55 protein-coding genes and 1 pseudogene (1 of these 56 only partly in view) are annotated in these 54,744 nt (G+C 71.4%); 25 read left to right on the plus strand and 31 right to left on the minus strand.

Annotation, left to right across the window (positions count from 1 at the left end):
- Nucleotides 1–352 precede the first annotated feature (352 nt).
- Nucleotides 353–994: a DNA-3-methyladenine glycosylase gene (locus ACZ56U_RS29445; protein ID WP_469086994.1), complete on the minus strand. Its 642-nt coding sequence runs from the start codon at nucleotides 992–994 to the stop codon at nucleotides 353–355.
- A 178-nt stretch (nucleotides 995–1,172) separates the two neighbouring features.
- On the opposite strand from ACZ56U_RS29445, the gene ACZ56U_RS29450 reads away from it, so the two are divergent.
- The 3 genes from ACZ56U_RS29450 (at nucleotide 1,173) to ACZ56U_RS29460 (ending at nucleotide 3,220) form a co-directional block, all read left to right on the plus strand.
- Nucleotides 1,173–1,955 (plus strand): sporulation protein, encoded by a 783-nt coding sequence (locus ACZ56U_RS29450; protein ID WP_469086995.1) that lies wholly within the window; start codon nucleotides 1,173–1,175, stop codon nucleotides 1,953–1,955.
- Nucleotides 1,956–2,017: 62 nt separating this feature from the next.
- Entirely contained in the window at nucleotides 2,018–2,557 is a 540-nt protein-coding gene (locus ACZ56U_RS29455) for a YbhB/YbcL family Raf kinase inhibitor-like protein (RefSeq protein WP_469086996.1), read from the plus strand.
- A gap of 156 nt (nucleotides 2,558–2,713) precedes the next feature.
- On the plus strand, nucleotides 2,714–3,220 hold the full coding sequence (locus tag ACZ56U_RS29460) for an HNH endonuclease (protein ID WP_469086997.1): 507 nt from the start codon (nucleotides 2,714–2,716) through the stop codon (nucleotides 3,218–3,220).
- A gap of 178 nt (nucleotides 3,221–3,398) precedes the next feature.
- Here ACZ56U_RS29460 and ACZ56U_RS29465 read toward each other — a convergent pair whose 3' ends face one another.
- From ACZ56U_RS29465 to ACZ56U_RS29475, 3 genes are all read right to left on the minus strand, one after another.
- The gene (locus ACZ56U_RS29465; RefSeq protein ID WP_469086998.1) at nucleotides 3,399–4,349 is read right to left on the minus strand and encodes an SPFH domain-containing protein; all 951 of its coding nucleotides are present in this window, start codon (nucleotides 4,347–4,349) and stop codon (nucleotides 3,399–3,401) included.
- Between the two features lie 131 nt (nucleotides 4,350–4,480).
- Nucleotides 4,481–4,912, minus strand: coding sequence for an NfeD family protein (locus ACZ56U_RS29470; protein ID WP_469086999.1), 432 nt, complete (start codon nucleotides 4,910–4,912; stop codon nucleotides 4,481–4,483).
- Between the two features lie 103 nt (nucleotides 4,913–5,015).
- Nucleotides 5,016–5,813 carry an ABC transporter ATP-binding protein gene (locus ACZ56U_RS29475; protein ID WP_469087000.1) on the minus strand — a complete coding sequence of 266 codons (798 nt, stop codon included), beginning with the start codon at nucleotides 5,811–5,813 and terminating at the stop codon, nucleotides 5,016–5,018.
- Between the two features lie 139 nt (nucleotides 5,814–5,952).
- Between ACZ56U_RS29475 and ACZ56U_RS29480 the strand changes: the two genes are divergently transcribed.
- A complete protein-coding gene (locus ACZ56U_RS29480) occupies nucleotides 5,953–6,741 on the plus strand; it encodes a hypothetical protein (RefSeq protein ID WP_469087001.1) in 789 nt (262 codons plus the stop codon).
- Between the two features lie 400 nt (nucleotides 6,742–7,141).
- Here ACZ56U_RS29480 and chpE read toward each other — a convergent pair whose 3' ends face one another.
- From chpE to ACZ56U_RS29495, 3 genes are all read right to left on the minus strand, one after another.
- Nucleotides 7,142–7,387, minus strand: a complete 246-nt coding sequence (chpE, locus tag ACZ56U_RS29485) for a chaplin ChpE (protein WP_391230539.1) — start codon at nucleotides 7,385–7,387, stop codon at nucleotides 7,142–7,144.
- Between the two features lie 157 nt (nucleotides 7,388–7,544).
- Nucleotides 7,545–8,186, minus strand: coding sequence for a response regulator (locus ACZ56U_RS29490; protein WP_469087002.1), 642 nt, complete (start codon nucleotides 8,184–8,186; stop codon nucleotides 7,545–7,547).
- Entirely contained in the window at nucleotides 8,179–9,324 is a 1,146-nt protein-coding gene (locus ACZ56U_RS29495) for a GAF domain-containing sensor histidine kinase (protein ID WP_469087003.1), read from the minus strand. Before ACZ56U_RS29495 ends, ACZ56U_RS29490 begins: the two co-directional genes overlap by 8 nt.
- A gap of 185 nt (nucleotides 9,325–9,509) precedes the next feature.
- Between ACZ56U_RS29495 and ACZ56U_RS29500 the strand changes: the two genes are divergently transcribed.
- The 3 genes from ACZ56U_RS29500 (at nucleotide 9,510) to ACZ56U_RS29510 (ending at nucleotide 12,357) form a co-directional block, all read left to right on the plus strand.
- Nucleotides 9,510–10,205 (plus strand): SDR family NAD(P)-dependent oxidoreductase, encoded by a 696-nt coding sequence (locus tag ACZ56U_RS29500; RefSeq protein WP_469087004.1) that lies wholly within the window; start codon nucleotides 9,510–9,512, stop codon nucleotides 10,203–10,205.
- The gene (locus ACZ56U_RS29505; protein ID WP_469087005.1) at nucleotides 10,202–11,311 is read left to right on the plus strand and encodes an S-adenosylmethionine:tRNA ribosyltransferase-isomerase; all 1,110 of its coding nucleotides are present in this window, start codon (nucleotides 10,202–10,204) and stop codon (nucleotides 11,309–11,311) included. The genes ACZ56U_RS29500 and ACZ56U_RS29505 overlap by 4 nt, the downstream gene beginning before the upstream one ends.
- Before the next feature lie 311 nt (nucleotides 11,312–11,622).
- A complete protein-coding gene (locus ACZ56U_RS29510) occupies nucleotides 11,623–12,357 on the plus strand; it encodes a transglycosylase SLT domain-containing protein (protein WP_469087006.1) in 735 nt (244 codons plus the stop codon).
- An 84-nt stretch (nucleotides 12,358–12,441) separates the two neighbouring features.
- Here ACZ56U_RS29510 and ACZ56U_RS29515 read toward each other — a convergent pair whose 3' ends face one another.
- Nucleotides 12,442–14,973: an ABC transporter ATP-binding protein/permease gene (locus ACZ56U_RS29515; protein ID WP_469087217.1), complete on the minus strand. Its 2,532-nt coding sequence runs from the start codon at nucleotides 14,971–14,973 to the stop codon at nucleotides 12,442–12,444.
- 238 nt (nucleotides 14,974–15,211) lie between these two features.
- Between ACZ56U_RS29515 and ACZ56U_RS29520 the strand changes: the two are divergent.
- Nucleotides 15,212–17,071, plus strand: a pseudogene (locus tag ACZ56U_RS29520) (streptophobe family protein); the annotation flags it as partial.
- Between the two features lie 746 nt (nucleotides 17,072–17,817).
- Nucleotides 17,818–19,029 (plus strand): phosphoserine phosphatase SerB, encoded by a 1,212-nt coding sequence (serB, locus tag ACZ56U_RS29525; RefSeq protein WP_469087007.1) that lies wholly within the window; start codon nucleotides 17,818–17,820, stop codon nucleotides 19,027–19,029.
- 93 nt (nucleotides 19,030–19,122) lie between these two features.
- Here the strand turns inward: serB and ACZ56U_RS29530 are convergent, their stop codons facing one another.
- The 4 genes from ACZ56U_RS29530 to ACZ56U_RS29545 form a co-directional block, all read right to left on the minus strand.
- Nucleotides 19,123–19,641 carry a SixA phosphatase family protein gene (locus ACZ56U_RS29530; RefSeq protein ID WP_469087008.1) on the minus strand — a complete coding sequence of 173 codons (519 nt, stop codon included), beginning with the start codon at nucleotides 19,639–19,641 and terminating at the stop codon, nucleotides 19,123–19,125.
- Nucleotides 19,642–19,741: 100 nt separating this feature from the next.
- Nucleotides 19,742–19,948, minus strand: a complete 207-nt coding sequence (locus ACZ56U_RS29535) for a hypothetical protein (protein WP_469087009.1) — start codon at nucleotides 19,946–19,948, stop codon at nucleotides 19,742–19,744.
- Nucleotides 19,949–20,132: 184 nt separating this feature from the next.
- Nucleotides 20,133–20,249, minus strand: a complete 117-nt coding sequence (locus tag ACZ56U_RS29540; protein ID WP_095046370.1) for an SGM_5486 family transporter-associated protein — start codon at nucleotides 20,247–20,249, stop codon at nucleotides 20,133–20,135.
- 48 nt (nucleotides 20,250–20,297) lie between these two features.
- Nucleotides 20,298–21,641, minus strand: a complete 1,344-nt coding sequence (locus ACZ56U_RS29545; protein ID WP_469087010.1) for a CynX/NimT family MFS transporter — start codon at nucleotides 21,639–21,641, stop codon at nucleotides 20,298–20,300.
- 70 nt (nucleotides 21,642–21,711) lie between these two features.
- Between ACZ56U_RS29545 and ACZ56U_RS29550 the strand changes: the two genes are divergently transcribed.
- A complete protein-coding gene (locus ACZ56U_RS29550) occupies nucleotides 21,712–22,401 on the plus strand; it encodes a FadR/GntR family transcriptional regulator (RefSeq protein ID WP_469087011.1) in 690 nt (229 codons plus the stop codon).
- Here ACZ56U_RS29550 and ACZ56U_RS29555 read toward each other — a convergent pair.
- The 3 genes from ACZ56U_RS29555 to fabG all read right to left on the minus strand — a co-directional run bounded on the left by ACZ56U_RS29555 (nucleotide 22,382) and on the right by fabG (nucleotide 24,498).
- Nucleotides 22,382–22,729, minus strand: coding sequence for a hypothetical protein (locus tag ACZ56U_RS29555; protein ID WP_469087012.1), 348 nt, complete (start codon nucleotides 22,727–22,729; stop codon nucleotides 22,382–22,384). The two genes, ACZ56U_RS29550 and ACZ56U_RS29555, sit on opposite strands and share 20 nt — an antisense overlap.
- Nucleotides 22,730–22,987: 258 nt before the next feature.
- A complete protein-coding gene (gene fabI / locus ACZ56U_RS29560; protein WP_469087013.1) occupies nucleotides 22,988–23,773 on the minus strand; it encodes an enoyl-ACP reductase FabI in 786 nt (261 codons plus the stop codon).
- A 5-nt stretch (nucleotides 23,774–23,778) separates the two neighbouring features.
- Nucleotides 23,779–24,498, minus strand: a complete 720-nt coding sequence (gene fabG, locus ACZ56U_RS29565) for a 3-oxoacyl-[acyl-carrier-protein] reductase (RefSeq protein ID WP_469087014.1) — start codon at nucleotides 24,496–24,498, stop codon at nucleotides 23,779–23,781.
- A gap of 240 nt (nucleotides 24,499–24,738) precedes the next feature.
- On the opposite strand from fabG, the gene ACZ56U_RS29570 reads away from it, so the two are divergent.
- The 3 genes from ACZ56U_RS29570 (at nucleotide 24,739) to tyrS (ending at nucleotide 29,151) form a co-directional block, all read left to right on the plus strand.
- On the plus strand, nucleotides 24,739–26,262 hold the full coding sequence (locus ACZ56U_RS29570; RefSeq protein WP_469087015.1) for a TldD/PmbA family protein: 1,524 nt from the start codon (nucleotides 24,739–24,741) through the stop codon (nucleotides 26,260–26,262).
- Nucleotides 26,263–26,430: 168 nt separating this feature from the next.
- Nucleotides 26,431–27,825, plus strand: a complete 1,395-nt coding sequence (locus ACZ56U_RS29575; RefSeq protein WP_469087016.1) for a metallopeptidase TldD-related protein — start codon at nucleotides 26,431–26,433, stop codon at nucleotides 27,823–27,825.
- 57 nt (nucleotides 27,826–27,882) lie between these two features.
- Complete coding sequence (gene tyrS / locus ACZ56U_RS29580; protein WP_469087017.1) at nucleotides 27,883–29,151, plus strand: tyrosine--tRNA ligase; 1,269 nt, start codon at nucleotides 27,883–27,885, stop codon at nucleotides 29,149–29,151.
- An 85-nt stretch (nucleotides 29,152–29,236) separates the two neighbouring features.
- Here the strand turns inward: tyrS and ACZ56U_RS29585 are convergent, their stop codons facing one another.
- Nucleotides 29,237–29,515 (minus strand): GlsB/YeaQ/YmgE family stress response membrane protein, encoded by a 279-nt coding sequence (locus tag ACZ56U_RS29585; protein WP_469087018.1) that lies wholly within the window; start codon nucleotides 29,513–29,515, stop codon nucleotides 29,237–29,239.
- 245 nt (nucleotides 29,516–29,760) lie between these two features.
- Between ACZ56U_RS29585 and ACZ56U_RS29590 the strand changes: the two genes are divergently transcribed.
- A complete protein-coding gene (locus ACZ56U_RS29590) occupies nucleotides 29,761–30,159 on the plus strand; it encodes a DUF3099 domain-containing protein (protein ID WP_469087019.1) in 399 nt (132 codons plus the stop codon).
- 215 nt (nucleotides 30,160–30,374) lie between these two features.
- Nucleotides 30,375–30,596 (plus strand): hypothetical protein, encoded by a 222-nt coding sequence (locus ACZ56U_RS29595; protein ID WP_469087020.1) that lies wholly within the window; start codon nucleotides 30,375–30,377, stop codon nucleotides 30,594–30,596.
- A 30-nt stretch (nucleotides 30,597–30,626) separates the two neighbouring features.
- Here the strand turns inward: ACZ56U_RS29595 and moaA are convergent, their stop codons facing one another.
- The 3 genes from moaA to ACZ56U_RS29610 form a co-directional block, all read right to left on the minus strand.
- Nucleotides 30,627–31,616, minus strand: a complete 990-nt coding sequence (moaA, locus tag ACZ56U_RS29600; protein ID WP_469087021.1) for a GTP 3',8-cyclase MoaA — start codon at nucleotides 31,614–31,616, stop codon at nucleotides 30,627–30,629.
- A 144-nt stretch (nucleotides 31,617–31,760) separates the two neighbouring features.
- Nucleotides 31,761–33,380, minus strand: a complete 1,620-nt coding sequence (locus ACZ56U_RS29605; protein WP_469087022.1) for a solute symporter family protein — start codon at nucleotides 33,378–33,380, stop codon at nucleotides 31,761–31,763.
- Nucleotides 33,377–33,733: a DUF485 domain-containing protein gene (locus ACZ56U_RS29610; RefSeq protein ID WP_469087023.1), complete on the minus strand. Its 357-nt coding sequence runs from the start codon at nucleotides 33,731–33,733 to the stop codon at nucleotides 33,377–33,379. The genes ACZ56U_RS29605 and ACZ56U_RS29610 overlap by 4 nt, the downstream gene beginning before the upstream one ends.
- A 326-nt stretch (nucleotides 33,734–34,059) precedes the next feature.
- On the opposite strand from ACZ56U_RS29610, the gene ACZ56U_RS29615 reads away from it, so the two are divergent.
- The 4 genes from ACZ56U_RS29615 (at nucleotide 34,060) to ACZ56U_RS29630 (ending at nucleotide 39,057) form a co-directional block, all read left to right on the plus strand.
- Entirely contained in the window at nucleotides 34,060–35,589 is a 1,530-nt protein-coding gene (locus ACZ56U_RS29615) for a S8 family peptidase (protein WP_469087024.1), read from the plus strand.
- Between the two features lie 149 nt (nucleotides 35,590–35,738).
- Nucleotides 35,739–36,269: a hypothetical protein gene (locus ACZ56U_RS29620; protein WP_469087025.1), complete on the plus strand. Its 531-nt coding sequence runs from the start codon at nucleotides 35,739–35,741 to the stop codon at nucleotides 36,267–36,269.
- A 37-nt stretch (nucleotides 36,270–36,306) separates the two neighbouring features.
- Nucleotides 36,307–37,608, plus strand: coding sequence for a CoA transferase (locus tag ACZ56U_RS29625; protein WP_469087026.1), 1,302 nt, complete (start codon nucleotides 36,307–36,309; stop codon nucleotides 37,606–37,608).
- 399 nt (nucleotides 37,609–38,007) lie between these two features.
- On the plus strand, nucleotides 38,008–39,057 hold the full coding sequence (locus ACZ56U_RS29630) for a CopD family protein (protein ID WP_469087027.1): 1,050 nt from the start codon (nucleotides 38,008–38,010) through the stop codon (nucleotides 39,055–39,057).
- Between the two features lie 122 nt (nucleotides 39,058–39,179).
- On the opposite strand, the gene ACZ56U_RS29635 is transcribed toward ACZ56U_RS29630, so the two are convergent.
- The 8 genes from ACZ56U_RS29635 to ACZ56U_RS29670 form a co-directional block, all read right to left on the minus strand.
- Nucleotides 39,180–40,223 (minus strand): zinc-dependent alcohol dehydrogenase family protein, encoded by a 1,044-nt coding sequence (locus ACZ56U_RS29635; RefSeq protein ID WP_469087028.1) that lies wholly within the window; start codon nucleotides 40,221–40,223, stop codon nucleotides 39,180–39,182.
- Between the two features lie 37 nt (nucleotides 40,224–40,260).
- Nucleotides 40,261–40,920: a lysoplasmalogenase gene (locus ACZ56U_RS29640; protein WP_469087029.1), complete on the minus strand. Its 660-nt coding sequence runs from the start codon at nucleotides 40,918–40,920 to the stop codon at nucleotides 40,261–40,263.
- On the minus strand, nucleotides 40,917–41,783 hold the full coding sequence (locus ACZ56U_RS29645; protein WP_469087030.1) for a sterol desaturase family protein: 867 nt from the start codon (nucleotides 41,781–41,783) through the stop codon (nucleotides 40,917–40,919). Before ACZ56U_RS29645 ends, ACZ56U_RS29640 begins: the two co-directional genes overlap by 4 nt.
- Nucleotides 41,784–41,896: 113 nt before the next feature.
- Entirely contained in the window at nucleotides 41,897–42,607 is a 711-nt protein-coding gene (locus tag ACZ56U_RS29650; RefSeq protein ID WP_469087031.1) for a VIT1/CCC1 transporter family protein, read from the minus strand.
- Nucleotides 42,608–42,723: 116 nt separating this feature from the next.
- Nucleotides 42,724–43,950, minus strand: a complete 1,227-nt coding sequence (locus ACZ56U_RS29655) for an amidohydrolase family protein (protein WP_469087032.1) — start codon at nucleotides 43,948–43,950, stop codon at nucleotides 42,724–42,726.
- Nucleotides 43,947–45,233 (minus strand): amidohydrolase family protein, encoded by a 1,287-nt coding sequence (locus tag ACZ56U_RS29660; RefSeq protein ID WP_469087033.1) that lies wholly within the window; start codon nucleotides 45,231–45,233, stop codon nucleotides 43,947–43,949. Before ACZ56U_RS29660 ends, ACZ56U_RS29655 begins: the two co-directional genes overlap by 4 nt.
- 172 nt (nucleotides 45,234–45,405) lie before the next feature.
- The gene (locus ACZ56U_RS29665) at nucleotides 45,406–46,290 is read right to left on the minus strand and encodes an SDR family NAD(P)-dependent oxidoreductase (protein WP_469087034.1); all 885 of its coding nucleotides are present in this window, start codon (nucleotides 46,288–46,290) and stop codon (nucleotides 45,406–45,408) included.
- Nucleotides 46,290–47,087: an acetoacetate decarboxylase family protein gene (locus ACZ56U_RS29670; RefSeq protein WP_469087035.1), complete on the minus strand. Its 798-nt coding sequence runs from the start codon at nucleotides 47,085–47,087 to the stop codon at nucleotides 46,290–46,292. Before ACZ56U_RS29670 ends, ACZ56U_RS29665 begins: the two co-directional genes overlap by 1 nt.
- 98 nt (nucleotides 47,088–47,185) lie before the next feature.
- On the opposite strand from ACZ56U_RS29670, the gene ACZ56U_RS29675 reads away from it, so the two are divergent.
- From ACZ56U_RS29675 to ACZ56U_RS29700, 6 genes are all read left to right on the plus strand, one after another.
- Nucleotides 47,186–47,791 (plus strand): TetR/AcrR family transcriptional regulator, encoded by a 606-nt coding sequence (locus tag ACZ56U_RS29675; protein ID WP_469087036.1) that lies wholly within the window; start codon nucleotides 47,186–47,188, stop codon nucleotides 47,789–47,791.
- 53 nt (nucleotides 47,792–47,844) lie between these two features.
- Nucleotides 47,845–48,831 (plus strand): DEDDh family exonuclease, encoded by a 987-nt coding sequence (locus ACZ56U_RS29680; RefSeq protein WP_469087037.1) that lies wholly within the window; start codon nucleotides 47,845–47,847, stop codon nucleotides 48,829–48,831.
- Nucleotides 48,832–49,189: 358 nt separating this feature from the next.
- Nucleotides 49,190–49,423 carry a hypothetical protein gene (locus tag ACZ56U_RS29685; RefSeq protein ID WP_289916469.1) on the plus strand — a complete coding sequence of 78 codons (234 nt, stop codon included), beginning with the start codon at nucleotides 49,190–49,192 and terminating at the stop codon, nucleotides 49,421–49,423.
- A 70-nt stretch (nucleotides 49,424–49,493) separates the two neighbouring features.
- The gene (locus tag ACZ56U_RS29690; RefSeq protein WP_469087038.1) at nucleotides 49,494–50,285 is read left to right on the plus strand and encodes an SURF1 family cytochrome oxidase biogenesis protein; all 792 of its coding nucleotides are present in this window, start codon (nucleotides 49,494–49,496) and stop codon (nucleotides 50,283–50,285) included.
- Nucleotides 50,286–50,446: 161 nt separating this feature from the next.
- The gene (locus ACZ56U_RS29695; RefSeq protein WP_469087039.1) at nucleotides 50,447–52,231 is read left to right on the plus strand and encodes a glycoside hydrolase family 15 protein; all 1,785 of its coding nucleotides are present in this window, start codon (nucleotides 50,447–50,449) and stop codon (nucleotides 52,229–52,231) included.
- Nucleotides 52,232–52,236: 5 nt separating this feature from the next.
- Entirely contained in the window at nucleotides 52,237–52,992 is a 756-nt protein-coding gene (locus ACZ56U_RS29700) for an SDR family oxidoreductase (RefSeq protein WP_469087040.1), read from the plus strand.
- Between the two features lie 40 nt (nucleotides 52,993–53,032).
- Here the strand turns inward: ACZ56U_RS29700 and amaP are convergent, their stop codons facing one another.
- The 4 genes in view from amaP to ACZ56U_RS29720 are tightly spaced (at most 5 nt apart) and all read right to left on the minus strand, a layout consistent with a single transcriptional unit that may run on beyond the window.
- A complete protein-coding gene (amaP, locus tag ACZ56U_RS29705) occupies nucleotides 53,033–53,611 on the minus strand; it encodes an alkaline shock response membrane anchor protein AmaP (RefSeq protein ID WP_469087218.1) in 579 nt (192 codons plus the stop codon).
- A 5-nt stretch (nucleotides 53,612–53,616) separates the two neighbouring features.
- Entirely contained in the window at nucleotides 53,617–54,276 is a 660-nt protein-coding gene (locus tag ACZ56U_RS29710; protein WP_469087041.1) for a DUF6286 domain-containing protein, read from the minus strand.
- Entirely contained in the window at nucleotides 54,273–54,641 is a 369-nt protein-coding gene (locus ACZ56U_RS29715) for an Asp23/Gls24 family envelope stress response protein (RefSeq protein WP_469087042.1), read from the minus strand. The genes ACZ56U_RS29710 and ACZ56U_RS29715 overlap by 4 nt, the downstream gene beginning before the upstream one ends.
- A gap of 5 nt (nucleotides 54,642–54,646) precedes the next feature.
- Nucleotides 54,647–54,744, minus strand: the 3' portion of a protein-coding gene (locus ACZ56U_RS29720) for a hypothetical protein (protein ID WP_391230457.1). The gene runs 94 nt beyond the window's last position; the window shows 98 of its 192 coding nt (coding positions 95–192); its start codon lies off the right edge, out of view; its stop codon occupies nucleotides 54,647–54,649.

Below are 54,744 nucleotides of genomic sequence, written 5' to 3' on the forward strand. Positions count from 1 at the left end.
AGGAACGGACGCTTCCTTTGTACTCACCCTCTCGGGCTTTCCTCCGGGCTTTTCCCTTCGGTCTTGCGTTTCCGACTCTATCAGACCGTTTCCGGCCCGATTCCCTGTCGGCGGGATTTGCCTTGGGCTTCGCGGCTTTCGCCTGTCGGCCTTTCGACATTCACTACGTTAGCCCATCCTCTCGCCAACTCATAATCGAGTTCCGCGAGTTCGAATTCAGGCATGCAGGCACGCCGAATTGACCCTCGCTGGGAGGAGGTCGTAGGTAGTGGTTTGGCCGCTTCCGGCTGCTGACGATCGCAGTACCCGGTTCAAGCGGCTCGGGCTACATTACGCACCGCACAAGGGCGCGTCAACTTGACCGACGCCTCGGCGTATGGGCGCGATACGGGCTCACCGTCGGGTCGTTGGCGATCCAGAAGCGCCAGGGGTGGACGCCTCCCTCCCCGGACACTCCGGTGCGGGGGCCGTTGAGTACCTGGTCGGAGGCGACGGGGTTACCTGCGAGGACCCTCAGTGGGCTGTCCTCGGAGTCGCACGCGTCCGTGCCGTCCAGAGAGCGGGCCACGTCCAGGGCTGTGGCCAGGCGGGCCGGCCCTTTGGCCAGTTCCTTGTCGTTCCGGGCCGAGAGTCGACGTTCGCGGGCGAGCTCGGCGCCCTCGACGATCTCGCCCGCGCGCAGCAGGACCGCGCTCGCCGTGCCGTCCGGACCGCACACCAGGTTCATGCAGTGCCACATGCCGTAGGTGAAGTAGACGTACACATGACCGGGCGGGCCGAACATCACGCTGTTGCGGGCCGTGCGGCCGCGGTAGGCGTGCGAGCCGGGGTCGTGCCGGCCGTCGTAGGCCTCCACCTCTGTGAGGCGAAGGGCGATCGGGCCGTCGGGGGTGGTGCGGACGAGGATGCGGCCGAGGAGGTCGGGGGCGACGTCCAGTACGGGGCGGTCGAAGAACTCGCGTGGGAGGGGCGTACGGTCGGGGCTCGCGATCATGCCGTCCGAGGGTAATGCAGACGGGGTGGCTGCCACGGGGTGGTCAGCGCGCGTTCGCCTTGCAAGGGTGAGGGCGCGGAACCGGCCGGGGCCGGATCGCGTTTGTAGGGATCAAGGATCCACACGCGACTCGCACTAGAGGCAAGTCACGGGACGACGTAGAGGTAGAGGGAGAGACATGGCGTTCAAGAAGCTGCTCGCGAGCCTGGGGGCCGGCGGGGCTTCGGTCGAGACGGTGCTGACCGAGGTCAACGTCGTTCCGGGTGGTGTCGTCCAGGGTGAGGTGCGGATCCAGGGCGGGTCCGTCGATCAGCAGATCGAGGCGCTGTCGGTCGGGCTCCAGGCCAAGGTCGAGGTGGAGAGCGGCGACCAGGAGTACAAGCAGGACATCGAGTTCACCAAGCAGCGGCTCGGCGGTGCCTTCGAGCTCAAGGCGGGTGCCGTGCACGCGGTGCCGTTCGGGCTCGAGATCCCGTGGGAGACGCCGATCACCACGATCGACGGTCAGCCGCTGCGCGGGATGCACATCGGGGTGTCCACGGAGCTGGAGATCGCGCGTGCGGTGGACTCCGGTGACCTGGACCCGGTCAACGTGCACCCGCTGCCGGCGCAGAAGGCGATCCTGGACGCGTTCATCCAGCTGGGCTTCCGGTTCAAGAACGCGGACATGGAGCGTGGCCTCATTCGCGGTACGCGGCAGAAGCTGCCCTTCTACCAGGAGATCGAGTTCTTCCCGCCGCAGCAGTACCGCGGGATCAACCAGGTCGAGCTCAGCTTCGTCGCCGATCACACCGCCATGGACGTGGTGCTGGAGATGGACAAGAAGCCGGGGCTGTTCAGCGAGGGCAGCGACACCTTCCGCTCGTTCCAGGTGGGTCTGCACGACTACCAGGGCACGGACTGGCCGGCGTACCTCAACCAGTGGCTGTCCGAGGTCGGCAGCAAGCGCAACTGGTTCTAGGCTCGGGACGTACTGATTCCACTGATCAGTAATCCCCCATGAACCGATCAGGAGGTACCGAGGTGACCGAGCTCAAGAGGCGGCCGCTCCCCCATGACTTCCATCCGCCCGTGCCGTCGTTCACGGTGACGAGCGAGGACGTCGAGGAAGGTGCGCCGCTCAAGGACGCTCAGGTCTACGCGGCCGGCAACACCTCGCCGCAGCTGCGGTGGGAGGGCTTTCCGCCCGAGACCAAGAGCTTCGCCGTGACCTGCTACGACCCCGACGCCCCCACGGGCAGCGGGTTCTGGCACTGGACCGTGTTCGACATCCCGGCCTCGGTGACCGAGTTGCCGGCGGGTGCGGGCAGCGGCAAGTTCGAGGGGCTGCCGGAGGGCGCCGTACAGGTCCGCAACGACTACGGGTCGAAGGACTTCGGCGGTGCCGCGCCGCCGCCCGGGGACGGGCCGCACCGGTACGTCTTCACGGTCTACGCGGTGGACCAGGAGAAGCTCGGGGTGGACTCCGACGCCTCTCCCGCCGTCGTGGGATTCAACCTGCGGTTCAAGACGATCGCGCGTGCCCAGCTGATCGGTGAGTACGAAATCCCCGCGGAGAGCTGAACGAGCCCACCGTTCACGCAACGTTTGCCCGCCCCTGGTCTTGGAAGTGATCAGGGGCGGGCACTTTTTATTTCGTTGTCCATCTCGGCGTGCCCGGCCAGAGTTGATCCCAGCCCGCCAGGGGGTGGGCCGGTGCGCACAGGAGGTGGGCTGGTTATGCGGGACACGCTGGTACTGAACGCGAGCTTCGAGCCGCTGTCGACGGTGACGTTGAACCGTGCCGTCGTTCTGGTGCTTCAGGACAAGGCCGTGGTCGAGCAGTCCCACCCCGAACTGCGTATGCGGGGAGCCGCGGTCGACATACCGGCGCCCCGGGTGATCAGGCTGTGCAGATACGTGCGGGTGCCGTTCCGAAGACAAGCGCCGTGGTCCAGGCGGGGTGTGCTGGTCAGGGACCGGCACCGGTGCGCGTACTGCGGGCGCAGGGCGACGACCGTGGACCATGTCGTGCCACGGGCGCAGGGCGGTCAGGACTCCTGGCTGAACACGGTGGCCTCCTGCGCGGAGGACAATCACCGCAAGGCCGACCGGACTCCGGAGCAGGCGGGTATGCCGTTGCTGCGGGAACCGTTCGAGCCCAGTCCTGCGGATGCGATGTTGCTGTCGCTGGGGACGGAGGACTTTCAGGCGCTGCCTGACTGGCTGGCTCGGGATGCCGCGTAGCGCCTGAGCGTCTGCCGGGATCGGTCGGGATGCGGGTGCGGGTGCGGGTGCGTCGTGGCTTGTCGCGCCCACGCGGCGGAGCCGCAGATCGATACAGCCCCGCGCCCCTGAAAAACCAAAGACGTTGGGGCTCCCCGCGTTACGAGGGGAGCCCCGACGTCGTACGACGAAGTCCGCGTCAGTCGATCGACGGCTTCTCCCTGCGTTCCGATCCGCCGTTGCCCTGGCCGCCGCCGCCTCCTGAACCGCCGCCCAGGTTGCCGAAGTTGCCCATGGCGCCGGAGAGGCCCTTGAGGGCGTCGCCGATCTCGCTGGGGACGATCCAGAGCTTGTTGGCGTCGCCCTCGGCGATCTTGGGGAGCATCTGGAGGTACTGGTAGGAGAGGAGCTTCTGGTCGGGGTCGCCCGCGTGGATGGCCTCGAAGACCGTGCGGACGGCCTGGGCCTCGCCCTCCGCTCGCAGGGCCGCTGCCTTGGCCTCACCCTCGGCGCGCAGGATCTGGGACTGCTTCTCACCCTCGGCGGTGAGGATGGCCGCCTGGCGCGTTCCTTCCGCGGTGAGGATCGCCGCGCGCTTGTCGCGGTCGGCGCGCATCTGCTTCTCCATCGAGTCCTGGATGGAGGTCGGGGGCTCGATCGCCTTGAGTTCCACCCGGTTGACGCGGATGCCCCACTTGCCCGTCGCCTCGTCGAGGACGCCGCGCAGGGCCGCGTTGATCTCCTCGCGGGAGGTCAGGGTGCGTTCCAGGTCCATGCCACCGATGATGTTGCGCAGGGTGGTGACCGTGAGCTGCTCGATGGCCTGGATGTAGCTGGCGACCTCGTACGTCGCGGCCCTCGCGTCGGTCACCTGGTAGTAGATGACCGTGTCGATGTTGACCACCAGGTTGTCCTGGGTGATCACCGGCTGCGGAGGGAACGGGACGACCTGTTCACGCAGGTCGATCCGGTTGCGGATGGTGTCGATGAACGGGACGACGATGTTCAGGCCCGCGTTGAGGGTCCGCGTGTAGCGGCCGAAGCGCTCGACGATGGCCGCGCTGGCCTGCGGGATGACTTGGATGGTCTTGATCAGGGCGATGAAGACCAACACCACCAGGATGATCAAAACGATGATGACCGGTTCCATCGTCGCTTCCCCGTACCTCTCTCCGCCTTGGCGCTTTTGGAAGATCTTATGGTTGTCGAAGATCTTGCTGGTCGAGTCTGACAGACCGTCGTGGACCTCGTGGGGTTTCGCGCCACTTGCATCGTGCGAGGTCACATGATGATCGCCGTGGCCCCCTCGATGTCCACGACGTCCACTTCCTCACCTACTTCGTAGGCGCGGCCGGTGTCGAGAGCGCGGGCCGACCAGACCTCTCCGGCGAGCTTGATCCGGCCGCCGGAGCCGTCGACGCGCTCCGTCACCACGGCCTGCTTGCCCTTCAACGCCTCGATTCCGGTGGCCAGTTGGGGCCGCTGTGCACCGTGCCTGGCCGCGACGGGTCGTACGACCGCGATGAGGGCGACCGAGACGACGGCGAAGACGAGGACCTGGACGACCATGTCGAAGCCGAGGCCCGCCATGATCGAGGCCGCCACGGCGCCCACGGCGAGCATTCCGAACTCCGGCATGGCCGTGATCACGAGCGGGATGCCGAGCCCTGCCGCGCCGATGAGCCACCACACCCATGCGTCGATGTCGTTCACATGGTCATGGTAGTTCCGCAGGTCCCGCCGCGGACAGGGCGCAGTGGGGGTCTGTATGGGGTTCTCGCTCGTGAACTCCCTTGGCGGGAGGGCGAGAAGAGACTCAGGACAGCGGCAGGCCCTGTGCCGTCCAGCGCTCGCCGACCTGCTCGACGACGAGCGGGAGGCCGAAGCAGAGGGAGAGGTTGCGGGAGGTGAGTTCGAGCTCCAGCGGGCCGGCGGCGAGGACCTTGCCCTGGCGGATCATCAGGACGTGGGTGAAGCCGGGGGCGATCTCCTCCACGTGGTGGGTGACCATCAGCATGGAGGGGGCGATCGGGTCGCGGGCGAGGCGGCCGAGCCGGCGCACGAGGTCCTCGCGGCCGCCGAGGTCGAGGCCTGCGGCGGGCTCGTCGAGGAGGAGCAGCTCGGGGTCGGTCATCAGAGCGCGGGCGATGAGGGTGCGCTTGCGCTCGCCCTCGGAGAGGGTGCCGAACTTGCGCTCCAGGTAGTCGCTCATGCCGAGACGGTCGAGGAAGGCGCGGGCGCGCTGCTCGTCGATCTCGTCGTAGTCCTCCTGCCAGGTGGCCGTCATGCCGTACGCGGCCGTCAGTACGGTCTCCAGGACGGTCTGGCGCTTGGGGAGCTTGTCGGCCATGGCGATGCCGGCCATGCCGATGCGCGGGCGCAGTTCGAAGACGTCGGTGCCGGGCCTGCCGAGGGTCTCGCCGAGGATCGTGGCGGTGCCCTTGCTGGGGTAGACGTAGCTGGAGGCGACGTTGAGGAGGGTGGTCTTGCCGGCGCCGTTGGGACCGAGGATGACCCAGCGCTCGCCCTCCTTGACCGACCAGGAGACCTGGTCCACCAGAGCCCGGCCCTCACGGACCACGGATACGTCCTCAAGCTCCAGAACGTCGCTCATGAGCGTGTTGTCTCCCCTTGCAGTGTGACCGGTCTCGGCGTCCGGGCTTGTCGCGTGCGCGTGTCGGCGCGGCCCTCAAGGAAATCTACGCCACCGGTCGCCCGCTCCATTCCATCGGTCCGGTCCTTAGGGTGGGGGCATGCTCTCGGAACCACGCTCTGGACGCCTTGCCGCATGGGGAAATGGCCTTCTTGCCGGACTTGTCTCGCCTGACGACGCCGTGCTCGCGATCGTCGGCGAGGACGCCGTGCACCGGGTGGAGGGGCTGCCGGGCGAATCGTCGCCGGTCGGACTGACCCTCGCGCTCGGGCGGTTGCGGGGACTCGGGGTCGTCGGGTTCCGGGTGGCGCTGCCCGCGCCGGGGCATCCGCTGGGGCTGAGCGGGCCGCCGGAGTTCAACGCGCGGGCGCTGGAGGCCGAGGAGGCGGTGATCTGTCACGGGGCGGCGCTCGGGCTGGTGCCGGAGGTGTACGAGGCCGGGCCGTCCGGTGATGTGCATGTCGAGGTGGTCTGGCATGTGCTGCCGGTGCGGGAGGCGCCGCCGGCCGACGTGCCGTCCTTGGGCGAGGCCGAGCGGGAGCTGGCGGAGGCGTTGCGGGACGCGACGGAGATGCTGACGCGGCTCGACGTGGCGGGGTCGGGTCCGGTGGCCGAGGCGGCGGTCGACGCGTACCGGGCTCGGGCGGAGCGGGGGCGCGAGGTGCTGGCCCCGGGGTATCCGCCCCGCGCGGTGCGAGTGCTGGAGCTTGCGCAACGGGTGGGGTTGCTCGTCTCCGTCGCCTATGAGCACGGGCCCGGAGGTGCGGTGAGCGCGGGTGAGATGGCGGCTCGCGCCCAGGCCCTGCGCCCGGTGGAACGAACGGCCCGACGGGCACAGGTGGCGGCGTACAACGCGTATGTGGAGGAGCGGGAGCGCGGGGTGCGGTGAGGGAAGGGCTAAGCGGGGACTGACGGAGTTGCCCGGCCCGCGGGCCGCGGTGAGCGACCTCAGCGACGCCGGGTGTGGTCAGACGGGGTCCTTCGCACGCCGGCCTCGGTGATCACCCTCAGGGGCGCGGGGAACTGCGCGACCAGCCCCCACTCGGCCGCAGACGAAAGACTTAGAGGCACCGCCCTCAGCCGCGCCCGCAGTCGAGAGAGACCCCGCACCACACAAACCAAGGGCCCCTCAAGTCGCCGTTGGCTCAAGAGCCCCCGCCGGCCGAGACGATGTCAGTCGTTCGCACCCTCGTTGCCGAAGGCGGGCTTCAGGCCGGCGATGCCGTTGGCGGACCGGCCTCCCAGGCGGACCTGGGAGGCCGGAAGTCACTGCTGCTCCGTGGCGGAGGTCAGCGGTTGATGCCGAGGTTGCCGAACGCCGGGTTCAGCACACCGATGACGTTCACGCTGTTGCCGACCGCGTTCACCGGGACGTGCACCGGGGCCTGGACGAGGTTGCCCGAGATGACGCCGGGCGAGCCCACGGCCGAGCCGTCGGCGTGCGAGCCGTCGGTGGCGGAGGCCATACCGGCACCGGCGGCGATCAGCCCGCCGGCCACCATCGTCACGGCCGCTGCCTTCTTCAGGTTCTTCACTTCTGAGCCCCTCCTAGCGATTGCCGCGGCAGTCGCCGCAGCACGCACTGGAGAACGGCGGAGCTCCACGAAGGATGCGCCATCCGGGGGACATTCCCACGACGGTATGAATCTCACTCCGGAGCGGAACCCTCCGAATTGCCGCCCACTTCGTGCATCAACCGGTCACTCCGTGACGTACCGCCCACAACGCGGCCTGTGTGCGGTCCGACAGGTCGAGTTTCATGAGGATGTTCGAGACGTGGGTCTTGACGGTCTTCTCCGAGAGGACGAGGGCGCGCGCGATCTCGCGGTTCGAGCGGCCGTCCGCTATCAGGCCGAGCACCTCGCGCTCCCGGTCGGTGAGCGAACCCGCCCTCCCCTGGCCGTTGTTGGCCTCCTCCTGGGACAGCAGGGCGCCCGCGACCTCGGGCTGGAGCAGGATGTGCCCCGCGTGGACGGAGCGGATGGCGCCGGCCAGCGCGTCCGGGTCGATGTCCTTGTAGACGTACCCCGCGGCGCCCGCGCGCAGCGCCGGGACCACCGTGCGCTGCTCGGTGAAGCTGGTGACGATCAGCACGCGCGCGGGATTGTTCAGTTCGCGCAGCTTGCGCAGGGCGTCCACGCCGTCCATGCCCGGCATCTTGACGTCCATGAGGACGACGTCGGGCCCGAGCTCCTCGGCGCGCGCGACTCCCTCGGCGCCGTCGGAGGCCTCGCCGACGACCTCGATGTCGTCCTGTACCTCGAGGAAGGTGCGCAGGCCGCGACGGACCACCTGGTGGTCGTCGACGAGCAGCACCTTGATTGCGTCAGCCACCAGGGACCTCCATCTCGATCGTGGTGCCCTTGCCGGGCGCCGAATCCACGGTCAGGCCGCCGCCGACCCCGCTCGACCGGTCGCGCATGGAGACCAGTCCGAGGTGGCGTCCCGCGCGGCGGGTCTGCTGCGGGTCGAAGCCGCTGCCGTCGTCGGTGACCCGTAGGACGGCTCCGCTCCCCCGCCGGGACAGCGTCACATCGACGTGTGCGGCGCCGGAGTGCCGCAGGGCGTTGTGCAGGGCCTCCTGGGCGACGCGCAGGACGGCCTCCTCCTGGGCGGCGGGCAGGGCGCGCACGCCGCAGCTGCCGAAGGTGACGCGCGCGGTGTGGGCGCGGTCGAGGACCTGGATCTGGGTGCGGAGGGTGGCGACGAGGCCGTCCTCGTCGAGGGCGGCGGGGCGCAGTTCCACGACGGCGGCGCGCAGTTCGTCGGCGGCCTCGGCGGCGAGCGCGGCGACCTGCTGGAGCTCGCCCTTGGCGCGGGAGGGGTCACGGTCGACGAGGGCGGCGGCCGCCTGGGCCGTCAGGCGCAGCGAGAACAGCTTCTGGGCGACCGCGTCGTGCAGTTCGTGCGCGAGCCGGGAGCGCTCCTCCGCGATGGTCAGCTCACGGCTGCGTTCGTACAGGCGGGCGTTGGTCAGGGCGATGGCGGCGTGCTGGGCGAGGATGGCGAGGAGTTCCTCGTCCTCCGCGGTGAAGCCGCAGCCGCCGTCCGGCTTCGGACAGTTCTTGTTCGCGAGGAAGAGGGCTCCGATGACCTCGTCGCCGTCGCGGATGGGCAGGCCCAGGAAGTCGGACATGTCGGGGTGCGCCGCCGGCCAGCCCTCGAAGCGGGGGTCCTTGCGCACGTCGGCAAGGCGCTCGGCCTTCGCCTCCTGGAGCATCGCGGCGAGGATGCCGTGCTGGCGCGGGAGGGGTCCGATGGCCTTCCACTGCCGGTCGCTGACGCCGTCGACCACGAACTGGGCGAAGCCGCCGTGGTCGTCCGGGACACCCAGCGCCGCGTACTGCGCGTCGAGCAGTTCGCGGGCCGAGGCGACGATCGTCTTGAGGACGTCGCGTACCTCTCCGTGCCTGCTCATGGCCAGCAGCGCGGAACTCACCGCCGCGAGGCCCGACCTGGGTCCTTGACTCATGCCCTCACGGTACCGGCGGGGTGTGACAGTCCGTATCGGACCTGTGGCGGCGGCCGCCTAGGCCGGTGGGACTAGGCCGAAGGGCCCCGCTCGCTCGCGACCTGCGTCCGACGCCTGCCGCGCCGGCCGGTTCCTACGTTGAGGGCACGCCGTTCGAAGGGCGCCGAGGACGAGGGGACGTTGTCATGCCGGTAGCGATCATCACGGGGGCCTCGAAGGGGCTGGGGCGGGCGCTCGCCGAGGCGCTCGCCGCGCGGGGCTGGGACCTGGTGCTCGACGCCAGGGGTGCGCGGGGGCTGCGGGAGGCGGCCGAGGGGCTGGAGAAGTACGGCACACGGGTGGCGGCGCTGCCGGGCGATGTCACGGACCCGGGGCACCGGGTCGGGCTGGTGGCCGCCGCGCGGGGGTTCGGCGGCCTCGATCTGGTGGTGGGCAACGCCAGCGCCCTGGGCGCCGAACCCCTGGTACGCCTGGAGGAGCTGCCGCTGGAGGGGCTGCGGCGGGCTCTGGAGGTGAACGTGGTGGCCACGCTGGGGCTGGTGCAGGAGGCGCTGCCACTGCTGCGGGCCGCCCACGCGGGTGCGGTGATCACGGTCAGCTCGGACGCGGCGGCCGAGGCCTACGAGACATGGGGCGGTTACGGGGCGTCGAAGGCCGCCCTGGACCAGCTCGCGGCGGTGCTCGGGGAGGAGGAGCCCGGGCTGCGGGTGTGGGCGGTCGACCCCGGGGACATGGCGACGGAGCTGTACGCGGCGGCCGTACCGGGCGACGACGGTCCCCGTCCCGATCCGGCCGAGGTGGTCCCGGGCTTCCTGCGGCTGCTCGACGAGCGTCCGGCGAGCGGCCGGTACGCCGCGCCCGCACCGGCGGAGGGGCGATGACGACGGCCCTGCGCGTCCCGGCGGAGCTGTCGGCCCGTGTTCCGGCCGAGCAGCGGGGGCCGGGGCTGGACCGGGACGCCGTGCGGCTGCTGGTGTCGCGCGGTACGGCGGTGGCCCACCACGCGTTCGCGGAGCTGCCTCGGCTGCTGCGGGCCGGGGATCTGCTCGTCGTCAACACCTCGCCCACGCTGGCGGCGGCCGTGGACGGGCGGATCAAGCACACGCGTGTGGTGGTGCACTTCTCCACGCGCGGGGACGACGGTCGCTGGGCGGTCGAGCTGCGGGACCCTGACCCGCGGGGCGCCACACGGCCGCGTGCGGGCGGTCCCGCGGGTACGGAGGTGCGGTTGCCCGGGGGCGTCCGGCTGCGCCTGGAGGAGCCGCTGAGCGCCGGGAGCGAGCGGCTCTGGTGGGCGCGGGTGAGCGGGGCCGACCCGGACACCGGCGGCCTCTCCCGGGTCGTCGGCACGCTGCGCGAGCACGGCCGCCCGATCCGCTACGCCTACACCGACCGCGACCAGCCCCTGTCCGTCTACCAGACCGTGTTCGCGCTGCCCTCTCCCGACGGGACCGGCAGCGCGGAGATGCCGAGCGCCGCTCGGCCCTTCACCGCGCGGCTGGTGGCGGAGCTGGTGAGTCGGGGGGTGCAGTTCGCGCCGATCACCCTGCACACCGGGGTGGCGTCGGTGGAGGTGCACGAGCCGCCGTATCCGGAGCGGTTCGCGGTGCCGGAGGCGTCGGCGCGGCTGGTCAACGCCGCCAGGGCGCAGGGCGGCAGGGTCGTCGCCGTCGGGACGACCGCGGTGCGGGCCGTGGAGTCGGCGGCGGGTGCCGACGGCGTCGTACGCGCGCGTGCGGGGTGGACGGACCTCGTGGTGACTCCGCGGCGCGGGGTGCGGGTGGTGGACGGGCTGCTGACCGGGCTGCACGAGCCCGAGGCCTCGCATCTGCTGATGCTGCGGGCGGTGGCCGGGCGGGCGGCCGTCGACCGTGCGTACGAGGAGGCGCTGCGGGGGCGCTATCTGTGGCACGAGTTCGGGGACCTGCATCTCATCCTCCCGGAGGAGGGTCCTCACAGAGAGCATTGCTTCAGCAACTCGCGGTGAGACTGCTCCGCGGTCGATGTGAGCCCGCGCATAGGGCGCAGGTCACGTACGAAGGCGAATAGGAGATAAAGCGGCCCGGGGTGAGCGGGGCAGACATTCCCATCTGTCCCGTTTTGCCCCTCCCTGATCCACTATGCAGGATCGTACGTCACACCTTTGCCACACATTTTTGCGACAGCTAAGAATGGCAACCGTCGCTCAGCGCCGCGGGTTCGTCCGCGGCGTTCGTGCCGAGTACCCGGTGCCGGAAGCACCCGGGTCCCCCGCCGGACGAAGAGCGGCCTCCGCGCTATTCGAAGAGGTCCATCCGCATGTCCCAGAAGAGCCACAGTCGCGCGCTGACCAAGCGCCACAAGGTCGCCATCGCCGGTGTCGCCACGCTCGGCGCCGCCGCCCTCGCGTTCTCCGCTGTTCCCGGCAACGCGGAGACGACCACGAGCGAAGCCGCCGCTTCCTCCGCCGCGGTGGCGTACAGCTCCGAGCAGCTCAAGGGTCTCCAGTCCGACGTGACCGAGCAGCTCGCCGGCGCCAGCCTGCAGAGCCAGGCCGCCGAGGCCGCCGCCGCGAAGAAGGCCGCCGCGAAGGCCGCCGCCGACGCCGCCGCGAAGAAGAAGGCCGCCGCCGAGGCCGCCGCCGCGAAGAAGGCCGCGGCGGAGCGCAAGGCGAAGGAGGCCGCGAGCCGGTCCGCCAAGCGCGCCGCGGTCAAGGCCGCCCCGAAGACCTACGCGAACAACCTCGACGGCTGGATCAAGCACGCCCTCGACATCATGGACGCGAAGAACATCCCGGGCACCTACAACGGGCTCCACCGCAACATCATGCGGGAGTCCTCGGGCAACCCGAACGCGATCAACAACTGGGACATCAACGCCATCAACGGCGTCCCGTCGATCGGTCTGCTCCAGATCATCAAGCCGACCTTCGACGCGTACCACGTCCCCGGCACCGCCTTCAGCCAGTACGACCCGGTCGCCAACATCGTCGCCTCCGCCAACTACGCGGCCGACAAGTACGGCTCGATCGACAACGTCAACGGCGCGTACTGAGGTCGCGCGGACCTCGACTCGCCGTATGCCGAAGGGCGGCACCCAACTGACGGGGTGCCGCCCTTCGGCGTCGTACGGACCTGACTACTTGCGCATGACCTCGGGCTCGTGGCGGCGCAGGAAGCGGGCCACGAGGAAGCCGCAGAGCACGCCGAGGACGATCAGGGCGATCATGTCCATGCTCCAGGCACCGACGCTGTGCGCCCACAGCGGGTCGTCGCTGTCGCCCTTGGCCGGCGGGCTGATCTTGTTGAAGTCCAGCGTGGCGCCCGCGGCGGCGACCGCCCAGCGCGACGGCATCAGGTACGACAGCTCGTTGACGCCGACCGAGTTGGCCAGCGGGAAGAGGCAGCCGGTGAAGACGACCTGGACGATCGCGAACATGACCAGCAGCGGCATGGTCTTCTCGGCGGTCTTCACCAGGGCCGAGATGATCAGGCCGAACATCATCGCGGTGAAGCCCAGCGCCATGATCGGGATGCACAGCTCCAGCAGGATCTGGCTGCCGAGGATCAGGCCCTTGTCCGGGATGGTGCGGCTGGAGAAGCCGATGACGCCGACCATCAGGCCCTGGACCATGGTGATCAGGCCGAGCACGAACACCTTGGACATCAGGTACGCGGACCGGGACAGCCCGGTCGCGCGCTCCCGCTCGTAGATGACCCGTTCCTTGATCAGCTCGCGGACGGAGTTGGCGGCACCGGCGAAGCAGGCGCCCACCGCGAGGATCAGCAGGACCGTCAGCGCCGTGCCGTTGGCGATGGGCTTGCCGGTGTTCGGGTTGATCTCCGTGTTGACCAGGAGGTCCTTGCCGGCGTCGATGAGCAGGCTCACCGAGCCCAGGACGAGCGGCAGGATGATCGACAGGGCCAGGAAGCCCTTGTCGGAGGCGATCACCGAGACGTAGCGGCGCACCAGCGTGCCGAACTGGGACATCCAGCCCTGCGGCTTCGGCGGCTTCATCGCCTGCATCGGCGGCATCTGTACGGACTGCGGCGCGATGGCGTCGATGTCCGCGGCGTACATCTGGTAGTGCTGCGAGCCCTTCCAGCGGCCCGCCCAGTCGTAGTCGCGGTAGTTCTCGAAGGCGGAGAAGACGTCAGCCCAGGTGTCGTAGCCGAAGAAGTTCAGCGCCTCCTCGGGCGGGCCGAAGTAGGCGACCGAACCGCCGGGGGCCATCACCAGGAGCTTGTCGCAGATCGCCAGCTCGGCCACCGAGTGGGTGACGACGAGGACCGTACGGCCGTCGTCGGCGAGGCCGCGCAGCAGCTGCATCACGTCGCGGTCCATGCCCGGGTCGAGGCCCGAGGTGGGCTCGTCCAGGAAGATCAGGGACGGCTTGGTCAGGAGCTCCAGGGCCACCGAGACACGCTTGCGCTGGCCGCCGGAGAGGGAGGTGACCTTCTTCTCCTTGTGGATGTCCAGCTTCAGCTCGCGCAGCACCTCGTCGATGCGGGCCTCGCGCTCGGCGCCGGTGGTGTCGGCGGGGAAGCGGAGCTTGGCCGCGTACTTGAGGGCCTTCTTGACGGTCAGCTCCTTGTGCAGGATGTCGTCCTGCGGGACCAGACCGATACGCTGGCGCAGCTCGGCGAACTGCTTGTAGAGGTTCCGGTTGTCGTAGAGGACGTCGCCCTGGTTGGCGGGCCGGTAGCCCGTCAGCGCCTTGAGCAGCGTGGACTTTCCGGAGCCGGACGGTCCGATGACCGCGATCAGCGACTTCTCCGGGACGCCGAAGGAGACGTCCTTGAGGATCTGCTTGCCGCCGTCGACCGTGACGGTCAGATGGCGGGCCGAGAAGGAGACCTCACCAGTGTCGACGAACTCCTCGAGCCGGTCGCCGACGATCCGGAACGTCGAGTGGCCGACACCGACGATGTCCGTCGGGCCGAGCAGCACCGAACCGCCCTTGGCGATCGGCTGGCCGTTGACGTACGTGCCGTTGTGCGAGCCGAGGTCGCGGATCTCCATACGGCCGTCGGGCGTCGAGTGGAACTCGGCGTGGTGACGGGAGACCTGCAGGTCGGAGACGACCAGTTCGTTCTCCAGGGCACGACCGATGCGCATCACGCGGCCGATCGAGAACTGGTGGAACGTGGTCGGGCTGCGGTCGCCGTAGACCGGCGGCGCCCCCGCGCCGACGCCGGGACCCGGCTGCTGCGGAACCTTCCCGACAGAGTGCTGCTGCTGCGGCTGCTGCCAGCCGGCCTGCGGTGCCGGCTGCTGCGGCGGCGCCTGCTGGGCCCAGCCAGGGTTCGCGGCCGGAGCGGCCTGGGCCGCCTGCGCGGCGTACGGCTGCTGCGCCTGAGGCTGCGCGGACGGGGCCGCGGAGCCGCTGAGGCTCACCCGCGGTCCGTCGGTCGCGTTGCCGAGGTGCACCGCCGAGCCGGGGCCGAGCTCCAGCTGGTGGATCCGCTGGCCCTGTACGAACGTGCCGTTCGTCGAGCCGTGGTCCTCGATGGCCCAACTGCGGCCGTTCCAGCTGATCGTGGCGTGACGCCAGGACACCCTGGCGTCGTCGAGCACGATGTCTCCCTGCGGATCGCGTCCGAGGGTGTAGGGCCTGGACGGGTCTAGCGTCCAGGTGCGTCCATTCAATTCCAGTACGAGTTCCGGCACTCCATGCCCCATGAGTAGTCCCCCGAGTTACCCCCCAACACAGGGAGTCTAGGGATGTCGAACATCGTCGGGAACTATTTCAGGCTCGGCCCCCTGACCGAAAGTCGGGCCTTGTGAAGACCACGCGTACACGCTTCGACCGGTTCCGTTGACGGGGTTGAAACCGACCCGGAGAGTGGTAATCCACGCGAGGGGGACATGCGCGGCGACCGCCGCACCGCGGATCGGGGGGTCTGCCATGAGCGCGTCCATGAGGTTCGAGACGACGAAGCACGACGCGAGGCTGCCGTGGGGGGACATCCTGCTCTCCGCGATCGCCGCCGTGAGCTGGGCGTTGATCGGAATGGCGGGCGTCGCGGCGCTCGGACTGCACCTGCTGGAGGCGGACGCGACGGCCTCGCTCGGCCCGATGACCGCGGCGCTGGTGGCCCTGGGGGCGGGTGGGGCGGTGACACCGTCCGGTGATGTGTCCGCGTTCGGGCTGACCGGAGCGCAGGCGGCGACGGCCATCGAGATCACGCCACTCGGGGTGAGTCTGGCCGGAGCGCTCCTTTTGTCATGGTTCTTCCTACGGTCCCTGCGGGCGGCCGGAGTTGTCGTCGCACCGGCCGAACTGCTGGTCCGCGCGGGTGCGGTGGTCGTGCTGTTCGTGGCCATGCTGGGCGGGCTGGCCTGGGCGGGTCACGACGTCATCACGATCGACGGCGGCGCGCTCGGACTCGACGAGCTGCCCGGCGCGGGCGGTGGCGGGGGTCTGGAGATCCCCGGGCTCGGTGACGTCGGCGACATCGGCGGGCTGCTCCCGGACCAGGTCGGCGACCTGGTCGACGCGCAGGCGGCGGTCGGCTTCACGGTCGACACGGTGCCGACGCTGCTCGGCGGTCTCGGCTGGTCGGCCGGCATCCTGCTGATCGCGCTGCTGGCCTCGCGCCGCACGCCGCTGCCGCGGGGCTGGGAAGCGGTGCACCGCGTCGTACGCCCCGCGGTGTCCGCCCTCGTCACGGTCCTGCTGGTCGCGGTGGCGGCGGGGCTCGCGGCGGCGGTGTACGCGTCCGTCGGCGACGAGCATCCGAAGCGGATCGCCGGCGCGGCACTCCTGGGCGCCCCCAACGGCACCTGGCTCGCCATCCCCCTCGGTCTGTTCGTACCCTGGGACGGCCGGGCGACGGGCCCCCTGACCGCCTTCCTCCCCGACCCCCTGGACGACCTCCTGAGCTCCGAGCGCGACCAGTCCGTCTCCCTGTCGCGCCTCGCGGAACTCGACGGACGCGTGTGGCTGCTGGGCGTCGCCGCGGCGATGATGATGCTGCTCGCGGGGGTACTGGCCGCGGTGCGGACGCCGGTACGGGATCCAGGGGCCCTCGGTCTCGCCGGGCGGTGTGCGCTGCGGCTGGGGGTCGTGACGGCGCTGGCGTTGCCGTTCCTCGCGTGGCTGACGGACGTGTCCGTGAACGCCTCGCTGTCGGTGTTCGGCGTCGACGCGTTCGGCGCCGGCATCGACCTGCACGGACAGCTCGGCACGGCCCTGCTCCTCGGCGCTCTGTGGGGCGCGGCCGCGGGCGCCACCGGAGCGCTGCTCGCCCGGGCGACCGGGGCGGCGGGGCGGCTGGCGGCACCTCTGGCGCTGCGGGCGTTGGGGTCGACGCCCGGGGACGGGGGCGGGGGCGGGACGGCGGGTGAGGGTGGGGGGCCGCTGGCTGCGGGTGGCACGGGGACGGATCCGGGGGCGCCTGGGGGGTACCGGGGTGGGGCCGGGGCGGTGCCCGGCGGGGCCGGAGCGGCACCCGGCCCGGGGTCCTCTCGGGCGGCGCCGTACCCGGGGGCGCCGGGGGGTGCGCCGTATGCGGACCAGGGGTGGAGGGCGCCGGGCGCGGGCGGTGCCGGGGGCGCTGCTGGTGAGGGGGCTGTCGGTGGGGCGGGCGGTTACGCCGGTTCGCCGGGCGCGGGGTATGCGGGGGCAGGGCGCGAAGGAGGCGCCGGTTCCTCTCGCGGGCGCTCCTCCGGGGCGGGGTCCGGTCGGGGCGGTGCCGGTGCGGCGGACGCGGGCGGCGAGTCCGGGCCGTACACGCCGGGGACGCCGTACCGGCCACCGAACCCGGACACCAATCCGTATCTGCGGGTGCCGGAGGGGCTGCGGGAGCCAGAGGACGCGCGACCATCGGAGGCGCGGGAACCGGAGGACGCGCGACCGCCCGAGGCGCGGGCGCCAGGCCGGCCGTCGCCCGGGGGTGCGCGACCGGTGCCCGGCGCGCCGCCGGGACAGGGGCGCCCGCTGCCCGGCGAGCCCCCGGCGCAGAGGGCTCGGCCCGCCGATGACGGCCGGCGTGGCGGCGCGGCGCCCCCCGGCAGGGACGCGTGGTCGGCGCGTACCGGGGCCCCGCCGCCCGGAGGCACGCGGGCGCCCGATGACGACGGTTCGGTGTCCGGCGAGCCGTCCGACGACTCGCCGCCGAGCGGCGACGACCTGTACGGCGCGCCCACGATGGTGCGGCCCCTGGAGCCGCCGCCCCGTTCACCGCGCCGGCCCGGTCGCGGGCGGCGCGGCGGCGACGAGCCCTCCCCGCCGGACGACGGCCCGCCCCCGCCGCCTCTCCCACCGCCACCGCCGGGGCGGCCGAAGGGACGGAGGTGATCGCGGCGAGGCCGGCGGGGAGCGGGCAGGGAGCGACACGCACCCGCGCCCGTCCCTGGCCGGTAACCGTCGGTCCCGGCGCCCGACCTGTGCCCCTGGCGCCCGGACCGCCGCGTCAGCTCACCGCCACCTGAGCGACGCTCATTGTTCGCTGTCCGCCAGGCGGACCTCAGGGGCGGCGGGCACTGGGTGCCGGATACGGTGGGTACACCATGAGCGCTTCGCAGACCTCCGACGTCCCCACCCTTCTCGTCAAGATCTTCGGCAAGGACAGGCCGGGCATCACAGCCGGACTCTTCGACACTCTCGCCGCCTACTCCGTCGACGTGGTCGACATCGAGCAGGTCGTCACCCGTGGCCGCATGGTGCTGTGCGCTCTGGTGACCGAGCCGCCGCGCGGACTGGAGGGTGATCTGCGGGCGACCGTCCACAGCTGGGCGGAGTCGATGAAGATGCAGGCCGAGATCATCTCGGGCCTCGGCGACAACCGGCCCCGCGGGCTCGGCCGTTCGCTGGTCACCGTGCTCGGTCATCCGCTGACCGCGGAGTCGACCGCCGCGATCGCCGCCCGGATCACCAAGGCCGGCGGCAACATCGACCGTATCTTCCGGCTCGCCAAGTACCCGGTGACCGCCGTCGAGTTCGCGGTCTCCGGCGTGGAGACCGGCCCGCTGCGGACCGCGCTGGTGACGGACGCCGCCGCCCTCGGCGTGGACGTCGCCGTCGTCTCGGCGGGGCTGCACCGGCGGGCGCAGCGGCTGGTCGTGATGGACGTGGACTCCACGCTCATCCAGGACGAGGTCATCGAGCTGTTCGCCGCGCACGCCGGGTGCGAGGACAAGGTCGCCGAGGTGACCGCGGCCGCGATGCGCGGGGAGCTGGACTTCGAGCAGTCGCTGCACGCGCGCGTGGCGCTGCTGGCGGGTCTCGACGCCTCGGTGGTCGACAAGGTGCGCACCGAGGTGCGGCTGACCCCCGGCGCGCGCACCCTGATCCGTACGCTCAAGCGTCTCGGGTACCAGGTCGGGGTCGTCTCGGGAGGGTTCACCCAGGTCACCGACGACCTGAAGGAGCGGCTGGGGCTGGACTTCGCCCAGGCCAACACCCTGGAGATCGTCGACGGGAAGCTGACCGGCCGGGTCACCGGCGAGATCGTGGACCGACCGGGCAAGGCGCGGCTGCTGCGCCGGTTCGCCGCCGAGGCGGGGGTGCCGCTGGCGCAGACCGTGGCCATCGGCGACGGCGCCAACGACCTGGACATGCTCAACGCGGCCGGCCTCGGGGTCGCCTTCAACGCCAAGCCGGTGGTGCGGGAGGCCGCGCACACGGCGGTGAACGTGCCGTTCCTGGACACCGTGCTGTATCTGCTGGGTGTGACCCGCGAAGAGGTCGAGGCGGCGGACACACACGACGACATCGCCTGAGCCGTCCCGTTCGGCGGACGTCAAGAGCAGGCGAGGGGCCCGGCACCGGGGTGGTGCCGGGCCCCTCGCACAGACTCCCTCACATCGATCGGATCATTCGGAGGGGGCCCAGTAGTCGACCAGGGTGGCCACACCCGGCTCCAGGCTCTTCCAGGGGCCGGTGAACGACAGCACGGCGAAGGCGGCGGCCGGGAAGCCGCGGCGGCTCATCCGGTCGCGGGCATCGCCCTCGGACGCACCGCCCAGGATGTCGGCGAGGCCCTGGATGCCCGGGTTGTGGCCGATCAGGACCGCGTTCCGCACGTCGTCGGGGGTCTCGTTGAGCACGGCGATCAGCTCGCCGGGCGAGGCCTCGTAGACCCGCTCCTCGTAGACGGTTTTCGGCCGGTGCGCGAACCCCTGCACGGCGAGCTTCCAGGTCTCACGGGTCCGGGTCGAGGTGGAGCACAGGGCAAGGTCGACGGGGATCGCGGTGTCGGCCAGCCTGAGCCCGGCCTCTGCGGCATCCTTCCGGCCCCGCTCGGCAAGCGGCCGCTCGTGGTCGGTCACCTGGGGCCAGTCGGCTTTCGCATGCCGGAAGAGGACGATCCTGCGGGATTCAGCGACGCTCATACGACCCAGCTTCGCATGAAACAGGCCATGGGGCGCAGGGAGTTGACATGCGACTTCGCCGCAGTACGGACACGGTCGCGGGCCGGTCCCGGCGGGGCGTTCAGCGGGTGAACAGCTCCTGCATACGTTCGAACAGACGGGCGATCACCGGGTCGCCCGCGGCGGCGTGCGCGTCGGACGGGTTCAGGATCAGCGCGAGCAGGGTGACGAAGGCGAGCGTCGGCAGCGCGAGGGCCCACCAGGGCAGCCGGATGTCGACGCGCCCCCGGCTCACCGGGCGGGGCGGGGTGTGCGTAGGGGCCGACATGGGTGCCTCCGCGTCTCTTCGAGTGGGCCGGTGATCCGCCGTGTCGCGGTCACGTCTCGAAGGTACGGAAACCCGGGTCCCCAACCCATCCGGTGATCCACCCAGTTGCCCCTGAGACTCGCCCCCTAGGGGATGGTGGGGCTACCCCCACCCCCGCCGGCCGGACCGGCGTGGGGGCGGGTGATCAGGGCGACGCGAGCGACGCGATGACGGCGATGATCACGAAGATGGCGAGGAACGCGCCGAAGACGAGCAGCATCTTCTTCTGGCCGTTCTGCGGGTTCGGGTCGAGCACTGGCATACGGCCAGTCTGGCACCCGGGGCCCGCGCCAGGCCCGCCGGGGTGGCGTCAGCGGCCCGCCCCGCCCTCGACACCAAGGTCGCGGCCCGCCCCGCCCGCGAGCGTACGGTCGCGGCCCGCCTCGTCCTCGACAGTACGGTCGCGGCCCGCGAGGACGCCGACGATCGTCTGCGGGATCATCAGGCCGGCCATGAGGGCGATCGGCAGTCCCCAGCCGCCGCTGTGCTGGTAGAGCACGCCCACCAGGAGCGGGCCCGGGATGGAGATCAGGTAGCCGGTGCTCTGTGCGAACGCGGAGAGCTGGGCGACCCCCGCGCCGGTCCTGGCCCGCATCCCGACCATCGTCAGGGCCAGCGGGAAGGCGCAGTTGGCTATCCCGAGCAGCACGGCCCAGGCCCAGGCACCGGCGGCGGGCGCGAGGTAGAGGCCGGCGTACCCGACGAGGCCGCAGACGCCGAGCACCACCACGATCGGGCCCTGGTGCGGGAGCCGGGTCGCCACGCGCGGGATGACGAAGGCGAGCGGCACGCCCATGACCATGGTGACGGCGAGGAGCAGTCCGGCGGTGCTCGCGGACACGCCCGCGTCCCGGAAGATCTGCGCCATCCAGCCCATGGTGATGTAGGCGGCGGTGGCCTGGAGCCCGAAGAACACGGCGAGCGCCCAGGCCGTACGGCTCCGGGTGATCCGCAACGCGGGGCGCTCCTCACGCGCGGGCGCCTCCTCGGCGGGTTCCGCCCCACCGCGCCGTACGAACGGGAGCCACGGCAGCACGGCCGCGGCGGCCAGTCCCGCCCACACCGCGAGGCCGGTCTGCCACCGGCCGCCGAGCGCGTCGGTCACCGGTACGGTCACGGCGGCCGCGGAGGCGGTGCCGAGGGCGAGGGCCATCGAGTACAGGCCAGTCATGGAGCCGACGCGGTCCGGGAACCAGCGCTTGACGATGACCGGCATCAGGACGTTGCTGACCGCGATGCCCATGAGGGCGAGCGCGGTGGCGGCCAGCAGACCCGCCGTGGTGCCCGTGTACGGCCGTATGAGCAGGCCCGCGATGATGGCGGCCATGCCGGCGCAGACCACCGCGCCGGGGCCGAAGCGGCGGGCGAGGCGGGGGGCCATGACGCCGAAGACCGCGAAGCAGAGCGGGGGCACCGAGGTCAGCAGTCCGGCCACGCTGCCGCTCATGCCGAGGCCGTCACGGACGTCCTCCAGGAGGGCGCCGAGGCTGGTGATGGCGGGGCGGAGGTTGACGGCGGCCAGCACGATGCCGAGCACGAGCAGCCGGGTCGTCCACGCGCGCGTGGCCGTCGTCGGGGGCTCGTTCGTCGCCGAGCTGCGGAGGGGCGGGGACATGCTCGTCCGGGTTTCCTGGCGTGCCATGACACCCATCATAGAATCATGGGATGATTGGTTGTCCATCCCCCGGCAGCCCTGTGCCGCCCGTCCCGTGCGAAGGTGTGCCATGCCTCTGAGCCACCCCCGCCGATCGGCGCTGTCCGAGCAGGTCATCGCCGCGCTGCGGCAGCAGATCACCTCGGGCGAGTGGCCGGTGGGCTCCCGGATCCCGACCGAGCCGGAGCTGGTCGAGCAGCTCGGGGTGGCCCGGAACACGGTCCGCGAGGCCGTCCGCGCCCTCGCGCACAACGGGCTGCTGGACATCCGCCAGGGCTCCGGGACCTATGTCGTGGCGACCAGCGAGCTGGCGGGCGTGATGCACCGCCGCTTCGCCGGCGCCGACCCCCGGCACATCGCCGAGCTGCGCTCCACCCTGGAGTCGGCCGCGGCGAAGCTGGCCGCCGAGCGGCGTACGGAGCGGGACCTCAAGCAGCTCGACGCGCTTCTGGCGCGCCGTGAACAGGCGTGGGAGTCGGGCGACAAGGAGGCCTTCGTCACGGCGGACGCGAGCTTCCACCTGGCGGTGGTGGCGGCTTCCCACAACGACGTGATGTCGGCGATGTACGCGGACCTCGGCGAGGTGCTGCGGGACTGGCTCCGCGACGACGTCGGCGAGGAGCTGACCCCGGAGACGCACCTGGACCACTCGGGGCTGGTGGACGCCATTCGCGCGGGCGACCCCGACACGGCCGCGACCGTGGCCGCGAGCTATCCGTTCCAGTGCCGCCCGGGTCTGTTCAGCCCCTCTGGTGGCTGACCCACACCGAGCGGACCTCCTTCCAGCAGCGCCCCTGCAGCCGTACCGTCTGCGCGGGTCCGGCCTCGACCGGGGCGCCGTCGCTGTCGACGTCCCACCAGCGCTCGCACTCGATGTGCAGCCGGACATGGTCGACGTCGGGATACGGGTTGTGGCAGTACGCGGTCACCCGGGAACCGGTGACCTTGCTGCGGCACGTGGCGCCGAACAGATCCGGGGCCCGGTCCTCACGCGCCTCCACGCGCGCGTGCGGCGACGCGTCGTGCGGCAGGGTCAGCAGAAGGGCCGCGGCGACGGCGGCTGGGGCCAGGCTGCGGGACAGGCGCACAAGGGGACCTCCTCGGCCGTGCTGGGGAGGAAAGCGTGGTGAACGCGTAATCCAGAGTGCCCAGTTGTCCCGCTCCCCCGCCCGATCGGATAGGCCGAACGGGCGACCCCACGCGACCGGGCCGGGCCCCACGCGAACAAGGCTGGGCCCCGCACGAACGGAGCCGGGCCCCGCGGACGGGCCGAGCCCCGCGCGAACGGCCGGGGCCCGCACCCCCGAAGGGATGCGGGCCCCGGTCGAGCCTCGGCGGCGGTGGTGTCACGCGCCGATGGCGTGCAGCCCACCGTCCACGTGCACGATCTCGCCCGTGGTCTTCGGGAACCAGTCGCTCAGCAGGGCCACGACGCCCTTGCCGGCCGGCTCCGGGTCCTCCAGCTTCCACTCCAGCGGGGAGCGGCTGTCCCACACGGCCGCCAGCTCGGAGAAGCCGGGGATCGACTTCGCGGCCATGGAGCCGATCGGGCCCGCCGAGATCAGGTTGCAGCGGATGTCGTGCTTGCCCAGGTCACGCGCCATGTAGCGGTTGGTGGCCTCCAGGGCGGCCTTGGCCGGGCCCATCCAGTCGTACTGCGGCCAGGCGAACTGCGCGTCGAAGGTGAGGCCGACGACGGAGCCGCCCTCGGTCATCAGCGGCAGCAGCGCCATGGTCAGCGACTTCAGGGAGAAGGCGGAGACGTGCATGGCGGTGGCCACGGACTCGAACGGCGTGTTCAGGAAGTTGCCGCCGAGCGCGTCCTGCGGCGCGAAGCCGATGGAGTGCACGACCCCGTCGAGCCTGTCGCCCAGGTGCTCACGGACCTGGCCCTCCAGGCGGGCCAGGTGCTCGTCGTTGGAGACGTCGAGCTCCAGGACCTTGACCTTCTCCGGCCGGGGGAGCTTCTTGGCGATGCGCTCGGTGAGCGTCGGACGCGGCCACGCGGTGAGGATGATCTCCGCGCCCTGCTCCTGGGCCAGCTTGGCGGTGTGGAAGGCGATGGAGGACTCCATCAGCACACCGGTGATGAGGATCTTCTTGCCCTCGAGGATTCCAGTCGTGTTCGTCATCGTGCTCAGTGACCCATTCCCAGTCCGCCGTCAACCGGGATGACGGCTCCAGTGATGTACGAGGCGTCGTCCGAGGCGAGGAACCGCACCGCCGCGGCGATCTCCTCCGGCTGCGCGTAGCGGCCGAGCGGCACGTGCTTCACGATGCCCTCGCGCTGCTCGTCGGTGAGCACCTTCGTCATGTCGGTGTCGACGAAGCCGGGCGCGACGACGTTGAAGGTGATGTTGCGGGAGCCCAGCTCACGCGCGAGGGAGCGCGCGAAGCCCACCAGGCCGGCCTTGGAGGCGGCGTAGTTGGCCTGGCCGGCGGCGCCGAGCAGACCGACGACGGAGGAGATGAGGACGACGCGGCCCTTCTTGGCGCGCAGCATGCCGCGGTTGGCACGCTTGACGACCCGGAAGGTGCCGGTGAGGTTGGTGTCGAGGACGGAGGTGAAGTCCTCCTCGGACATCCGCATCAGGAGCTGGTCCTTGGTGATGCCGGCGTTGGCGACCAGGACCTCGACGGGACCGTGCGCGTCCTCGATCTCCTTGTAGGCCTGCTCCACCTGCTCGGTGTCGGTGATGTCGCACTTGACGGCGAGGCAGCCCAGTTCCGTGAGGGCGGCCGGTGGCTCACCCGAGCGGTATGTGATCGCGACCTTGTCGCCGGCGTCGGCGAAAGCTCGGGCGATGGCGAGGCCGATGCCCCGGTTGCCTCCGGTGACGAGAACCGAGCGGCTCAACGGATCACCCTTTCGATAGCGGTCTGTACCCGCCGCCCGGCACCTGGATGGCAAGCGGCTTCCCTCGAACCTATCGGGCTGTCCCGGCGGGCGGACATTCGGGCACCGACAGTGGCTCACGGGGCTGTCTGTCGGGTCCCTACAGAAGACGCCGACCGCGGCCCGGAAACGTATGGTCCCCGGACCTGCGCACACGACATGATCGAGGTCCACAGGTCACGACAGCAGGGAGATGTCCCGGTGCCTCATACCATCGACGAAGCCTTCACAGCGCTTCCCCTACGCGCCCTGGCCGACGCCGCGCTGGCACGCGCGCGTGCGCTGGGCGCCGAGCACGCGGACTTCCGCTTCGAGCGGGTGCGCAGCGCGTCCTGGCGGCTCAGGGACGCCAAGCCCGCCGGGTCGTCGGACACCACCGACCTCGGGTACGCGGTCAGGGTCGTGCACGGCGGCACGTGGGGTTTCGCGTCGGGCGTGGATCTGACCATGGACGCGGCGGCGCGGGTCGCCTCCCAGGCCGTGGCGATGGCGAAACTGTCCGCCCAGGTGATCAGGGCCGCCGGTTCGGACGAGCGGGTGGAACTGGCCGACGAGCCGGTGCACGCCGAGAAGACGTGGATCTCGTCGTACGAGATCGATCCGTTCACCGTGCCCGACGAGGAGAAGGCCGGGCTGCTCGCCGAGTGGAGCGCGCGGCTGCTGGCGGCGAACGGGGTCAACCACGTCGACGCCTCGCTGCTCACCGTCCATGAGAACAAGTTCTACGCCGACACCGCCGGGACCGTGACCACTCAGCAGCGGGTCCGGCTGCACCCGCAGCTGACCGCCGTGTCGGTGGACGAGTCCAGCGGCGAGTTCGACTCCATGCGCACCATCGCACCGCCGGTCGGCCGCGGCTGGGAGTACCTCACGGGCACCGGCTGGGACTGGGAGGAGGAGCTCGCCGGGATCCCGGAGCTGCTCGCCGAGAAGATGCGGGCACCGAGCGTCGAGGCGGGCGTCTACGACCTGGTCGTCGACCCGTCCAACCTGTGGCTGACCATCCACGAGTCCATCGGCCACGCCACCGAGCTGGACCGCGCGCTCGGTTACGAGGCCGCCTACGCCGGTACCTCCTTCGCCACCTTCGACCAGCTCGGCAAGCTCCGGTACGGCTCGGAGCTGATGAACGTCACCGGTGACCGCACCGCCGAGCACGGCCTGGCGACCGTCGGCTACGACGACGAGGGCGTGGCGGGCCAGTCCTGGGACCTGGTCAAGGACGGCACGCTCGTCGGTTACCAGCTGGACCGGCGGATCGCGCGGCTGACCGGCTTCGAGCGGTCCAACGGCTGTGCCTTCGCCGACTCCCCCGGGCACGTGCCCGTGCAGCGCATGGCGAACGTGTCGCTGCGGCCGGACCCGGCGGGGATGTCGACCGAGGACCTTATCGGGAGCGTCGACCGGGGCATCTACGTCGTCGGCGACCGGTCCTGGTCGATCGACATGCAGCGCTACAACTTCCAGTTCACCGGACAGCGCTTCTTCAAGATCGAGAACGGCCGCGTCACCGGCCAGCTGCGGGACGTCGCCTACCAGGCGACCACCACCGACTTCTGGGGCTCGATGGCCGCGGTGGGCGGTCCGCAGACGTACGTCCTCGGGGGCGCCTTCAACTGCGGCAAGGCCCAGCCCGGGCAGGTCGCGGCGGTGTCGCACGGCTGCCCGTCCGCCCTGTTCCAGGGAGTCAACATCCTCAACACCACGCAGGAGGCCGGTCGATGAGCGTCGACTTCGGAATCGGCTGGGGGTCCGGGGGTTATTCCCCGGGAAAGCACAGTCTCAACACCACGCAGGAGGCCGGTCGATGAGCGTCGACTTCGGAATCGGCTGGGGGTCCGGGGGCTACTCCCCGGGAAAGCACAGTCTCAACACCACGCAGGAGGCCGGTCGATGAGTCCTCGTACGAACAAGCCGCACGAGATCGTCGAGCGCGCCCTGGAGCTGTCGAGCGCCGACGGCTGCGTCGTCATCGCCGACGAGCAGTCGACCGCGAACCTGCGCTGGGCCGGCAACGCGCTCACCACCAACGGTGTCACCCGCACGCGCACCCTCACCGTGATCGCGACGGTGGACGGCAAGGAGGGCACCGCCTCCGGTGTCGTCTCGCGGTCCGCGGTGACCATGGACGAGCTGGAGTCCCTGGTCCGGGCCGCCGAGGCCGCCGCGCGCGGGGCCGCGCCCGCCGAGGACGCCCAGCCGCTCGTCCGGGACGTCCCGGCCTCCCCCGACTTCACGGACGCGCCCGTCGAGACCTCCTCCGCGGTGTTCACCGACTTCGCGCCGGCGCTCGGCGAGTCCTTCGCACGCGCGCGTGCGGGTGGCCGTGAGCTGTACGGCTTCGCCAACCACGAGCTGGTCTCCAGCTACCTCGGTACGTCGACGGGCCTGCGCCTGCGGCACGACCAGCCCAACGGGACGCTGGAGCTCAACGCCAAGTCCCCGGACCGTACGCGCTCGGCGTGGGCCGGCCGTTCCACCCGGGACTTCAAGGACGTCGACCCGGCGGCGCTGGACGCCGAGCTCGCCGTCCGTCTGGGGTGGGCCGAGCGCAAGCACGACCTGCCCGCCGGGCGGTACGAGACGCTGCTGCCGCCGACCGCCGTGGCGGACCTGCTGATCTACCAGATGTGGTCGGCGTCGGGCCGGGACGCGGCGGAGGGCCGGACCGTGTTCTCCAAGCCCGGCGGCGGCACACGGCTCGGCGACCGGCTGACCGAGCTGCCGCTGACACTGCGCAGCGATCCGAACGAGCCGGGCCTGGAGTCCGCGCCCTTCGTGCTCACGCACTCCTCCGGCGGCGACTCCTCGGTGTTCGACAACGGACTGCCGCTGACGGCCACCGAGTGGATGCGGGCGGGTGAGCTGAGCAGCCTGCTGACCAGCCGGCACAGCGCGGGTCTGACCGGGCTGCCGGTGGCGCCGGGCATCGACAACCTGATCCTGGACGGCGGCGAGGACCGCTCCCTGGAGGAGATGGTCGCGAGCACCGAGCGCGGGCTGCTGCTGACCTGCCTGTGGTACATCCGCGAGGTCGACCCGGCCACGCTCCTGCTGACCGGCCTGACCCGCGACGGCGTCTACCTGGTCGAGAACGGCGAGGTGACCGGGGAGGTCAACAACTTCCGGTTCAACGAGTCGCCGGTGGACCTGCTGGGCCGGGCGGCGGAGGCCGGGCGCACGGAAAAGACGCTGCCGAGGGAGTGGAGCGACTGGTTCACTAGAGCTGCGATGCCGGCGCTGAGGGTGCCGGACTTCAATATGAGCTCTGTCAGTCGGGGCGTATAACCTCGTAGCCGGGTGTCACTCGACCACCTGAAGATCATCCAAGGAGACGCGAGAACCGTGACGGACATCGTCGACGAGCTGAAGTGGCGTGGGCTGATCGCCCTCTCCACTGACGAGGACGCATTGCGCAAGGCGTTCGCGGACGGCCCCGTCACGTTCTATTGCGGGTTCGACCCGACCGCGCCCAGCCTGCACCTCGGCAACCTCGTGCAGATCCTCACGATGCGCCGGATCCAGCAGGCGGGCAACCGTCCGCTGGGGCTGGTGGGCGGGGCGACGGGTCTGATCGGCGACCCGAAGCCGACCGCGGAGCGCACGCTGAACGCGCCGGAGGTCGTGGCCCAGTGGGTGGAGCGGCTCCGCGCGCAGATCGCCCCGCTGCTGGACTTCGAGGGGCCGAACGCCGCGGTCATGGTCAACAACCTGGACTGGACCCAGGGGTTGTCGGCGATCGAGTTCCTGCGGGACGTGGGCAAGCACTTCCGGGTCAACAAGATGATCGCGAAGGAGGCCGTCGCCCGGCGGCTCAACTCCGACGCGGGCATCGGCTACACCGAGTTCAGCTACCAGATCCTCCAGGGCATGGACTTCCTGGAGCTGTTCCGCAGGCATGGCTGCACGTTGCAGACCGGCGGCAGCGACCAGTGGGGCAACCTCACCTCGGGCACCGACCTGATCCACCGGGTCGAGCCCGACGCCGTGGTGCACGCGCTGGCCACGCCGCTGATCACCAAGGCCGACGGCACCAAGTTCGGCAAGACGGAGTCCGGCACGGTCTGGCTCGACCCCGAGATGACCACGCCGTACGCCTTCTACCAGTTCTGGCTGAACGCGGACGACCGGGACGTCTCCAAGTTCCTGCGGATCTTCAGCTTCCGGTCGCACGAGGAGATCGAGGAGCTGGAGAAGCAGACCGAGGAGCGTCCGCAGGCCCGTGCCGCGCAGCGTGCGCTGGCGGAGGAGCTGACGACCCTGGTGCACGGCGCCGACCAGACGGCCGCGGTGATCGCCGCGTCCCGCGCCCTCTTCGGGCAGGGCGAGCTGGCGGAGCTGGACGAGAGGACGCTGACGGCGGCCCTGTCCGAGGTGCCGCATGTCCAGGTCGCCGAGCTCGCTCCGGTGGTCGACCTGCTCGCCGAGGTCGGTCTCGTGGCCAGCAAGTCGGCCGCGCGGCGCACCGTGAAGGAGGGCGGGGCCTACGTGAACAACGTGAAGGTCGCGGCCGAGGACGCGGTGCCCGCCAAGGAGGACCTGCTGCACGGCAGGTGGCTGGTGCTGCGGCGCGGGAAGAGGAACCTCGCCGCCGTCGAGGTCACCGGCGCATAGCACACCTCGGGCGCGGAGATCTGCGGAGCGCGGCTCTCGCCGTGGTTGCTCCCGCGGTTCCCCGCGCCCCTGTGGCGCGTCGCGGTCAGGTGCGGTGCTTCCTCTTGCCCAGCGTCGCCATGTACAGCATGTCTCCGACGCCCACGATCACGATCGCGGCGATGAGCTGGAAGGCATGCCGGCTCCAGTCGATGCCGGAGGTCTCCTCGACGCCCGCCGCGCGCGCGATCGCGTTGCCGACGATGGCGCCGATCATGCCGAAGATGGTCGTCAACCACAGGGGACTGTGCTGCTTTCCGGGGATGATCGCCTTCGCGATCAGGCCCAGCACGAGTCCCACGATGATCGCCCACAACCAGCCCATGGCTGCCTCCTAGTACGGCTCGACGTGTGAGCATTACGGCCAGTGTCGGCCCATGCGCGCTACGACGCATGTCGAGTGAGCCGTACGCGCCGCGACGCAGGCCGTTCGCCCGGGAGTCGGGCGCCCCGGTCTCGTGGGTGGCGCAGGCGCGGCGTACCGTAGGACGTGTCCGGGCCCGGTTCCTGTGCCGGGGCGGCATGGGTACGGGCCGGGGAGAGTCCGATGCGGGCGGATGGTGGAATGTGATGCGGAAGCAGCATGCGGCAGGCAACGCCCAGGTTTTCCGGATCACCGGTGCCCGCGCGGGGCTGCACGACGACGTACGCGCCCGGCAGCGGCGGTATGTGATCTCGATGTCGGTGCGGACGGTCTCGGTCATCCTCGCCGCGTCGCTCTGGAACGTCGAACGGCACGTCGCGATCGTGGCGTTGGTGCTCGGGGTGATCCTCCCCTACATCTCGGTGGTGATCGCCAACGCGGGGCGGGAGAACGCGCCGTCGCTGCCGTCGACGTTCGTGACCGCGCCGATGCGGCCGATGCTCGCTCCGCCGGGGGTTCGGGAGCCGTCTGCGGAATCGTTCCCGGAAGACGGTCCGGCCGATGCGGCGGCGGGTGTCCGGGGTGAGCCGCGCGAGCGGACGTGACCTCTGCGGAGGGTCCGGATCCGGTCGTCATCTCCGCGCCAAGCTCAAGAAAAGCTCAGATCAATCATGTTGTTCCAGTGCCGGGCAGCGGGTTACCCGTGACATACTTCCTACGCGCTCCGCATCCCCCGTCGGAGCGACAGACCGACGCCGGGCAGCTCCCCCCGTGGCTGCTCGGCGTCGCCTTGTTCAGCGCGCTTTTGTGAGACGAACCAGTGAGTGACGAGACCACCCCGATCTGCTCAGCCAAGGGCTGCCGTGCCGACGCGGTGTGGGTCCTCGCCTGGAACAACCCGAAGATCCACACGCCGGAGCGGCGCAAGACCTGGCTGGCGTGCGACGAACACCGGGAGCATCTCTCCCAGTTCCTCGGGGTGCGGGGGTTCTTGAAGGACGTGGTGGAGCTCAAGGACTGGCAGGCCCCGGAAGGCGCCTAGGCCCGCCCCAGCCGCCCCAGTGCCGCGGCCCTAGCCGCCGATCGCCGACATCGGGCGGTCCGGCTGCACGAACGACGGGTCGTCCAGGCCCGCGCCCGCCTTCTTGCCCCACATCGCCGCCTTCCAGATGCGGGCGATCTCCTCGTCCGGGGCCCCCGAGCGCAGGGCCGCGCGCAGGTCGGTCTCCTCCGTCGCGAACAGGCAGGTGCGTACCTGGCCGTCGGCCGTGAGGCGGGTGCGGTCGCAGGCGGCGCAGAACGGGCGGGTGACCGAGGCGATGACGCCCACGACATGCGGGCCGCCGTCCACGATCCAGCGTTCTGCCGGGGCCGAGCCGCGCTTCTCGGAGCCCTCTTCCGTCAGCTCGAAGCGGGTGCGCAGGGAGGTCAGGATGTCGCCCGCGGTGATCATGCCGTCGCGCTTCCAGCCGTGCTGGGCGTCCAGGGGCATCTGCTCGATGAACCGCAGTTCGTAGTCGTGCTCCACCGCCCAGGCCAGCAGGTCGGGGGCCTCGTCCTCGTTCAGTCCCGGCATCAGGACCGAGTTGACCTTCACCGGGGTCAGGCCCGCCTCACGGGCCGCGTACAGGCCCTCGATGACGTCCTTGTGGCGGTCCCGGCGGGTGAGGGTCTTGAAGACGTCGGGGCGCAGGGTGTCCAGGGAGACGTTGACCCGGTCCAGGCCGGCCGCCTTCAGGGCGGTCGCGGTGCGCTTGAGGCCGATGCCGTTGGTCGTCAGGGACATCTGGGGGCGCGGCTCCAGGGCGGCGACCCGCTCCACGATGCCCACCAGGCCCGGGCGCAGCAGGGGCTCGCCACCGGTGAAGCGGACCTCCTCGATACCGAGGGAGGTGACCGCGATGTCGATCAGGCGGACGATCTCGTCGTCCGTGAGCAGGTCGGGCTTGGCGAGCCACTGCAGGCCCTCCTCGGGCATGCAGTACGTACAGCGCAGATTGCACCGGTCGGTCAGCGAGACTCGCAGGTCGGTGGCCACTCGGCCGTAGGTGTCGATGAGCACGTGGGCCCCCTCCCTCGTCGCGCAGTATTCGATCCGTCACTTGCGAGCCTACGTGACCGCACTGACATCGACAGTCCCCGATCCCACGAGGTAAGACGCGGCCGCGTCGTAGAGACCTACGACGCGGCCGCTCGGTGGATCGTCCTAGTGGGCGCCGGTGCCGGTCAGGGACCGGACCTCCAGCTCGGCGTACTTGGCGACGTCGGGCTCCTCCTTGGACAGGACGGTGCCGAGCCAGCCCATCGCGAAGCCGAACGGGATGGAGATGATGCCCGGGTTCTTCAGCGGGAAGTACGCGAAGTCGACGTCCGGGAACATCGCCTTCGGGTCGCCGGAGACGACGGGCGAGAACAGCACCAGGCCGACGGCCACGATCAGACCGCCGTAGATCGACCACAGGGCGCCCTGGGTGGTGAACCTCTTCCAGAACAGGCTGTAGAGGATGGTCGGCAGGTTGGCGGAGGCGGCGACCGCGAAGGCCAGCGCGACCAGGCCGGCCACGTTGAGGTCGCGGGCGAGGGCGCCCAGGCCGATGGAGACGATGCCGATGAAGACGGTCGCCCAGCGGGCCGCGCGTACCTCCTCCTTGCCGGAGGCCTGGCCCTTGCGGATGACGTTGGCGTAGATGTCGTGCGCGAAGGACGACGAGGACGCCAGGGTCAGACCGGCGACCACGGCGAGGATCGTCGCGAAGGCCACCGCGGAGATCGTGGCCAGCAGGATCGCGCCCCATGCCGAGTCGACGCCGCCCAGGTGCAGGGCGAGCAGTGGGGCCGCGGTGTTGCCGGACGGGTTGGAGTCGGTGATCTCCTTCTGGTCGATCAGTGCGGCGGCGCCGAAGCCGAGCGCGATCGTCATCAGGTAGAAGCCGCCGATGATGCCGATGGCCCAGTTCACGGACTTACGGGCGGCCTTGGCGTTGGGGACCGTGTAGAAGCGGATCAGGATGTGCGGCAGGCCGGCGGTGCCGAGCACCAGGGCGATGCCGAGCGAGATGAAGTCCAGCTTGGAGGTGCCGGTGGCGCCGTACTGGAGGCCGGGCTCCAGGAACGCGGAGCCCTTGCCGCTGTTCTCGGCGGCCGTGCCGAGCAGATCGGAGATGTTGAAGTCGAACTTCAGCAGCACCAGGAAGGTGATCAGGATCGTGCCGCTGATGAGCAGGACGGCCTTGACCATCTGGACCCAGGTGGTGCCCTTCATGCCGCCGATGGAGACGTACACGATCATCAGCAGGCCGACCAGGGCGACGATGGCGATCTTGCCCCCGTCGGAGGTGATGCCGAGCAGCAGCGAGACGAGGACGCCGGCGCCGGCCATCTGGGCCAGCAGGTAGAAGATCGAGACGACGATCGTGGAGGTGCCGGCCGCGGTGCGGACCGGGCGTTGGCGCATGCGGTACGCCAGCACGTCGCCCATGGTGTAGCGGCCGGAGTTCCGCAGCGGCTCGGCGACCAGGAGCAGCGCCACCAGCCAGGCGACCAGGAAGCCGATGGAGTACAGGAAGCCGTCGTAGCCGAAGAGGGCGATGGCGCCGGCGATGCCGAGGAACGACGCGGCCGACATGTAGTCGCCGGAGACCGCCAGGCCGTTCTGGAAGGCGCTGAACTGCCGTCCGCCGGCGTAGAAGTCGGCGGCGTCCTTGGTCTGGCGGCCCGCCCAGACGGTGATGACGAGGGTCGCGACGACGAACACCGCGAAGAGGCTGATGATCAGCGGCCGGTGCTCGCTGGCCTCGCCGGCTGCCAGTGTGATCGCGGGGCTCATGCGCCGCCCTCCATCCGGGACTTGATCGCCTCGGCCTTGGGGTCGAGCTTCGCGGCGGCGTGCCGCGAGTACCACCAGGCGATGAGGAACGTGGTGAGGAACTGGGCGATGCCGAGGACGAAGGCGACGTTGATGTTGCCGAACAGCTTGGTCCCCATGAAGTCGCCCGCGAAGTTCGAGAGCAGGACGTACAGCAGGTACCAGGCGATGAAGCCCACGGTCAGGGGGAAGGCGAAGGAGCGGTAGGAGCGGCGCAGTTCAGCGAACTCAGCGCTCTCATGCACCGCGGTGAACTCCTCGGGGCTGGGGAGTCGGTCTTGCTCTTTCGAGGGGGGCGGTGCGTCGGTAGCCACGGAGTCTCCTCGCGTTGCGGGCGCTGGTGCCACGGTGGACGGGGACGGATCGGGGTCCGGGGGCGGACTGGGTACGGCGGACATGTGACGGCTCTGTTCCTCGGGGTTGCCAGGGGGCTCGATCGTGCTCGTGCTCCCTGCCCAAGGTCACGGCGGCACGCGAGGACCGGTTCAACTGCCGAGGCGTCTTTGTGAAGTCACCCCCGGTAGGTCATTGCTGGCCAGCGGCTGCGCGGGATAACTTCGCCCTGCAACACCCGTCATGTACCTGCCCGAGCACCACCTGTGTCTCGGGCGGTTTCGTTTCCGGATGATGTGGAGACCCCATGTCCCGTCTGCGCTCCAGACGTCGGCTCGCTCTCGCTGTACCTGTCGTTCTCTCGCTGACCGCCTCGCTCGGCTTCCTGCCGGCGGCGGCGTCGGCCGCCCCGTACGCGGAGCCGACCGCACAGGCCGCGGACTCGCCCTCCCTGTCGTACGTCGTCAACACCAAGGTGGACCGTCGCACGATCGCGTCGGTGAAGAAGGCCGTGGTCGCCAAGGGCGGCACGGTCGTCATCACGTACGACAAGATAGGCGTGATCGTCGTCCACTCGGCCAACCCCGACTTCGGCGCCCAGATACGCGCGGTGCGCGGCGTGCAGTCGGCGGGTGCGACGCGCACCTCCCCGCTGGCCCCCGCGAGCACCACGGACGAGGGTGCGGCCCAGTTCCTGACGAAGGCGCAGGCCGAGAAGATCGAGAGCGCCTCCGCGGCCGACCCCGGCAGCGAGCCCCTCGAGGCCGACCAGTGGGACCTGAGGGCGATCGGCGCCGACAAGGCCGCGCAGATCAACCCGGGCAGCAAGAAGGTCACCGTCGCCGTGATCGACACCGGCGTCGACGACACCCACCCGGACATCGCGCCGAACTTCTCCGCCTCCCAGTCCGCCAACTGCGACGGCGGTGTCCCGAACACCACCGAGGGCGCCTGGCGCCCGTACACCGCGGACGACTACCACGGCACGCACGTGGCCGGTGAGATCGCCGCCGCCCGCAACGGCATCGGTGTGGCCGGTGTCGCGCCCGGCGTGAAGGTCTCGGCCATCAACGTCACCGACCCGAGCAACGGCCTGTTCTACCCGGAGAGCGTCGTCTGCGCCTTCGTGTTCGCCGCCGACCACGGCGTGGAGATCACGAACAACAGCTACTACGTGGACCCGTGGCTGTACAACTGCCTCGACGACCCCGACCAGCGGGCCATCGTCGACGCGGTCAACCGGGCCTCGAAGTACGCCCAGAAGAAGGGCACGCTCAACCTGGCGTCCGCGGGCAACTCCAACGACGACCTCGACTCGGACGCCCTGGTCGACGACAGCAGCCCCGACGACTCCACGCCGGTGCCGCGCACCATCGACCCGCACGAGTGCTTCGACGTGCCGACCCAGCTCCCGGGTGTGGTCACCGTCAGCGCGACGGGCGTGAACAACCTCAAGTCGTACTACTCCTCGTACGGTTACGGTGTCGTCGACATCGCGGCCCCGGGCGGCGACCGGCTCTACCAGATCCCGGACACCCCGTCGAAGAACGGCCGCATCCTGTCGACCATGCCGAACAACGCGTACGGCTTCCTCCAGGGCACCTCGATGGCCTCCCCGCACGCCGCGGGTGTCGCCGCGCTGCTGAAGTCGACGCACCCGAAGGCCTCCCCGGCCCAGTTGCAGGCGCTGCTGAAGCTGCAGGCGGACAACCCGGGCTGCCCGGCGTCGTACGACCAGGACGGCGACGGCACGCAGGACGCGACCTGCGTCGGCGGCAAGAAGTTCAACGGGTTCTACGGCTACGGCATCGTCAACGCGCTGCGCGCGGTGAAGTAGGAAGCAACCCGAACCGGGCGGCGCGGCCTCGACGGGCCGCGCCGCCCGGCTTTCCCGCACGGGCTACGCCGTCGCGTCACGCGCGCGTGCCGTGCGGGGCCGACCGGGTGCCGTCCGGCCCTGGCGCGTGATGCGGCAGGATCTCCGGCATGCATGTGTATGAAGAACCCGCCACCTGGACCGCCGAACCGACCCGGCCCAAGGGGCAGTTGGTGTTCCGTTTCGTCCTCACGGTCCTCTACACGCCCGTGCAGTTCGTGATGTGGCTCGTGGCGTTCGTCGCCTTCCTGGCCATCAGCCTGGCCACCGAGATCATCACGGTGTTCAGCACCTCCTACGAGCAGGGCCTGTTCAAGGCCGGGGACCGGGTACTGGACCCGTTGTCGAGGTGGCCCGCCTGGTGCGTCAGCTGGCCGGAGCTGCGGCACGAGGGCGACACCGCGTACTACAGGGCGCGGGTGGAGAAGAAGGTCGGCCGCTGGACGAAGAGGGCGTCCGCGCCCCGCAAGTCCCAGCAGGCACGGCCCTCGGACGAGTGCGCGATACCGCTGCGCGACTATCGGGGCGTCGGCGGGTGGTACGTCGCCCAGGTCGCCCACGCGCTGGGCTGGCAGCTGCGGCCCACGGACGTGCGCAAGGAGGTGCGTCTGCGGTGGTCGGCAGCGCCCCATGTTGATTGAATCAACGTTGATTTGATCAATAATGCATAGTGAAGTCATGACCGAGGTGACGCACGAGGACTCTCTTCAGGCACGGCTTCCGGTACGGGAGTTGGCGCGCGCCTGCGTCCGCCAATGCGCGCGGGCCGCCGCCGAGTTGGGGGCGCGGCGGGCCCGGCTCGCCGAGGTGCCCGCCGTGCGGGTGGACGACGGCGCGATCGCCACGGCGTTCGTGAGCGAGCGGCATCTGCTGATCAATGGTCGGGCCCCGGTCACCTTCGCACCTCTGTCCAGGTTCTGGCGGACCGCCGACGGATGGGTACGCACGCACGCCAACTACCCGCATCACCGGCAGCGGTTGCTGAAGGTGATGGGTCCGCCGGAGTCCCTCGAAGCGGCCTTCGCCGAGCGGTCCGCCCTGGAGGTCGAGGAGGTGGTGTACGCGGCCGGGGGCCTCGCCGTCGCCCTGCGGACGCCCGAGGAGTGGGCGGCCCATGAGCAGGCGGCCGAGCTGGCGAAGCGGCCGCTCGTCGAGCACGAACGCCTCGACTCCGCCCACGCGCGCGTGCTCGCCCCCCTCGACACCGCTCCCCTGCTGCCCGCCGCCGGGCTGCGCGTCCTGGACCTCACCCGGGTCATCGCCGGCCCGGTCGCCACCCGCACGCTCGCCCTGCTGGGCGCGGACGTGCTGCGCCTGGACCCGCCCCGGCTGCCCGAACTGCCCGACCAGCACGCCGAGACGGGCTTCGGGAAGCGGTCGGCGACGCTGGACCTGGTGGCCGACCGGCGGACCTTCGAGGAGCTGCTCGCGGCGGCGGACGTCGTCGTCACCGGGTACCGGCCGGGCGCGCTGAACCGGTTCGGGCTGTCGCCCCGGGCGCTGGCGGAGCGGCGGCCCGGGGTGGTCGTGGCCCAGCTGTCGGCCTGGGGCGCGTACGGGCCCTGGCGGGAGCGGCGGGGGTTCGACAGCCTGGTGCAGGTGGCCACGGGGATCGCGGTCGTGGAGGGGGCGCTGGAGCGGCCGGGCGCGCTGCCCGCGCAGGCCCTCGACCACGGCACGGGCTATCTGCTGGCGGCGGCCGTGCTGCGGGCGCTGACCGAGCAGTCACGGGAGGGCGGCAGCCGGGTCGTACGGCTGGCGCTGGCGCGGACGGCACAGTGGCTGATGAACGAGGTCCCGGCCGACACCCCCGGGGACACGGGCGACGCGGACACCGACCCCGGCCCCTGGCTCACCGAGACGGACAGCGGGGTCGGGCGGCTGCGGTACGCCCGGTCACCGGTGTCCTTCACGGGCGGTCCGGTGGACTGGACGCGACCACCGGGGGTCTGGGGGACGGACCCCGCGCGGTGGAGCTGAGCGGCGCCGTGGGGCAGGGCGCGTAGCCTCTGGACCGGCGGATCGCGCGGCGGCGTTGAGCGGCGCCGTCGCGGGCAGCCCGCGTACCCACTGGACCGACGGATCGCTCGGTGGAGCCGCGCGGAGCCTTCGGCCGGAGCCCGTACCCTCTGGACCGGCGGATCGCGCGGTGGAGTTGAGCGGCGCCGTCGCGGGCAGCCCGCGTACCCACTGGACCGCCGGATCGCGCGGTGGAGCCGCGCGGCGCCTTCGGCCGGAACCCATACCCTCTGGACCGGCGGATCGCGCGGTGGAGTTGAGCGGTCGTCGGCCGGTATACGTACCTCTGGCCGGAATGCCGTACCGCCAGGTGTTTTCCTGGACTTGCCCGGTTCCGTGGCAGCTGGCGACGATCATGAGGTGACCTTGACAAGACCCGCGACCGGGGCGTCCGGCGCGACCGGGCGGGCGCCGTGCCCCGGTACCGGCCGTGCCGTCGCCACCGTCGTCCTGGTGACCCTCGGCGCGCTGATCCCGCTGCTCGGCCCGTCCGCCGCGTTGCACGGCACCGGGGAGGCCGCGGCGCCCGGGGTCGGCGGCGTCGCCCTGCTGCGGGCGGTGCTGTTCACGGCGCTGTGCGTCCCGGTGGGCGAGCTGTTCGTGAGTCGGCTGGCCCGGTCGGTGCCCGGCGCTCCCGCGGCCGTGCCGCGCTCCTGGGCCCCCTACGCGGCCGGTGCCGGTCTCGTGGCCGCGCTGGGGCTGGCCTCGGTCGTGGCCACCGGCAACCTCGTGCCGGACAGCCTCGCGCAGGTCGACGTCGGCGGCCTGTACGCGTCCCGGGACGGCAAGCTCGCCCTCGTCGAGGTCAACGCCTTCCTCGCGACCGGCCTGTGCGCCATGTCGGCCCGGCCGGCCACACAGGTCTGGCCGCTCGCCGCGGTCGTCGTGGCGGAGGCCCTGCGCGCGCATCCCCCGACCGAGCACGGGCCGTTGGTCGGGTCGGGGCTGACGCTGGTTCACCTGACCTGTGCGGCCCCGTGGGTGGGCGGGCTGCTGTACGCGCTGCGGACCCTACGGCAGTGGCGGCGCGCGGCGGACGCGGGCGGGCCTGCGTCGGGGGCCGGGGACAGCCCGGCCGCGGGCGCCGCCCTGCTCGGCCGCTACGCGCGCGTGGCCGTCGGGCTGCTCGCCGCGATCACCGCGACCGGGGTGTGGAGTTCGCTGCGCCGCATGCCGCCGGGGACGGTCCTCGACCAGCTGACGACGACCGCGTACGGGCGCGTGCTGCTCGCCAAGGTGCTGCTGGTGGCCGCGGTCGCCGCGCTCGCCCTGTGGGCGCGACTGCGCCTGAGCCGAGCCCCCGACCCGCTCACCGCGTACTCCCCCGCGCGGGCGGAGGTCATCGCCCTGGGCCTGACGGTGGCGGTATCGGGTCTGCTGACGGCACTGCCGGTACCGATCCGCTGGTGAGGCCGGGGAGGCAGGGTGAGGGGCGAGCCGGGTCCCGGGCTCGCCCAGGGGATCAGCACGGCCGGGGCGAGAGGCCGAGGCGGCTCCTGGGCTCGCCCGGGGAGTCACCCCGCTCCGGGCGCTCAGCCCGCCACCAGCACCTTGAGGGCCGTCCGTTCGTCCATCGCCTTGTAGCCGGCCGGGACGTCCTCCAGGCCGATGGTCAGGTCGAAGACGGGTGAGGGGTCGATGGTGCCGTCCAGGACGTCGGGCAGCAGCTCGGGGAGGTAGGCGCGGACCGGCGCGACGCCGCCGCGCAGCGCGATGTTCCGGTCGAACATGACGCCCAGGTCGAGCCCGGTGCCGCTGCCGTGCGGGACGCCGACCCAGCCGACGGTGCCGCCGTCACGGGCGATGCCGACCGCGGTGCGCATGGACTGCTCGGTGCCGACGGCCTCGACGACGGCGTGCGCGCCCTGACCGCGGGTGAGTTCACGGACCGCCTCGACGGCCGCTTCCCCGCGCTCGGCGACGACGTCGGTGGCGCCGAAGCGGCGCGCGATGTCGGTACGGGCCTCGTGCCGGCCGAGGGCGATGATCCGCTCGGCGCCCAGCCGCTTGGCGGCGAGGACCGCGCACAGGCCGACGGCCCCGTCCCCGACGACGGCGACCGTGGCGCCCGCGCGGGCCCCGGCTCCGAGGGCGGCGTGGTGGCCGGTGCCCATGACGTCGGACAGGCTCAGCAGCGCGGCCAGCAGACGGTCGTCGGAGGCCGCGTCCTTGGGCAGCTGGACCAAGGTGCCGTCGGCGAAGGGCACGCGCACGGCCTCGCCCTGTCCGCCGTCGTAGCCGACCGAGCCCCAGAACCCGCCGTGCTCACAGGAGGTGGTGAGGCCCTCACGGCAGTAGTCGCAGACGCCGTCGGACCACATGAAGGGCGCCACCACGAGGTCGCCGCGGCGGACGGTGCCGACCTCGGAGCCGGTCTCCTCGACGACACCGAGGAACTCGTGCCCGATGCGCTGACCCCGCTCCCGGGTCGCCGTCCCCCGGTACGCCCACAGGTCGCTGCCGCAGATGCAGGACCGCAGCACCCGGACCACGGCGTCGGTGGGCAGCTGCACCACGGGGTCGGGCACGTCCTCCACGCGCATGTCGAAGGGGGCGTGGATGGTGGTGGCGCGCATGAGGAGGATCCTTCTCTTCGCTGGCTCGTACATGCGCTCAGGGGGTGGTCGAGCGCACTTCACCGTACGCCGACCGCTCCGGCTGTCGCTCGGCGAGTACGCCGATGACCAGCAGTGACTGCGCGGCGATATAGGTGAGCATGATCCACAGATCCGGTCGGGGCGGCTGGGGCCACTCGGCGACGCCGGTCGCGATCAGGCTGTCGGAGAGCACGAACAGCGCGCCGCCGAGACCGGCGAGGAGACCGAGCCGGGTGGCGGCCGCACAGGCCATGGCGGTGAGCAGGAGGCTGTAGCCGGCCACGGGGACCCGCAGGTCGGCGGGCAGGTCCGGCCACAGGGAGGCGACGGTACCGACCAGGACCATGCCGTAGGCGGGCGCGAAGAAGGCACTGCGCGCGCGTGCTGGCTCGTACGACCTGAAGAGGGCGAGGTAGCAGATGTGCCCGGCGGCGAAGCAGCCCATCCCGGCGAGGAAGGCGGGCTCGGCGTCGAGGAGCAGCAGGGTGTCGCCGCCCCAGCCGCACAGCAGGGCGGCGATCAGGAGCGGGGGCGCGCCGCGGACGGCCGCGCAGGCGGCGAGGAGGGGCATCAGGAGCGGCTTGGCGACGGTGTGCCCGGCGTCCCAACCGACGGCCAGGGAGACCAGGTCGACGACGGCCGCGAGGGCGAAGGCTGCGGCGAGGGGACGTCTCACGCGGCCACGGTCTTCTCGGCCGGCTCCGCCGTCGGCGCCGGCTTCCAGCCCGGCCCGCGGAACACCCGGCCGGCGCGCTCGCGCCAACTGGACGCCGCCTTGATGTCCTTGATGATCGACACGTACTCATGGGTGGCGACCTTGATGGGGTTGAACGTGTTGATGTTCTTCGTCAACCCATAGACAGGCCGTTCGGTCTCGGCGACGAACGAGCCGAACAGCCGGTCCCAGATGATGAGGATGCCGCCGAAGTTGCGGTCCAGATAGCCGCCCTGGGAGGCGTGGTGGACCCGGTGGTGCGAGGGAGTGTTGAACACGAACTCGAACCACCGGGGCAGCTTGTCGATGCGCTCGGTGTGGATCCAGAACTGGTAGACGAGGTTCGCCGAGGAGCAGAAGGCCAGCGCCGCGGGGTGCACACCGGCGGCGATCAGCGGCACGTAGAACGGCCACACGGTCAGCGTGGTCCAGGGCTGGCGCAGCGCGGTGGTGAGGTTGAACTTCTCGCTGGAGTGGTGGACGACGTGGCAGGCCCACAGGATGCGGATGACGTGGTGGCCGCGGTGCGACCAGTAGTAGAAGAAGTCCTGGGCGAGCAGCATCAGCGGGACGGTCCCCCACAGCACGGGGACGCGCAGCGGGGTGAGTTCGTGGATCGCCGTGTAGATCGCGACGATCGGGATCTTCCAGAGGAAGTCGAAGGCGAGACTGCCCAGCCCCATGCCGACGCTGGTCGCGGCGTCCTTCGTCTCGTATCCGGCGGCGTCCTCGTCGGGGTGGATGCGGACGCTGATCATCTCGACCACGGTGAGCAGGACGAAGGCGGGTATGGACCAGAGCACGACATCGGGCAGGTTCGGCATAAGGGGACCGTAGAACCGCTGGTCGGCCGCGACTAGACGTTGTTACTGACAAGTATTACAGCGAGTACGCGCTTACTTGTTGGTGATCTCCCCCAAAGCCACCACGGGCGGTTTCAGACTCCGGCCGCACCCAGCAGGGCCCCCGCCGCATACGTCACTCCCATGGCCAGCGCGCCACCCAGTACGTTGCGCAGCGCCGCGCGGACGGGATCGGCGGCGCCGAGGCGAGCGCTGCTCCAGCCGGTCAGGACGAGGGCGGCGAGGGAGGAGACGACGGTGACCCCGAGACGCCGGTCGGCGGGTGGCAGGACGATGGCGAGCAGCGGGAGCAGGGCGCCGACCGTGAAGGACAGGAAGCTCGCCCACGCGGCGTGCCAGGGGTTGGTCAGCTGGTCGGGGTCGATACCGAGCTCCACGCGTGCGTGGGCGCGCAGGGCGTCCCGCGCGGTGAGCTGCTCGGCGGCCTCCCTGGCGACGTCCCGCGACAGACCCCGTTCCCGCAGCAGTCCGGTCAGTTCCTCCAGCTCGGCCTCGGGCCGCTCGCGCAGCTCCCGCTTCTCGACGGCGAGGGCGGCCTTCTCGGAGTCCCGTTGGGTGGAGACGGAGACGTACTCGCCGGCCGCCATCGACATCGACCCCGCCAGCAGCCCCGCCAGGCCCGCCGTGAGCAGGGCCGAGCGGTCGTCCGTGGCGCCGGCGACGCCGACGACGAGGCCGGCCGTGGACACGATGCCGTCGTTGGCGCCGAGGACGGCCGCCCGCAGCCAGTTCAGCCGCGCGCCGAGCGCGCCGCCGTGGGCCTCGTCATGCGTGGGTTCGGTCACGACGGGAGGATCGCACCCCGGACGCCCTCGTATCCGGACCGACGCCCCCGTGTCCGGACCGGCGCTCACCGCATCCAAGCCGACGCTCGCCGAAGCCCAACGGCCCCGGACCGCGCTCACCACACCCGCACCGACGCCCCTTTCGCGAACACCGGGCTCGTCGCGTCCGCCGGTGGCTCGGTCAGCGGCTCGGCGATCTCCTCCACCGTCGGGCCCACCTTCGCCGCGATGGGGTCGAGGAGGTCGAGGTCGAAGCCGTACACGCGCGCGGCGTTGCCGCCGACCATCGCGGCGACCTCCGCACGCGGCACACGCGCGTAGGCGTACCGCAGGCCCTCCCGCGAGTACGGGTACGTCCCCTCGTCGTGCGGGTAGTCGCTGCCCCACATGATCTTGTCGACGCCGATCCGGTCGCGCAGCGGCACCTCGTGCGGCCGCATGAAGCTGGCGCCGACGAAGCAGTTGTCGCGCCAGACCTCGGAGGGCGCGTCGCCCATCCGGGCCGCCAGCCCCGCGCCGAACTTGGACTCCGCCGTGGACGCCCTGGTCGCCGCCGCGACCAGACGCCCGTGGTAGTAGTCCAGCATCTCCAGCACCCCGGGGATCCAGCCCGAGCCCTGCTCGGTCAGGACCAGCCGCAGGTCCGGGTGGCGGCGGAAGGCACCGCCGAACACCAGGTGCCACAGCGCCCGGTGGGAGAACCAGGTCGTCTCGACCATGAAGACCGCGCGGGCCGCCGGTTCGTCGCCGAGCGGCGGGGAGGCCGAGCCCGCGTGGTGGTTGACCGGGACACCCAGTTCCGCGCAGACGGCCCAGATGGGGTCGTACGTGGCCGAGTAGAGCTCGGGCAGGCCCGAGCCCGGCGGTGTGCCGGGGAGCAGCAGCCCGCCCTTGAGGCCCGCCTCCACGCACCGGCGGATCTCCTTCACCGCCTCCTCGACGTCGTTGAGGAGGATCTGGAAGACGCCGGCCCGCCGCCCGGGGGCGGCCGCGCAGAAGTCCGCCAGCCAGCGGTTGTGGGCGCGCAGGCCGGCCCAGCGGCGCTCGAACTCCGCCGGCTCCGGGGCGGGTGCCATGAGCGAGCCGGAGGGGAAGAAGGGCGGAATGGTGTTGGGGAACACCACCTCCGCGACGATCCCGTCCTCCTCCAGCTCCGCGAGCCGCCGTTCGGAGTTCCAGTTCTTGTCGGCGGTGTCGGCGAGCAGGTCCTCGTAGGGATTGACGTACGTCGCCGCCCACGCGTCGAACTCGTCGTGGTGGCGGCGCTCCAGATAGGGCTTGTAGTCCAGCAGGTCGGCGCCCGCGTGGCAGTCGGCCGAGATGACCGTGTAGCGGTCGGTCATGAGGATGCCCCCAGGACAGGGAAGTCGTGGTCGGTCAGCCAGTGCCGGCCCACCTCGCGCGAGCGCGACCAGGAGGCCTCCACGGCCGCCTGGTCGGCGGACTGGCCGAGGTCGGCGGGGGTGGGTCCGATGCGGCGGGCGAGCGGGGCCAGCTTGTCGGTGTCGAAGCCGAAGACCTCCGCCGCGGCCAGACCCAGCATGCGGCGGGTCTCCGCGACGGGGATGTCGTGGAAGGTGCGCCTCAGCCACGCGCGCGTGTCGGGCCAGGTGCCCTCGGGGTGCGGGAAGTCGCTGCCCCAGAGGATGTTGTCGACACCGATCTCGTAGCGCTGGGCCAGTTCACGGCGCTTGGTGTTGGTGGCGCAGACGAACACCTGGCGGTCGAGGTACTCGTGCGGCGGGCGCTTGAGCTCCTGGAACGGCGAGAGCTTCTTGCCGCCGTGGGCGCCGAGGTAGAGGCGGTCCATGAACCACAGCAGGTTCGGCAGCCACCAGCAGCCCGACTCGGCGACCCCGAACCGCAGCCCCGGGTGGCGCTCGAAGACGCCGGACCAGAGGAGGAACCAGAGCGGACGGGCCGGCCACCAGGTGACCTCGGAGACGTAGATCCCGAGGTGGTCGCCGTACTCGTGGCGCGGGGCCGCCCCGGAGTGGGTGAGGACCGGCATGCCGCACTCGGCGGCCGCCGCCCACACCGGGTCGTAACGGCGGTCGTGGTAGGGCTCCTTGTCGACCCACATGGACGGGATCATCAGGGCGCCGAGCCCGGACTCCCTGGCGCGATGGATCTCCGCGACGACCTGGTCGGTGTCCGCCGTGACCGGCAACAGGGCCACTCCGCAGTGCCGTTCGGGGTGCTCGGAGACGAAGTCGGCCAGCCAGCGGTTGTGCGCCCGCGCGCCCGCCATGCCGAGCTCCGGGTCCTGGTCGCCGGAGAGCCCGAGCCCCACCCCGAAGGGCGCCGCCGTCTGGCTGTCGACCGCGTCGGCATCCGGGAAGACGACCTCGGCGGCCACCCCGTCGCCGTCGAGCTCCTTCAGCCGCTGGGCGGTGTCCCATCCCCCGCGCAGGCCCTCCTCGTTGTCCTGGAACCACTTGTTCGCGAACGCCTCGTTGCGGATGCCGAGCCGGGTCATCTCCTCGCGGCGCCGGTCGCGACCGGCGAGGAAGTCGTCGAAGTCGCGGTGGAAACGGGAGTCCAGGTAGGGCCGGTACTCCTCGGTGGGGAGTCCGGCGTGGCAGTCGGAGGAGATGATCAGGTACGGGTCGTCCTGGTCGGTCATCGAGACCCCTTCGGTCCAGTCGATCCGGTCAATGCGGTCGGGCCGGTCAATGCAGTCAATGCAGTCGGTGCGGTCCGTCCGCTCAGTGCAGTCGGTCCAGTCGGTCCAGTCAGCCCGCTCAGTCCAGTCAGTCCAGTCAGTCCAGTCAGTCCAGTCAGTCCAGTCAGTCCAGTCAGTCCAGGATGAAGTTCTCCAGGTACGACGGGTTCGTCCGCTCCAGCATCGACCGCGCCCGCGCCCTGATCTGGGCGTCGCTGTGCTCGCTCGCCGGCAGCATCCAGAAGCGGTCCGCGCGGATGCCCTCGACCACGGTCTCCGCGACCTCCTCGGCGGGGGTGAACTCCACCTCCCGGCCCGCTTCCCTCATCGCCGCCTCCCACTGGCCGAGGCTGCGGTACGGCGTCCTGCGCGGTCTCTCCTTGGCGTACCGCTCGGGGCGGTTGCGGTGGGACTCCCACAGGCCCGTGCGGAGCATGTGCGGGCCGGGGAAGAGGACGGAGGCGCCCACGCGTGCGTGCTCCGCCCTGAGATGGGCGTACAGGGACTCGGTCATCGTCACGACGGCCGCCTTGGTGACGGCGTACACGGAGGCGGTGGGCAGCGGGGCGATACCGCCGTCGCCGGAGGACGTGTTGACCACATGACCGGGTTGACCCGACTTGATCATGTGGGGCACGAACGCCTGGATGCCGTGGAAGACGCCCCACACATTGACGGAGAAGGCCCATTTCCAGTCGTTCGGCTCGTGCTCCCACATCCGGCCCTCGGCACCCGAGCCGACCCCGGCGTTGTTGCACAGCACGTGGACGGCGCCGTACGTCCCATAGGCGAAGTCCGCCAGTTCCAGGACCTGTTCGCGCTCGCCGACGTCCACCACGCGTGCGTGCGCGTCCGCGCCCTCCGCGCGAAGCCCCTCCAACGCCGTCGCCAGCGCGCCCTTCTCGACGTCGGCGAGGACGACCTTCAGGCCCTCCGCGGCGAACCGACGGGCCATCGCGAGGCCGATGCCGCTCGCGGCGCCGGTGACGACGGCGACCTGCCCTTCCCCGAGGTCCATCAGGCACTCCCCCGCGAAGGCGCGTCGAGGACCTGGGCGGGATCGTCGTAGCGCTGGTGGACGTACGGCAACAGCGCTCGCGCGTCCACCCGTTCGACCACTGTGCCCCGCTGGTCGCTGGTCTTCTCGCCGAGGGTGATCTCCAGGAGCCGGCGCACGGGGAGGTCGGCGACCGGGTCGTACATCGACTCGCGCAGGACGACGTCGCCGGTGACCCGCTCCAGTCGGCGGACCTTCTCGTTGCGCAGGCAGTGCACCAGCACCGGGTCGGCGTCGAAGCCCGAACCGTCCACCGCGGGCAGGAACTTGAAGTAGAAGTCGGTCTTCTGGGTGGGCTCCGGAAGGGGCAGCTCCCCGGCGACCGCGCCCCGCACCTCCACGAAGTCGATGCCGTGCCGGGCGAGGCGGGCGCGGACGACCAGGCCGTCGCGCTCGACGACCACCTCGCCGAGCTTCTTGGGCTCCCCGAAGACCTCGCGCCCGCCGACGAGGGCGCGCTCGTGGGTCATCGGCATGACGAGGGGGTACCAGCCCTCGACGCCGTCATGGGAGGCCGCGACCGCGAACGAGCCCGCGCCCAGCGGGTATCCGGGCAGGTCGACCTTGCTGATGCTGACCCGGGCCAGCGGCCGGCCCGTCGGTTTCAGGGGTGGGGGCAGAACCGCCGCGAGGGCGTCCGGGTCGGTCTCCCAGACCGCCGTCACCCCGGTGGACCAGATGTCGGGGAGCCTGGAGCTCGCGGTGCGCGCGGCGGCGATCTCCGCCTCGGTCCGTGCGCCGTACCGTACGCGTGCCATGTCGTACCGCCCTTTCTGATGGGCCGTCACCTGTAACACAGTTACAGCACTCCCCTCGCCGGGTAAATACGCGTGCACGAGCCGGACTTGGGGGCAGCATGGCGAGACCGTCGCTCACCCGGGACGAGGTCCTGGACACCGCCGCGAACCTGGTGAGGCAACACGGCCCCGAGGCGCTGACAATGCGCAAGCTCGCCGCCGAGCTGGGCACCGCGGTGACCTCGATCTACTGGCACGTCGGCAACCGGGAGTCCCTGCTGGACGCGCTCGTGCAGCGGACCGTGGCCGATCTGGGCGCGTTCCGGCCCGCCGGGCGCACCCCCGCCGAGCGGATCGTCTCGGTGGCCCGCATCCTGCGCCGGCGGCTGCGCGACCACCCGCACCTGATCGCGATGGTCCACGAACGCGGCCTCACCGAGCGGATGTTCCTGCCCGCGCGGCAGGCGCTGGTGCGCGAGGTGCACGCGGCCGGGCTGCGGGGCGCCCGCGCGGTGGAGGCGGTGCGGGCGGTGCAGTTCCAGGTTGTCGGTTTCGTCCTGGTGGAGCGCAACCGGGAACGGGCGCCGGCACAGCGGCCCGCCGAGGAGTCCGCCGGGTACGGCGACCCGGCGCTCGCCCGTGCCTTCGCGCGCCCGGTGAACGAGGAACGGCTGTTCGTCACCTCCGTGCGGGCGTTGACGGAGTCTCTGCTGGAGCAGCCCTAGACGTGGCCGGGTGTGCGCGGCGCTGTCAGTGGGGGCCCGTATCCTCAGGGACCATGCTCGAAGACCGCACGACCGCAGCGTCCGCCCCCACAGCGTGGCCGGCCGCGTATCCGAAGGGGTACGCGGTCGTTGACGTGGAGACCACCGGCCTTGCCCGGGACGACCGGATAATCTCCGCGGCCGTCTACCGGCTGGACGAGCGCGGCGAGGTCGAGGACCACTGGTACACGCTGGTCAACCCGGAGCGGGACCCGGGCCCGGTGTGGATCCACGGTCTGACGAGTGACGTACTGCGGGGCGCGCCCCTCTTCCAGGACGTCGTCGAGGAGTTCTCCGCCCGGCTGGACGGCCGGGTGCTCGTCGCGCACAACGCGGTCTTCGACTGGCAGATGATCGCGCGGGAGTACGCGCGCGCGGAGCGCGAGGCACCGGTCCGTCAGCGGCTGTGCACCATCGCGCTGTCCAAGGAACTGGCCCTGCCGCTGCCCAACCACAAGCTGGAGTCGCTGGCCGCCCACTTCGGCGTCGTGCAGGAGCGCGCGCACCACGCGCTCGACGACGCGCGCGTGCTGGCGGAGGCGTTCCGGCCGAGCCTGCTGACCGCGGCCTCCCGGAGCGTCCGGTTGCCGCTGCACGAGTGCCGGCCGCTGACCGAGTGGACCGACCGGGCCGTGCCCCGGCAGCAGCAGTCGTCCTACGGCAGCTATCGGCCGACCAGTTGGCGTCCGACCCGCAAAAGGCCCGCATGCCCCCATCCCAACCCAGGACGCTATGAAGAGGGCAAGCCGCTCAAGCAGGGCATGCGCGTGGCCTTCTCGGGGGACACCTCGACCGAGCGCGACCTCCTGGAGGACCGCGCGATCGAGGCCGGGCTCCATGTCGCCACCAGCATCTCCCGGCTGACCAGCCTGCTCGTCACCAACGACCCGGACTCGGGCACGTCCAAGGTGGTCAAGGCCCGGCAGTACGGCACCCCGGTCGTCGACGAGGCGGCCTTCGGACAACTCCTCGGCAACGTGGCACCGGCCTCGGAGGGGTGACCGAAGGAAGCCGCGGTGGACCGTACGGAGGTCGGCACAGACACCGCGGAGGGGTCGTCGGCACAGACACCGCGGAGGGGTCGGCACCGGCCCCACGGCAACCGACGTGACCGTACGGCGACCGCCACCGCCCCCGCGGAGCAGCCGTACGGCGACCGCCACCGCCCCCGCGGAGCAGCCGTACGGCGACCGCCACCGCCCCCGCGGAGCTGCCGCACGGCGACCGGCACCGGCCCGCGGAGCAGCCGTACGGCGACCCGCGAGCCGTGCCGCAGGCGACCGTACGGACGGGTGATTGCGCCGCGACTCGCCCGCCGCCGACTGGTCCGCGCCGGGGTGACGGCTCACCCTGTGGCGCATGGCGACTTGCGAAGTATGCGGCAACAACTACGGCATGACGTTCGAGATCCACGCCCAGGGCGCAGTGCACGTGTTTGACTGCTTTTCCTGCGCGATCCACCGTATGGCACCCATCTGCGAGCACTGTCGGGTGCAGATCATCGGCCAGGGCGTCGAGGTCGAGGGCCACTGGTACTGCGGCGCCCACTGCGCGCGGGCGGAGGGAAAGGTGGGCATCGTCGACCGCGTCTGACCATGGTGGCCGGTCCGTCCGACCACACCCCTGTGCGAACACCCCGCGGTCCGAGTTGTACGGTCGTGGGGTGTACCGCTTCCTGTTGTCCCGGCAGTGGGTGATCCTCACGCTGGTCGCCCTCGTCCTCATCCCCACGATGATCCGGCTGGGCATCTGGCAGATGCACCGCTACGAGGAGCGCAGCGCCCGCAACCAGCTGGTCTCCGACGCGCTCTCCGCCGACCCGGTGCCGGTGGAGGAGATGACGTCCGCCGGGCACACGGTCACCAGCAAGGAGCGGTACCGGTCGGTGACCGCCAAGGGGCGCTTCGACGCCGAGGACGAACTCGTGGTGCGCCGCCGCACCAACTCCGACGACGAGGTCGGCTACCACGTGCTGACCCCGTTCGTCCTGAACGACGGCAAGGTGCTGCTGGTCAACCGCGGCTGGGTGCCGTCCGGGGCGACCCAGAGCGCCTTCCCGAAGGTCCCGGCGCCCCCGGCGGGCGAGGTCACCGTCACCGGGCGGCTGATGCCCGACGAGACGACCGAGGCGAGCGGCATCAAGAACCTCAAGGGTCTGCCCGACCGCCAGATCATGCTGATCAACAGCGAGCAGGAGGCCCAGCGCCTCGGCAAGCAGGTCCTCGGCGGTTACATCGCCCTGACCACGCCCGAGCCCAAGGGCGACACCCCGGAGCCGCTGGGCAGGCCGGGCAAGGAGAACGCCCCGCTGAACTACGCGTACGCCTACCAGTGGTGGCTGTTCGCCGCGGGCGTGCCGATCGGCTGGGTCGTCCTGGTCCGACGCGAGCTGCGGGACCGCCGGGAGGCGGCGGAGCAGGACTCCACCGCGAAGGCGGAGCCGGCGGCGGTCTGAGCCGCGGCGGCCACAGCGCCCAGCGCCGGGCGTTCATGAACGGACCGCGTCGACGATCACGAGGGCAGCGAGCAGCGAGCGCCGTCTTCTCCGGTGCCAAGATCTCACTCCCCCGGCCTCCCCCTGATTGCGCCCCTGGTCAGCCGGGAACCTGCTCTTGCGTGCCCCGTATCGAGGATTACGCCCTGATCGGCGATGAACAGACAGCGGCCCTGGTCGGCAAGGACGGCAGCGTCGACTGGTTGTGCCTGCCCCGCTTCGACTCCGCGTCCTGCTTCGCCAGACTCCTGGGCGACGAGGAGAACGGCCACTGGCGGATCGCGCCCGCAGGTGTCGACGGCCAGTGCAGTCGACGCGCCTACCGCCCCGGCACCCTGGTGCTGGACACCGAGTGGGAGACCGACGAGGGGGCGATGCGCGTCACCGACCTGATGCCGCAGCGTGACCGCGCCCCCGACCTGGTCCGGATCGTCGAGGGTCTGCGCGGCGAGGTGACCGTCCGCAGCACGCTCCGGCTCCGCTTCGACTACGGCTCGGTCATGCCGTGGATGCGCCGGACCGACGGCCACCGGATCGCCGTCGCGGGCCCGGACTCGGCGTGGCTGCGCAGCGAACCAGAGGTGCACACCTGGGGCGAGGACTTCGGGACGCACTCCGAGTTCACCGTCAAGGAGGGCGAGAAGGTCGCGTTCGTGCTCACCTGGCACCCCTCGCACGAAGCGCCCCCACCGCAGATCGACCCCTACGACGCGCTGCGGGTGAGCGTCGAGGACTGGCAGGCGTGGTCCGCCCGGTGCCGCTACGACGGCCCGCACAAGGACGCCGTACTGCGCTCCCTGATCACCCTCAAGGCGCTCACCTACGTCCCCACCGGCGGCATCGTGGCCGCCCCCACCACCTCGCTGCCCGAGGAGCTGGGCGGCGTCCGCAACTGGGACTACCGCTACTGCTGGCTGCGCGACTCCACCCTCACGCTCGGCGCGCTGCTCTCGGCCGGCTACCACGAGGAGGCCGAGGCGTGGCGCAACTGGCTGGTGCGCGCGGTCGCCGGCGACCCCGCGGACCTGCAGATCATGTACGGCCTGGCGGGCGAGCGCCGACTGCCCGAGTACGAGCTGCCGTGGCTGTCCGGATTCGCCGGCTCCAAGCCGGTACGGATCGGCAACGAGGCCGTCAAGCAGCTCCAGCTCGACGTCTACGGCGAGGTCATGGACTCCCTCTCGCTGGCCCGCAGTTCGGGACTGTCCGCCGAGCCGCACATATGGTCCCTGCAGTGCTCCCTGATGGACTTCCTCCGCTCGGCGTGGCAGCAGCCCGACGAGGGGCTGTGGGAGGTGCGCGGGGGGCGGCGGCAGTTCGTCCACTCCAAGGTGATGGTGTGGGTGGCGGCCGACCGCGCCGTGCGCGCGCTGGAGGCCGACCCCGAGCTGCCCGGCGACCTGGAGGGCTGGCGCGCGATGCGCGACGAGGTCCACCAGGAGGTGTGCGAGAAGGGCTTCGACGCCGAGCGGAACACCTTCACCCAGTCCTACGGCTCCCGCGAGCTGGACGCCGCGCTGCTGCTCATCCCGCGCGTCGGCTTCCTGCCCCCGGACGACCCCCGGGTGGTCGGCACGGTCGAGGCGATCCACGCCGAGCTGGGCCACCACGGCCTCGTGCACCGCTACAGCACCGCCGGTACGACGGTGGACGGGCTGCCCGGCGGCGAGGGAACCTTCCTGGTCTGCTCGTTCTGGCTGGCCGACGCGCTGCACATGATCGGGCGGAAGAAGGAGGCCAGGCAGCTGTTCGAGCGGCTCGTGGCGCTGACGAACGACGTGGGGCTGCTGTCGGAGGAGTACGACCCGGTGAACGGCCTGCACCTGGGCAACTTCCCGCAGGCGTTCAGCCACATCGGCCTGGTGAACACCGCCCTCGCCCTGTTCGGGGGCGAGGAGGCAGGATAGGGGCCATGGATCTTGGACTGAAGGACCGCGTGTACGTCGTCACCGGGGCCACGCGCGGTCTCGGCAACGCCTCCGCGCGCGAGCTGGTCGCCGACGGGGCAAAGGTCGTGCTCACCGGACGGGACGAGCAGCGGGTCGCCGACGCGGCGGCCGAGCTGGGGCCGAACGCGGTGGGGGTCGCCGTCGACAACGCCGATCCCGAGGCGCCGGCGCGGCTGATCGCGGCCGCCCGGGAGACCTTCGGCGGCTTCGACGGCATTCTCGTCAGCGTCGGCGGCCCGGCCCCGGGGTTCCTCGCGGACAACACGGACGAGCAGTGGGCGGCGGCCTTCGAGTCGGTGTTCCTGGGGGCGGTACGCCTGGCCCGCGCGGCGGCGGCCGAGCTGGAGGCGGGCGGGGTCATCGGCTTCGTGCTGTCCGGTTCGGTGCATGAGCCGATCCCGGGGCTGAGCATCTCCAACGGGTTGCGGCCCGGGCTCGCCGGGTTCGCCAAGTCGATCGCCGACGAGCTGGGGCCACGCGGGATCCGGGTGGTGGGCCTGCTGCCGGCCCGCATCGACACGGACCGGGTGCGCGAGCTGGACGGTCTCTCCGCGGACCCGGCGGCCACGCGTACGGCCAACGAGTCGCGGATTCCGCTGCGGAGGTACGGGACGCCGGAGGAGTTCGGGCGTACGGCGGCGTTCCTGCTGTCGCCCGCCGCTTCCTACCTGACCGGGATCATGGTCCCGGTCGACGGGGGCATGCGGCGCGGGTTCTGAGCACCGCGCGCGGCGGGTCCCCGGCGCCCCTGAGGGGGCGTCAACTCACCCGTTCCGCACGGTGCTTGACCGCCTTCATCCGGACCTCCGCCGGCAACGACGCCAGCCCCGCCGAGTTCCTCGCGTGCGTCAGCGCGTGCGCCGCCAGATAGGTCAGCGTCGCCCCGGGGTCCGCGTGGGGTTCCAGCAGCAGCCGTACGCGGGTCTCCGGGGCGTCGCGCCGACCGGTCAGACGGGCCTGGGCATGGGCCACGCCCTCCAGTTCCCCGGCCTCGCCGGCCAGGACGCCCTCCAGGGCCCGGCCCCGCAGCAGCGCGCCCTCACCGTCGCCGGTGTCGACCAGGACCTCGGTCAGCCGGTGCCGGCGGAGGTTCGCGATCAGCCACCACAGGGCGACCAGGACGAGGAGCGCGAGCACGGCCAGGACCGTCGGCCACCACCAGCCGCGGTCCTCCCAACGGGTGCGCGCGGAGTCGTCGAGGAGTACGTCGTGACGGCCGTCATGGACCCACCAGGACGGCGGGTTCAGGCCCAGGCCGACGGCCAGCACCGAGCCGCCGGCCACGAGCAGGGCGAGCCCGACGACGCCGAGCAGGACACGGTTGACGATCCGGAGCATCGCGCTCACCCCTTCTTCCCGGGACGTCGTACCCGCACCGACAGCGCGGGCGGCCGGGCCAGGCCCAGCCCCCTGATCGTCTCGCCGAGGGCGGCGTCCAGCTCGGCGTGTACGTCGTCCAGTTCGCGGAAGTGCGCGACCGCGCCGACATCGGCCTTGGTGCGGGACAGCCGGACGCGGACGGCCTGGACGCCGGGGACCTCCACGGCCCGGTCGCGCAGGACCAGTGCGGCGGCGTCGCGGTGGAGCCCGGCGCGTACGTCGGCCTGGACGCGCCGCATCGGCAGGACGTCGCGCAGGCCGGGGGTGGCGGCGAGGACGAGCAGCCAGAGACCGAGGGCCGCGGCGAGGCCCGCGCCGACGAGGACCCAGGTGTCGTCGAGGGGACGTGCGGCGAGCTGGTCGGCCAGTTCGCGGCGCCAGCGCATGGCGGGCTGTTCGGCGCGGACCGCCATGACGTCGTAGAGGAAGAGTCCCGCGACCGCCAGGAGCAGCAGCGCGGTGACTGCCGCGGGGACGCGCCGCGCCGACCAGAAGCGGCCCTCGCGTCCGCCCTCGGCCTCCTGCGGGACCGGGGGTGGCGGTGGTGCGGTGTCCGGTTCGCTCTCCTTCTCCAGGACCGGCAGCCGCCGTGTCGTGCCCTCGGAGCCCTGGGGCTCGCTCATCGCGTCCTCCCCTGTGCCGCGCCGTGCGCCGGATGCAGCCGTTCCACCTGGACGGCGACTTCCGGCACCTCCATTCCCACCAACGCGCCTACCCGCTCCGCCACATGACGACGCACCCGCGCGCAGCGGGCTCCGATGTCGGTGGGGTAGTCGAGTTCGAGATGGACCCGGACCCGGGCCACCTCGTGGTGGACGACCACCGTGGCCCGCGCGGGCGCGGCCTCGCCGGGGAGATCCCCGGCCACCTCGCGCGCCGCCTGGGAGGCGATCTTCGCGACGACCCGGTCGGCGATCCGGGTCGCGCCCCGTGCGCCGGGCGGTACGACGGTCCGGGGTCCGCCAAGTTCGCGGGTCTCGGTGGTCACCCAGGTCACCGCCGATCGCGGCGGTCGTCACGGGTGCGGAAGAAGTCGCCGACCTCCAGGTCCCCCTCCAGGAACCGGCCGACGACGAAGCCGATGGCGCCCA

It is taken from the genome of Streptomyces sp. NPDC034103 (genome assembly GCF_055575395.1).

What these genes read in the sequence shown, in the direction of transcription:
- ACZ56U_RS29445 (WP_469086994.1), bottom strand. Translation starts at nt 994, where the DNA reads ATGATCGCGAGCCCCGACCGTACGCCCCTCCCACGCGAGTTCTTCGAC.
- ACZ56U_RS29450 (WP_469086995.1), top strand. Translation starts at nt 1,173, where the DNA reads ATGGCGTTCAAGAAGCTGCTCGCGAGCCTGGGGGCCGGCGGGGCTTCG.
- ACZ56U_RS29460 (WP_469086997.1), top strand. Translation starts at nt 2,714, where the DNA reads ATGCGGGACACGCTGGTACTGAACGCGAGCTTCGAGCCGCTGTCGACG.
- ACZ56U_RS29465 (WP_469086998.1), bottom strand. Translation starts at nt 4,349, where the DNA reads ATGGAACCGGTCATCATCGTTTTGATCATCCTGGTGGTGTTGGTCTTC.
- ACZ56U_RS29475 (WP_469087000.1), bottom strand. Translation starts at nt 5,813, where the DNA reads ATGAGCGACGTTCTGGAGCTTGAGGACGTATCCGTGGTCCGTGAGGGC.
- ACZ56U_RS29480 (WP_469087001.1), top strand. Translation starts at nt 5,953, where the DNA reads ATGCTCTCGGAACCACGCTCTGGACGCCTTGCCGCATGGGGAAATGGC.
- ACZ56U_RS29495 (WP_469087003.1), bottom strand. Translation starts at nt 9,324, where the DNA reads ATGAGTCAAGGACCCAGGTCGGGCCTCGCGGCGGTGAGTTCCGCGCTG.
- ACZ56U_RS29500 (WP_469087004.1), top strand. Translation starts at nt 9,510, where the DNA reads ATGCCGGTAGCGATCATCACGGGGGCCTCGAAGGGGCTGGGGCGGGCG.
- ACZ56U_RS29505 (WP_469087005.1), top strand. Translation starts at nt 10,202, where the DNA reads ATGACGACGGCCCTGCGCGTCCCGGCGGAGCTGTCGGCCCGTGTTCCG.
- ACZ56U_RS29510 (WP_469087006.1), top strand. Translation starts at nt 11,623, where the DNA reads ATGTCCCAGAAGAGCCACAGTCGCGCGCTGACCAAGCGCCACAAGGTC.
- serB (WP_469087007.1), top strand. Translation starts at nt 17,818, where the DNA reads ATGAGCGCTTCGCAGACCTCCGACGTCCCCACCCTTCTCGTCAAGATC.
- ACZ56U_RS29530 (WP_469087008.1), bottom strand. Translation starts at nt 19,641, where the DNA reads ATGAGCGTCGCTGAATCCCGCAGGATCGTCCTCTTCCGGCATGCGAAA.
- ACZ56U_RS29535 (WP_469087009.1), bottom strand. Translation starts at nt 19,948, where the DNA reads ATGTCGGCCCCTACGCACACCCCGCCCCGCCCGGTGAGCCGGGGGCGC.
- ACZ56U_RS29540 (WP_095046370.1), bottom strand. Translation starts at nt 20,249, where the DNA reads ATGCCAGTGCTCGACCCGAACCCGCAGAACGGCCAGAAGAAGATGCTG.
- ACZ56U_RS29545 (WP_469087010.1), bottom strand. Translation starts at nt 21,641, where the DNA reads ATGATGGGTGTCATGGCACGCCAGGAAACCCGGACGAGCATGTCCCCG.
- ACZ56U_RS29550 (WP_469087011.1), top strand. Translation starts at nt 21,712, where the DNA reads ATGCCTCTGAGCCACCCCCGCCGATCGGCGCTGTCCGAGCAGGTCATC.
- fabI (WP_469087013.1), bottom strand. Translation starts at nt 23,773, where the DNA reads ATGACGAACACGACTGGAATCCTCGAGGGCAAGAAGATCCTCATCACC.
- ACZ56U_RS29575 (WP_469087016.1), top strand. Translation starts at nt 26,431, where the DNA reads ATGAGTCCTCGTACGAACAAGCCGCACGAGATCGTCGAGCGCGCCCTG.
- ACZ56U_RS29585 (WP_469087018.1), bottom strand. Translation starts at nt 29,515, where the DNA reads ATGGGCTGGTTGTGGGCGATCATCGTGGGACTCGTGCTGGGCCTGATC.
- ACZ56U_RS29590 (WP_469087019.1), top strand. Translation starts at nt 29,761, where the DNA reads ATGCGGAAGCAGCATGCGGCAGGCAACGCCCAGGTTTTCCGGATCACC.
- ACZ56U_RS29605 (WP_469087022.1), bottom strand. Translation starts at nt 33,380, where the DNA reads ATGAGCCCCGCGATCACACTGGCAGCCGGCGAGGCCAGCGAGCACCGG.
- ACZ56U_RS29615 (WP_469087024.1), top strand. Translation starts at nt 34,060, where the DNA reads ATGTCCCGTCTGCGCTCCAGACGTCGGCTCGCTCTCGCTGTACCTGTC.
- ACZ56U_RS29620 (WP_469087025.1), top strand. Translation starts at nt 35,739, where the DNA reads ATGCATGTGTATGAAGAACCCGCCACCTGGACCGCCGAACCGACCCGG.
- ACZ56U_RS29625 (WP_469087026.1), top strand. Translation starts at nt 36,307, where the DNA reads ATGACCGAGGTGACGCACGAGGACTCTCTTCAGGCACGGCTTCCGGTA.
- ACZ56U_RS29635 (WP_469087028.1), bottom strand. Translation starts at nt 40,223, where the DNA reads ATGCGCGCCACCACCATCCACGCCCCCTTCGACATGCGCGTGGAGGAC.
- ACZ56U_RS29645 (WP_469087030.1), bottom strand. Translation starts at nt 41,783, where the DNA reads ATGCCGAACCTGCCCGATGTCGTGCTCTGGTCCATACCCGCCTTCGTC.
- ACZ56U_RS29655 (WP_469087032.1), bottom strand. Translation starts at nt 43,950, where the DNA reads ATGACCGACCGCTACACGGTCATCTCGGCCGACTGCCACGCGGGCGCC.
- ACZ56U_RS29660 (WP_469087033.1), bottom strand. Translation starts at nt 45,233, where the DNA reads ATGACCGACCAGGACGACCCGTACCTGATCATCTCCTCCGACTGCCAC.
- ACZ56U_RS29665 (WP_469087034.1), bottom strand. Translation starts at nt 46,290, where the DNA reads ATGGACCTCGGGGAAGGGCAGGTCGCCGTCGTCACCGGCGCCGCGAGC.
- ACZ56U_RS29670 (WP_469087035.1), bottom strand. Translation starts at nt 47,087, where the DNA reads ATGGCACGCGTACGGTACGGCGCACGGACCGAGGCGGAGATCGCCGCC.
- ACZ56U_RS29675 (WP_469087036.1), top strand. Translation starts at nt 47,186, where the DNA reads ATGGCGAGACCGTCGCTCACCCGGGACGAGGTCCTGGACACCGCCGCG.
- ACZ56U_RS29680 (WP_469087037.1), top strand. Translation starts at nt 47,845, where the DNA reads ATGCTCGAAGACCGCACGACCGCAGCGTCCGCCCCCACAGCGTGGCCG.
- ACZ56U_RS29685 (WP_289916469.1), top strand. Translation starts at nt 49,190, where the DNA reads ATGGCGACTTGCGAAGTATGCGGCAACAACTACGGCATGACGTTCGAG.
- ACZ56U_RS29700 (WP_469087040.1), top strand. Translation starts at nt 52,237, where the DNA reads ATGGATCTTGGACTGAAGGACCGCGTGTACGTCGTCACCGGGGCCACG.
- amaP (WP_469087218.1), bottom strand. Translation starts at nt 53,611, where the DNA reads ATGCTCCGGATCGTCAACCGTGTCCTGCTCGGCGTCGTCGGGCTCGCC.
- ACZ56U_RS29710 (WP_469087041.1), bottom strand. Translation starts at nt 54,276, where the DNA reads ATGAGCGAGCCCCAGGGCTCCGAGGGCACGACACGGCGGCTGCCGGTC.